General features: G+C 68.7%; 53 protein-coding genes and 2 riboswitches (2 of these 55 only partly in view). Of the genes, 28 read left to right on the plus strand and 25 right to left on the minus strand.

All coding sequences use genetic code 11. The features are described from left to right. Positions 1–272, minus strand: the start of a protein-coding gene (locus QM841_RS18365) for an SDR family oxidoreductase (RefSeq protein ID WP_283333020.1). It extends 1,723 nt beyond the left edge of the window; the window shows 272 of its 1,995 coding nt (coding positions 1–272); it begins with the start codon at positions 270–272; its stop codon lies beyond the left edge, outside the window. A gap of 32 nt (positions 273–304) precedes the next feature. Continuing rightward, positions 305–2,425 (minus strand): MMPL family transporter, encoded by a 2,121-nt coding sequence (locus QM841_RS18370; protein ID WP_283333021.1) that lies wholly within the window; start codon positions 2,423–2,425, stop codon positions 305–307. A 102-nt stretch (positions 2,426–2,527) separates the two neighbouring features. Beyond that, a riboswitch (cobalamin riboswitch) is annotated at positions 2,528–2,659 on the plus strand. Between the two features lie 95 nt (positions 2,660–2,754). Here QM841_RS18370 and QM841_RS18375 point away from each other — a divergent pair. The 7 genes from QM841_RS18375 (at position 2,755) to QM841_RS18405 (ending at position 10,963) form a co-directional block, all read left to right on the plus strand. Further along, complete coding sequence (locus tag QM841_RS18375) at positions 2,755–3,750, plus strand: ABC transporter substrate-binding protein (protein ID WP_283333022.1); 996 nt, start codon at positions 2,755–2,757, stop codon at positions 3,748–3,750. Beyond that, positions 3,747–4,835: a FecCD family ABC transporter permease gene (locus QM841_RS18380; protein WP_105420542.1), complete on the plus strand. Its 1,089-nt coding sequence runs from the start codon at positions 3,747–3,749 to the stop codon at positions 4,833–4,835. Before QM841_RS18375 ends, QM841_RS18380 begins: the two co-directional genes overlap by 4 nt. Further along, on the plus strand, positions 4,832–5,608 hold the full coding sequence (locus tag QM841_RS18385) for an ABC transporter ATP-binding protein (protein WP_283333023.1): 777 nt from the start codon (positions 4,832–4,834) through the stop codon (positions 5,606–5,608). Before QM841_RS18380 ends, QM841_RS18385 begins: the two co-directional genes overlap by 4 nt. Beyond that, a complete protein-coding gene (locus QM841_RS18390; RefSeq protein ID WP_283333024.1) occupies positions 5,601–6,344 on the plus strand; it encodes a (2Fe-2S)-binding protein in 744 nt (247 codons plus the stop codon). The genes QM841_RS18385 and QM841_RS18390 overlap by 8 nt, the downstream gene beginning before the upstream one ends. A 142-nt stretch (positions 6,345–6,486) precedes the next feature. Next, positions 6,487–9,741 carry an error-prone DNA polymerase gene (locus QM841_RS18395; protein WP_283333025.1) on the plus strand — a complete coding sequence of 1,085 codons (3,255 nt, stop codon included), beginning with the start codon at positions 6,487–6,489 and terminating at the stop codon, positions 9,739–9,741. Positions 9,742–9,764: 23 nt separating this feature from the next. After that, positions 9,765–10,658 (plus strand): DUF4349 domain-containing protein, encoded by an 894-nt coding sequence (locus tag QM841_RS18400; protein WP_280782689.1) that lies wholly within the window; start codon positions 9,765–9,767, stop codon positions 10,656–10,658. After that, complete coding sequence (locus QM841_RS18405; RefSeq protein ID WP_005257071.1) at positions 10,655–10,963, plus strand: rhodanese-like domain-containing protein; 309 nt, start codon at positions 10,655–10,657, stop codon at positions 10,961–10,963. Before QM841_RS18400 ends, QM841_RS18405 begins: the two co-directional genes overlap by 4 nt. A gap of 21 nt (positions 10,964–10,984) precedes the next feature. Here the strand turns inward: QM841_RS18405 and QM841_RS18410 are convergent, their stop codons facing one another. Beyond that, positions 10,985–12,034, minus strand: a complete 1,050-nt coding sequence (locus tag QM841_RS18410) for a TDT family transporter (protein WP_283333026.1) — start codon at positions 12,032–12,034, stop codon at positions 10,985–10,987. Between the two features lie 89 nt (positions 12,035–12,123). On the opposite strand from QM841_RS18410, the gene QM841_RS18415 reads away from it, so the two are divergent. After that, positions 12,124–13,068 carry a LysR family transcriptional regulator gene (locus tag QM841_RS18415; RefSeq protein ID WP_283333027.1) on the plus strand — a complete coding sequence of 315 codons (945 nt, stop codon included), beginning with the start codon at positions 12,124–12,126 and terminating at the stop codon, positions 13,066–13,068. On the opposite strand, the gene QM841_RS18420 is transcribed toward QM841_RS18415, so the two are convergent. Further along, positions 13,049–13,516, minus strand: a complete 468-nt coding sequence (locus tag QM841_RS18420; RefSeq protein ID WP_025432262.1) for a tRNA (cytidine(34)-2'-O)-methyltransferase — start codon at positions 13,514–13,516, stop codon at positions 13,049–13,051. The two genes, QM841_RS18415 and QM841_RS18420, sit on opposite strands and share 20 nt — an antisense overlap. A 43-nt stretch (positions 13,517–13,559) precedes the next feature. Between QM841_RS18420 and QM841_RS18425 the strand changes: the two genes are divergently transcribed. Genes QM841_RS18425 through QM841_RS18435 form a run of 3 tightly spaced genes read left to right on the plus strand, consistent with a single transcriptional unit; the run spans position 13,560 to position 15,345 of the window. Further along, complete coding sequence (locus QM841_RS18425; RefSeq protein WP_280782692.1) at positions 13,560–14,165, plus strand: pentapeptide repeat-containing protein; 606 nt, start codon at positions 13,560–13,562, stop codon at positions 14,163–14,165. 33 nt (positions 14,166–14,198) lie between these two features. After that, positions 14,199–15,059, plus strand: coding sequence for a bifunctional methylenetetrahydrofolate dehydrogenase/methenyltetrahydrofolate cyclohydrolase (locus QM841_RS18430; protein ID WP_198602216.1), 861 nt, complete (start codon positions 14,199–14,201; stop codon positions 15,057–15,059). A gap of 1 nt (position 15,060) precedes the next feature. After that, complete coding sequence (locus tag QM841_RS18435) at positions 15,061–15,345, plus strand: DUF3017 domain-containing protein (RefSeq protein WP_005239865.1); 285 nt, start codon at positions 15,061–15,063, stop codon at positions 15,343–15,345. A 31-nt stretch (positions 15,346–15,376) separates the two neighbouring features. Here QM841_RS18435 and metX read toward each other — a convergent pair whose 3' ends face one another. Both metX and QM841_RS18445 read right to left on the minus strand, forming a co-directional pair. Next, a complete protein-coding gene (gene metX / locus QM841_RS18440; protein WP_280782693.1) occupies positions 15,377–16,501 on the minus strand; it encodes a homoserine O-acetyltransferase MetX in 1,125 nt (374 codons plus the stop codon). Next, complete coding sequence (locus QM841_RS18445; protein ID WP_105420521.1) at positions 16,498–17,781, minus strand: bifunctional o-acetylhomoserine/o-acetylserine sulfhydrylase; 1,284 nt, start codon at positions 17,779–17,781, stop codon at positions 16,498–16,500. Before QM841_RS18445 ends, metX begins: the two co-directional genes overlap by 4 nt. A gap of 118 nt (positions 17,782–17,899) precedes the next feature. After that, a riboswitch (SAM riboswitch) is annotated at positions 17,900–18,020 on the minus strand. 273 nt (positions 18,021–18,293) lie between these two features. Here QM841_RS18445 and QM841_RS18450 point away from each other — a divergent pair. From QM841_RS18450 to yhjD, 5 genes are all read left to right on the plus strand, one after another. Next, positions 18,294–19,517, plus strand: a complete 1,224-nt coding sequence (locus QM841_RS18450) for an NADP-dependent isocitrate dehydrogenase (protein WP_280782695.1) — start codon at positions 18,294–18,296, stop codon at positions 19,515–19,517. Positions 19,518–19,715: 198 nt separating this feature from the next. After that, positions 19,716–20,939 carry an MFS transporter gene (locus tag QM841_RS18455; RefSeq protein WP_280782696.1) on the plus strand — a complete coding sequence of 408 codons (1,224 nt, stop codon included), beginning with the start codon at positions 19,716–19,718 and terminating at the stop codon, positions 20,937–20,939. Between the two features lie 35 nt (positions 20,940–20,974). After that, positions 20,975–21,781 (plus strand): exodeoxyribonuclease III, encoded by an 807-nt coding sequence (locus QM841_RS18460; protein ID WP_164062378.1) that lies wholly within the window; start codon positions 20,975–20,977, stop codon positions 21,779–21,781. Between the two features lie 52 nt (positions 21,782–21,833). After that, entirely contained in the window at positions 21,834–22,868 is a 1,035-nt protein-coding gene (gene trpS, locus QM841_RS18465) for a tryptophan--tRNA ligase (protein ID WP_011598206.1), read from the plus strand. 5 nt (positions 22,869–22,873) lie between these two features. Next, positions 22,874–23,896, plus strand: a complete 1,023-nt coding sequence (gene yhjD, locus QM841_RS18470; protein ID WP_283333060.1) for an inner membrane protein YhjD — start codon at positions 22,874–22,876, stop codon at positions 23,894–23,896. Positions 23,897–23,914: 18 nt separating this feature from the next. Here yhjD and QM841_RS18475 read toward each other — a convergent pair whose 3' ends face one another. The 6 genes from QM841_RS18475 to sdhC form a co-directional block, all read right to left on the minus strand. After that, the gene (locus QM841_RS18475) at positions 23,915–25,195 is read right to left on the minus strand and encodes a D-alanyl-D-alanine carboxypeptidase family protein (RefSeq protein WP_283333028.1); all 1,281 of its coding nucleotides are present in this window, start codon (positions 25,193–25,195) and stop codon (positions 23,915–23,917) included. A gap of 118 nt (positions 25,196–25,313) precedes the next feature. Continuing rightward, positions 25,314–26,309 (minus strand): malate dehydrogenase, encoded by a 996-nt coding sequence (locus QM841_RS18480; protein WP_283333029.1) that lies wholly within the window; start codon positions 26,307–26,309, stop codon positions 25,314–25,316. A 155-nt stretch (positions 26,310–26,464) separates the two neighbouring features. Beyond that, entirely contained in the window at positions 26,465–27,244 is a 780-nt protein-coding gene (locus QM841_RS18485) for a succinate dehydrogenase iron-sulfur subunit (RefSeq protein ID WP_141475391.1), read from the minus strand. After that, positions 27,244–28,995 (minus strand): succinate dehydrogenase flavoprotein subunit, encoded by a 1,752-nt coding sequence (gene sdhA, locus QM841_RS18490; RefSeq protein ID WP_005256984.1) that lies wholly within the window; start codon positions 28,993–28,995, stop codon positions 27,244–27,246. Before sdhA ends, QM841_RS18485 begins: the two co-directional genes overlap by 1 nt. Positions 28,996–29,010: 15 nt before the next feature. Beyond that, on the minus strand, positions 29,011–29,454 hold the full coding sequence (locus QM841_RS18495; RefSeq protein ID WP_005239887.1) for a succinate dehydrogenase hydrophobic membrane anchor subunit: 444 nt from the start codon (positions 29,452–29,454) through the stop codon (positions 29,011–29,013). Between the two features lies 1 nt (position 29,455). Further along, positions 29,456–29,860, minus strand: a complete 405-nt coding sequence (sdhC, locus tag QM841_RS18500; protein WP_005239889.1) for a succinate dehydrogenase, cytochrome b556 subunit — start codon at positions 29,858–29,860, stop codon at positions 29,456–29,458. A 254-nt stretch (positions 29,861–30,114) separates the two neighbouring features. On the opposite strand from sdhC, the gene QM841_RS18505 reads away from it, so the two are divergent. From QM841_RS18505 to QM841_RS18515, 3 genes are read left to right on the plus strand one after another with little or no spacing between them, the layout of a single operon-like run. Further along, complete coding sequence (locus tag QM841_RS18505) at positions 30,115–30,519, plus strand: cytidine deaminase (protein WP_283333030.1); 405 nt, start codon at positions 30,115–30,117, stop codon at positions 30,517–30,519. Next, entirely contained in the window at positions 30,512–31,807 is a 1,296-nt protein-coding gene (locus tag QM841_RS18510) for a thymidine phosphorylase (protein WP_283333031.1), read from the plus strand. The genes QM841_RS18505 and QM841_RS18510 overlap by 8 nt, the downstream gene beginning before the upstream one ends. A 9-nt stretch (positions 31,808–31,816) precedes the next feature. Further along, positions 31,817–32,902: an adenosine deaminase gene (locus QM841_RS18515; RefSeq protein WP_283333032.1), complete on the plus strand. Its 1,086-nt coding sequence runs from the start codon at positions 31,817–31,819 to the stop codon at positions 32,900–32,902. Positions 32,903–32,921: 19 nt separating this feature from the next. On the opposite strand, the gene QM841_RS18520 is transcribed toward QM841_RS18515, so the two are convergent. The 5 genes from QM841_RS18520 to QM841_RS18540 form a co-directional block, all read right to left on the minus strand. Then, entirely contained in the window at positions 32,922–34,166 is a 1,245-nt protein-coding gene (locus QM841_RS18520; protein WP_283333033.1) for a SatS C-terminal domain-containing protein, read from the minus strand. A 204-nt stretch (positions 34,167–34,370) separates the two neighbouring features. Then, positions 34,371–34,676: a YbaB/EbfC family nucleoid-associated protein gene (locus tag QM841_RS18525; protein ID WP_105420508.1), complete on the minus strand. Its 306-nt coding sequence runs from the start codon at positions 34,674–34,676 to the stop codon at positions 34,371–34,373. Then, positions 34,673–35,017, minus strand: coding sequence for a hypothetical protein (locus QM841_RS18530; RefSeq protein ID WP_283333034.1), 345 nt, complete (start codon positions 35,015–35,017; stop codon positions 34,673–34,675). Before QM841_RS18530 ends, QM841_RS18525 begins: the two co-directional genes overlap by 4 nt. Before the next feature lie 8 nt (positions 35,018–35,025). Beyond that, the gene (locus QM841_RS18535; RefSeq protein ID WP_283333035.1) at positions 35,026–36,216 is read right to left on the minus strand and encodes a C40 family peptidase; all 1,191 of its coding nucleotides are present in this window, start codon (positions 36,214–36,216) and stop codon (positions 35,026–35,028) included. 2 nt (positions 36,217–36,218) lie between these two features. Then, positions 36,219–36,542 carry a type VII secretion target gene (locus QM841_RS18540; protein WP_283333036.1) on the minus strand — a complete coding sequence of 108 codons (324 nt, stop codon included), beginning with the start codon at positions 36,540–36,542 and terminating at the stop codon, positions 36,219–36,221. A gap of 132 nt (positions 36,543–36,674) precedes the next feature. Between QM841_RS18540 and upp the strand changes: the two genes are divergently transcribed. Then, the gene (gene upp / locus QM841_RS18545) at positions 36,675–37,298 is read left to right on the plus strand and encodes a uracil phosphoribosyltransferase (protein ID WP_283333037.1); all 624 of its coding nucleotides are present in this window, start codon (positions 36,675–36,677) and stop codon (positions 37,296–37,298) included. A gap of 8 nt (positions 37,299–37,306) precedes the next feature. Here upp and QM841_RS18550 read toward each other — a convergent pair whose 3' ends face one another. Beyond that, positions 37,307–38,896, minus strand: a complete 1,590-nt coding sequence (locus tag QM841_RS18550; RefSeq protein WP_283333038.1) for a phospho-sugar mutase — start codon at positions 38,894–38,896, stop codon at positions 37,307–37,309. Beyond that, entirely contained in the window at positions 38,893–39,675 is a 783-nt protein-coding gene (locus tag QM841_RS18555) for a purine-nucleoside phosphorylase (protein ID WP_283333039.1), read from the minus strand. The genes QM841_RS18550 and QM841_RS18555 overlap by 4 nt, the downstream gene beginning before the upstream one ends. A 20-nt stretch (positions 39,676–39,695) precedes the next feature. Here QM841_RS18555 and QM841_RS18560 point away from each other — a divergent pair, with 20 nt between their 5' ends. From QM841_RS18560 to QM841_RS18570, 3 genes are read left to right on the plus strand one after another with little or no spacing between them, the layout of a single operon-like run. Further along, complete coding sequence (locus QM841_RS18560) at positions 39,696–40,394, plus strand: enoyl-CoA hydratase/isomerase family protein (RefSeq protein ID WP_280782707.1); 699 nt, start codon at positions 39,696–39,698, stop codon at positions 40,392–40,394. Between the two features lie 12 nt (positions 40,395–40,406). After that, positions 40,407–41,567: a M20 family metallopeptidase gene (locus QM841_RS18565; RefSeq protein ID WP_011598215.1), complete on the plus strand. Its 1,161-nt coding sequence runs from the start codon at positions 40,407–40,409 to the stop codon at positions 41,565–41,567. Further along, positions 41,564–42,715 (plus strand): M20 family metallopeptidase, encoded by a 1,152-nt coding sequence (locus QM841_RS18570; RefSeq protein WP_283333040.1) that lies wholly within the window; start codon positions 41,564–41,566, stop codon positions 42,713–42,715. The genes QM841_RS18565 and QM841_RS18570 overlap by 4 nt, the downstream gene beginning before the upstream one ends. A 19-nt stretch (positions 42,716–42,734) precedes the next feature. Here the strand turns inward: QM841_RS18570 and QM841_RS18575 are convergent, their stop codons facing one another. Beyond that, positions 42,735–43,196 carry a gamma-glutamylcyclotransferase family protein gene (locus QM841_RS18575; protein ID WP_005239924.1) on the minus strand — a complete coding sequence of 154 codons (462 nt, stop codon included), beginning with the start codon at positions 43,194–43,196 and terminating at the stop codon, positions 42,735–42,737. A 116-nt stretch (positions 43,197–43,312) separates the two neighbouring features. On the opposite strand from QM841_RS18575, the gene QM841_RS18580 reads away from it, so the two are divergent. Together QM841_RS18580 and QM841_RS18585 are read left to right on the plus strand one after the other, a co-directional pair. Then, positions 43,313–44,716 (plus strand): NAD(P)H-quinone dehydrogenase, encoded by a 1,404-nt coding sequence (locus QM841_RS18580; RefSeq protein ID WP_283333041.1) that lies wholly within the window; start codon positions 43,313–43,315, stop codon positions 44,714–44,716. Positions 44,717–44,885: 169 nt separating this feature from the next. Beyond that, entirely contained in the window at positions 44,886–46,070 is a 1,185-nt protein-coding gene (locus tag QM841_RS18585) for an aminotransferase-like domain-containing protein (protein ID WP_280782710.1), read from the plus strand. On the opposite strand, the gene glpK is transcribed toward QM841_RS18585, so the two are convergent. Further along, on the minus strand, positions 46,055–47,548 hold the full coding sequence (gene glpK, locus QM841_RS18590) for a glycerol kinase GlpK (protein ID WP_283333042.1): 1,494 nt from the start codon (positions 47,546–47,548) through the stop codon (positions 46,055–46,057). The genes QM841_RS18585 and glpK overlap by 16 nt on opposite strands. 50 nt (positions 47,549–47,598) lie before the next feature. Between glpK and glpD the strand changes: the two genes are divergently transcribed. Continuing rightward, positions 47,599–49,341: a glycerol-3-phosphate dehydrogenase gene (gene glpD, locus QM841_RS18595; RefSeq protein WP_280782712.1), complete on the plus strand. Its 1,743-nt coding sequence runs from the start codon at positions 47,599–47,601 to the stop codon at positions 49,339–49,341. Here the strand turns inward: glpD and QM841_RS18600 are convergent. Both QM841_RS18600 and QM841_RS18605 read right to left on the minus strand, forming a co-directional pair. Then, positions 49,319–49,855: a hypothetical protein gene (locus QM841_RS18600; RefSeq protein ID WP_283333043.1), complete on the minus strand. Its 537-nt coding sequence runs from the start codon at positions 49,853–49,855 to the stop codon at positions 49,319–49,321. The two genes, glpD and QM841_RS18600, sit on opposite strands and share 23 nt — an antisense overlap. Before the next feature lie 184 nt (positions 49,856–50,039). Continuing rightward, a complete protein-coding gene (locus QM841_RS18605) occupies positions 50,040–50,999 on the minus strand; it encodes an oxygenase MpaB family protein (protein ID WP_283333044.1) in 960 nt (319 codons plus the stop codon). A 53-nt stretch (positions 51,000–51,052) separates the two neighbouring features. Here QM841_RS18605 and QM841_RS18610 point away from each other — a divergent pair, with 53 nt between their 5' ends. Together QM841_RS18610 and QM841_RS18615 are read left to right on the plus strand one after the other, a co-directional pair. After that, positions 51,053–51,631, plus strand: a complete 579-nt coding sequence (locus tag QM841_RS18610; protein WP_283333045.1) for a TetR/AcrR family transcriptional regulator — start codon at positions 51,053–51,055, stop codon at positions 51,629–51,631. A 7-nt stretch (positions 51,632–51,638) separates the two neighbouring features. Further along, a complete protein-coding gene (locus QM841_RS18615) occupies positions 51,639–52,370 on the plus strand; it encodes a DUF1353 domain-containing protein (RefSeq protein WP_280782716.1) in 732 nt (243 codons plus the stop codon). Here the strand turns inward: QM841_RS18615 and QM841_RS18620 are convergent. Both QM841_RS18620 and QM841_RS18625 read right to left on the minus strand, forming a co-directional pair. Then, complete coding sequence (locus tag QM841_RS18620) at positions 52,367–53,116, minus strand: DNA-formamidopyrimidine glycosylase family protein (RefSeq protein ID WP_283333046.1); 750 nt, start codon at positions 53,114–53,116, stop codon at positions 52,367–52,369. The two genes, QM841_RS18615 and QM841_RS18620, sit on opposite strands and share 4 nt — an antisense overlap. A gap of 1 nt (position 53,117) precedes the next feature. Next, on the minus strand, positions 53,118–56,503 hold the 3' portion of the coding sequence (locus QM841_RS18625; RefSeq protein ID WP_491932571.1) for an ATP-dependent helicase. It continues 1,165 nt past the right edge of the window; only the last 3,386 of its 4,551 coding nucleotides appear in the window; the start codon falls outside the window, past its right edge; its stop codon occupies positions 53,118–53,120.

A 56,503-nucleotide genomic window follows, 5' to 3' on the forward strand; every position in this document is an offset into this window, starting at 1 on the left:
TCGCCCGCCGTGAGGTCGTAGATCGCGCCGAGATGCAGGACGTGGTCGGCCGCCGGCGCCGAGGTGAGTCCGAGGCCGGGCTCCGTCAGGTCGCCGATCAGCGGATGCACGCGTTCGCCGCCCGGCATGCCGTCGACGAGCGCCTCCCAGCGCGCGACGGACGCGCGCCGGACGAGGACGTGGATCTCGGCTGATGCATCGCGGTCGAGGATCAGGGGCAGCACGTGCCGACCCAGGAAGCCGGTTCCGCCGGTGACGAGGTAGGTGGACATGACCCGAACTTACTCCAAAGTAAGATAATGCACTAGTGGCCCAGACCCACCTTGGCGTGCACCTTCTTCATCCAGGCCGGAGCCCACCAGTTGGCCTCGCCCATCAGCTTCACGAGGGACGGAACGAGGAGCATGCGGACCACCGTCGCGTCGACGATGAGTGCGACGATCATCCCCACACCGAGGAACCGCATGATCGACAGACCGGAGATGGTGAACGCTCCGGTCACCACCACGAGCAGCAGCGCCGCGGCCGTCACGATGCGGCCCGTGCGCTCGGTGCCGAAGCGCACCGCCTCCTCCGTGGTCGCGCCTGCCTCGTGCGCCTCGACCATGCGTGACATCAGGAACACCTCGTAGTCGGTCGACAGGCCGAAGACCACGGCGAGGATGAGGACCACGAACGTCGCCTCGAGCGGTGCCGGACTGACCCCGAGCAGACTCGCGCCGTGGCCCAGCTCGAAGATCCACGTGAGCACACCGAACGTGGCGGCGAGGCTCAGCCCCGCCATCGCGACCGCCTTGATCGGCAGCACCACCGAGCCGAACGCCAGGAACAGCAGCACGAGCGTCGAACCCACCATGATCGCGATCATCACCGGCATCCAGTGCACGATCGCCGCGTTCCCGTCGTCGACGGTCGCCTGACCGCCGCCGACGAGGAGTTCGGTTCCCTCGGGTGGCGTGATGGCACGGAGTCCGTCCACTGAGGCGCTCTGGTCGTCGGTGGTGACGCCCTCGGAGTAGACGGCCTGGACCGCGACCAGCTCGTTGCCGGACGCGACGACGGTGGCCGCCCCGATGCCCTCCACCCGGCCGGCGGCCTGGGCGACCGCGGCGCCGTCGGCGGCGGTCGGGGCCGTGCCGTCGGTGCCCCGGAGAATGAGGGTGGCGCCGTTTCCGGTGGTGGGAAATTCGGTGGTGAGAGTGTCGGTGGCGATCCGGGCGGAGTCGTTCTCCGGGAGCGCCGTGTACGTGACCTCGCCGAGTGATGCGCTGAGCAGGGGCGAGGCGAGGACCATCAACCCCGCGACGATGCCGACCGCGATGGCGACCGGCCGCCGCATCACCCAGGTGACGACGGAGCCCCAGAACTTGCGGGCGCGAACCTCCCCGCGCTGCGCCGCATCCTTGCGCCAGGTCAGTGCGTTGATGCGATGACCCAGGATCGCGAGCAGCGCCGGGACCGCGGTGAGCGACAGCAGCGCCGCGCTCGCGACCGCGGCCATCGCACCGAACCCGAGCGACTTGATCACGTCCTGCGGAAACACGAGCATGCCCGAGAACGCGCACACGAGAAGCAGACCGGAGAACAGCACGGTGCGGCCCGCGGTCAGGACGGTGCGCCGGGTCGCCTCCGCGACGTCGGCGCCGGACTCCAGTTCCTCGCGGAAACGTCCGACGACGAACAGGCCGTAGTCGATCGCGAGCCCCAGGCCGAGCAGGGACGCCACGTTGATCGCGAACGAACTGACGTCGGTGAACAGGGTCAGCAGGCGCAGGGTGGCCAGGGCGCTGAAGATCGAGAGCAGCCCGACGAACACCGGAACGGCCGCGGCCACCAGACCGCCGAAGATGAAGACCAGCAACACGAGAGTGATCGGGAGCGCGATCGCCTCGGCCAGCACCAGGTCCTGTTGCAGCCGGTTGTTGAACGCCACACCCACCACCGAATTGCCCGCGAACTCGGTGTCGATGCCCTCCACCTCGAGCTTCGGCAACAGGTCGTCGAACGTGGCGGCGGTGATCCCGGCGTCGGGGTCGACGGTGATCGCGGCCGACGCCTTGGTGCCGTCCTCCGACACCATCAGCTGCTTTCTCGCCGCGTCCGCGGTCCAGTACGACGTCACCGAGTACGTCGGCACCTCGGCGGCGAACCGGTCGAGACTCGCGGTGACCTCAGGGCCGATGTCGTCCAGGGTCTTCCCCTCGGGTGCCGTGTAGATGGCGATGATGTCCGGCGTCTGCGGACCCAGGTTGTCCTGGACGATCCGGGCCACTTCGGCGGATTCGCTACCGGGATCGGTGAACCCGCCCGAGCTGAGTTTCGCGAAGACACCGGTGCCCCACACGCCGCTCACCAGAACGGCGACGACGGCGAGGCTCAGGACCCACCATTTGCGTGAAACAACGGTCGAGGCCCAACGTGTCATGCGTCATCTCCGGCGTGTCTGGGGCGGGCAGCTGCGACTGCCGACTGTAGTGCGGATCGGGGTGTCACCGGCGGGGGTGTGACGCGGCTCCCGGCAAATCGTGCATACTCGGCATCGCACTTGCAGCCACACGCACGGGGGAAGCCGGTCCGAATCCGGCGCTGACCCGCAACGGTAGGCCACCAGATCATTTCGGTGGCGAGCCCGATTACCCGGCGTGGGGTGTGCGACATCCTTTTCGTCGTGGTCTACGAAGCGGAGTCCTGCAGGCGCCGCACCGGGCGTCTGCTGACTTCTCATTCGTGGCTCTGAGCCGCAATGAGGTTTACATGCACGGTCAGTTGTTCAGAAGTACCGGTCTGGTCACGCTCGCTGTGGCCGCGCTGGTGGTCGCCGGGTGTTCGCGCGGGGAGTCCGTGGGGCAGACCGCTTCCGCAGAATCCTTCGCCGAGCCGGTGTCCGTCACCAACTGCGATCGAACGGAGACGTTCGACGCCCCGCCCCAGCGCATCGTCAGCATGAACGATCACGTCACCGAGGTGCTGATCGAGATGGGGGCCGGCGACCGCATCGTCGGCACAGGGTACGGCGACGCGACCCCGCTGCCCGAGTTCGCGGACGCCTTCGCGAAGATCCCGAAACTCGCGAAGGAATACCCGACCCGGGAGCAGATCCTCGACCTCGACCCCGACCTGGTGGTCGGCGGAATGCGGAGCGCGTTCGACGAGAAGGAGGGGCGGTCGCGTGAATCCCTCGACGACCAGGGCATTCCCACCTTCCTGTTCTCCGAGTACTGCGGGCAGGGCTTCCCCGACATCGGTCTGCTGCGCAGCGACTACACGCAGCTCGGCGAGATCCTCGGAGACCCCGACCGGGCGCGGGCGATCACCGACCGGGTGACGTCCGGGTTGCAGGCCGTGCGCGACGAAATCGCGGGCGCCGCCCCGGTTCCGACGTTCTTCTACGATTCCGGCGAGGACGTCCCGCTGACGATCGGCGGTGTGGGAGTCGGCCAGCTCATCGCGGACCACGCGGGTGCGGCCAACCTCTTCGCCGAAGGGGAGAAGCCGTATTCGAAGTCCACCTGGGAGATCATCGGTGAACGCGCCCCGGAGGCGATCGTCGTCCTCGACTACGGCACGACGAGTGCGCAGGCGAAGATCGACTTCCTGAAGTCGCACCCGATCATGTCGACGACACCCGCCGTGAAGGCCGGCCGCTTCGTGGTGGTGCCGCTCGACGACTTCTTCGAGAGCCCGCGCCTGGTGCGGTCGGTGGAGACGATCGCGCGGGCACTTCATCCGGACGACGTCGGCGCGCGATGACCGTCACCGCAGAACGTGCGGCACCACCGGCGCAGGCACCACACCCGGCCCGCGCACGCCTCGGTTTCGCGGGCCTGACGGTGCTGCTCGCGCTGACAACCCTGTTCGTCGTCGGCCTCGCGGTGTCGTTCGGTTCCGTGCGCATCCCGGTCGGCGACGTCTGGGCGATCGTCGCGCACCGCGTGGCCCCCGGCGCATTCGAGTCCTGGTGGTCACAGGCGCGGGAGTCGATCGTCCTCGACTCCCGGCTGCCGCGGGCGCTGACCGCGGCGGCCGTCGGTGCGGCGCTCGCCCTCGCAGGCGCCGTGGCGCAGGCGGTGACCCGCAATCCGCTGGCCGATCCCTATCTGCTCGGCGTGTCCTCGGGTGCCGGTTTCGGCGTGGTGGTGGTGACGGTGCTCGGGCTCGGGGTGGGAGCGCTCGGCGCGTTCACCGTTCCCGTCGCGGCATTCCTGGGCGCGATGGTGCCGCTGTTCCTGTCGCTGGCGATCGGCGGACGGTATCCGCAGCCGACGGCCGTCATCCTCGTGGGCGTCGCGTCGGCGCAGGTGTTCTCGGCTCTCATCACGTTCTCGATCCTGGTCGTCGCCGACGAGCATCAACTGAGTTCGGTGATGCACTGGCTGGCAGGCGGGTTCGGCGACTCGCGCTGGTCGACGGCGATCTTCCCGGCCGTGGCACTCGCGACGGTCGGGGCCGCGATGATGCTGAGCGCGAGCCGCATCGACCTGCTGCAGGCGGGAGACGACGGCGCCGCCGCCCTCGGCATGAACGTGCGACGCTTCCGCGTCGTGCAGTTGCTCGGTGTGTCGATGCTGGCCGGGGCCGCCGTGTCCGTCGCAGGCGGCATCGGCTTCATCGGTCTGCTGGTGCCGCACCTGGCCGGGTACGTCGTGGGCGCCCGGGCGGTCAGGCTGCTGCCCGTCGCCGCATTCCTCGGCGCGATCGCGATGGTCGCGGCGGACACGGCCGCGCGGTCGGTCGCGCACAGCATCGAGGTCCCGGTGGGCGTCGTCACCGCGCTCGTGGGAGCGCCGATCTTCGTGTGGATGCTCTACCGGCAGTATCGGAGGGCCGAACAGTGACCGCGCTGAGCCTGCAACGTGTCCGCGCCGAACTCGGGTCGCGGGAAGTGCTGCACGGCATCGACTTCTCCGTGCGTCCCGGTGAGGTGCTGGCGTTGGTCGGGCCCAACGGTTCCGGCAAGACCACCGCGCTGCGCTGCTGCTACCGGGCGCTCACCCCGACCGGGGGCGCCGTCGCCGTCGACGGAACGGACACCGCCGATCTGGGCCGGCGGGAACTGGCCCGCACGATCGGGGCGAGCACCCAGGAGCCGCGGGTGTCCGCGGGACTGACCGTGCGCGAATCCGTTTCGCTCGGACGTATCCCGCACCGGGGCTGGTTCGAACGGGCGACCGGCGCCGACAGTGAGATCGTCGAGACGTGCATACGTCAGGTCGGGCTGGCCGAACTCGCGAATCGCGACGTCCAGGCGCTGTCGGGCGGGGAGCGTCAACGGGTGTCGATCGCCCGGGCGCTCGCGCAGCAGCCGAGGGTCCTGCTGCTCGACGAACCCACCAACCACCTCGACCTGCGGCATCAGCTGACGGTGATGAACCTGCTGCGTGACCTCGCGTGCGACGGTCTGGCGATCGTCGTGACCATGCACGACCTCCGGCTGGCCGTCGAGTTCTGCGACACGCTGGCCGTGATGCACGATGGACGGGTGATCAGCACCGGTCCGCCCGCCGACGTGCTGGACGACGCCGTGCTCGGCGGGGTGTTCGGCATCCGCGCCGTCGTGCGGTCGACGCCGCGGCTGTCGATGGAGATCCTGGGGTTGGCCGATGGATGAGCAACTGCGGCGTGCGTACGAGCTGACCACCCGCCGCGTCCCGATGATCGCCGACCAGATCGGGCAACCCGGCGCCTCCTCGTTCCCGGCCGTGCGCCTGACCGATCCCGGCTGGCTCGCAGACCGCGTCGCGGACACGGCGAGGCGGTGGGGCAGCGACGATCCCCGGGTCAACGGCACCCTGTGGTGGTACTCGGCCAGCTCGACCCTGACCGGGATTCCGATCGCGACCGCGCTCGTCACGGGGGTCGCCGCCCGGCCGCGGCTCGTCGACGCCGTGGCATTCCTGCGGGACGACGGGTATCTCGGCGGCCTGACCGCGTCGTCGGCACTGCCGGTCACCGAGGGGCTGTCCGAGCTGGCGTCCGAGATGGCCACGGCGCTGACGCCGATCATCGACGCTCTCACCGCGGCGTCCGGGGTGCGGCAGGCGGCGATGTGGGCGATCACGACGGATTCGATCGCCAACCGGGCACTCGACGCGGGAACGGCGTGCGGCGATCGCGCACGCGGCAGCATCTTCGCCCGGGGGCTGGTGGACGCACTCCGCCGCGTCGGTGTGGTGATGCCGGACCCGCGGTTCGTCGACATCCGGGCCGGGGCACTGTCACGCCGGTTCACGCAGCGGGCGTCGTGTTGCCTGATCTACGAGACCCCCGGGTCGGGCAAGTGTGTGAGCTGCCCGAGGAGGCCGGCCGAGGACCGTCTGAAAGGTCTGGCCGCGCTCGTGACGTGAGTCCGGGTGCCTGCGTTGACCGGTCCGCGGGTGTGATGGCAGACTGAAGGCGTTCGAACTCCCGTTCGAATGATGCGTCTTCCCCAGCGGCATCTTCCATGGTTTCGGCACGGCACGTGCGCGACATGAAGAGGTGTGCCAGATGGGTTGGGGAAACGGTCCGCCGACGTGGTCCGAGATGGAGCGCGTCCTGTCGGGCAGGCCGGGGAGGGTCAGCCCGGAGTCGCTGTACCCGGGCGACGGCGGCGACAGCCCCGCGTGGTCGCGCAAGCGGGGGGAGTACCGGGCGGGCCCGCAGGAGCGCACCGGCTCCACCGTTCCGTACGCCGAACTCCACGCGCATTCGGCGTTCAGTTTCCTCGACGGCGCCTCCCCGCCGGAAGAGTTGGTGGAGGAGGCCGTCCGGCTCGGTCTCGAGGCCATCGCACTCACCGACCACGACGGGTTCTACGGTGTGGTCCGGTTCGCGGAGGCGGCGAAGGAACTGAACATGCGCACCGTGTTCGGGTCCGAACTGACGTTGGACGACGCGCATCTGCTGGTACTGGCGCGAGGTCAGGAGGGGTACCGGCGGCTCTCCCGGGAAATCGCGGCGGCGCATCTCGCGGGCGGGGAGAAGGGCAAGCTGCGCTACGACCTCGACCGTCTCACCGACGCGGCCGGGGGGCACTGGCAGATCCTGACCGGGTGCCGGAAGGGGCATGTGCGTCAGGCGCTGGCCGACGGTGGCCCGGACGCCGCGGCCGCCCGGCTGCGGGAGCTGATCGACCGGTTCGGGGCCGACCGGGTCACGGTGGAACTCACCCATCACGGCATCGCGGAGGACGGTGAGCGCAACGCCGACCTCGCCGAACTCGCACAGCAGCACGGCCTTCGGGTGATCGCGTCCACGGCGGCGCACTTCGCGGGACCGCCGCGCCGGAGACTGGCCATGGCGATGGCCGCCGTCCGGGCCCGGCAGAGCCTCGACGACGCGGCCGGGCACCTGGCGCCCGCCGGGGGAGCGCACCTGCGGTCCGGTGAGGAGATGGCGCACCTCTTCGCCGCGTACCCGGAAGCCGTCCGCGGTGCCGCGGACCTCGGCCTGGAGTGTGCGTTCGACCTGCGGCTCATCGCGCCGCAACTGCCACCGTTCGACGTGCCCGACGGGCACACCGAGGCGAGCTGGCTGCGTCAGCTCACGATGGACGGAGCCCGCCGACGTTACGGTGCGCCTGCGGCCCGGCCGGAGGCCTACCGGCAGATCGAGCACGAACTGGACATCATCACCGGGCTGAACTTCCCGGGCTACTTCCTGGTGGTCCACGACATCGTGTCGTTCTGCAAGAACAACGACATTCTCTGCCAGGGAAGGGGTTCGGCGGCCAACTCCGCCGTCTGTTACGCCATCGGCATCACCAACGTGGATCCCGTCCGCAACAAGCTGCTGTTCGAACGTTTCCTCTCGCCCGAACGCGACGGCCCGCCGGACATCGACGTCGACATCGAATCCGATCGGCGGGAGGAGGCCATCCAGCACGTCTACGCCAAGTACGGACGCCAGTACGCGGCGCAGGTGGCGAACGTCATCACGTACCGCGGCAAGTCCTCGGTGCGGGACATGGCCCGGGCGCTGGGTTTCTCGCAGGGGCAGCAGGACGCGTGGAGCAAACAGGTCAGTCGCTGGGGCGGCATCGGGAAGGAGGTCGGCACCGACATTCCGCCCGCCGTCCTCGAGCTGGCCGCTCAGATCGAGGGGTTTCCGCGGCACCTCGGCATCCACTCGGGCGGCATGGTGATCTGCGACCGGCCGATCGCCGACGTGTGCCCGGTGGAGTGGGCGCGCATGGAGAACCGCAGCGTTCTGCAGTGGGACAAGGACGATTGCGCGGCGGTGGGTCTGGTGAAGTTCGACATGCTGGGTCTCGGCATGCTCTCCGCGCTGCACTACATGATCGACCTCGTGGCCGAGCACAAGGGGATCGAGGTGGATCTGGCGCAGCTGGACCTCTCGGAGGAAGCCGTCTACGAGATGTTGCAGCGGGCGGACTCGGTGGGGGTCTTCCAGGTGGAGTCACGGGCCCAGATGGCCACCCTGCCGAGGCTGAAACCACGGAACTTCTACGACCTGGTGGTGGAGGTGGCGCTCATCCGTCCCGGTCCGATCCAGGGCGGATCGGTGCACCCGTATATCCGCCGCCGCAACAAGCTCGAACCGGTGACCTACGACCACCCGTCCCTGGAGAAGGCACTGAAGCGGACGCTGGGTGTGCCGCTGTTCCAGGAGCAGTTGATGCAGATGGCGGTCGACGTGGCGGGTTTCAGCCCGGCCGAGGCCGACCAGCTCCGCCGGGCCATGGGTTCCAAGCGGTCGCCCGAGAAGATGGAACGGTTGAGGGGGCGGCTCTACCAGGGCATGCGGGAGATGCACGGGATCGGTGACGACGTGGCCGACCGGATCTACGAGAAGCTGTACGCCTTCGCGAATTTCGGTTTCCCCGAAAGCCATTCGCAGAGTTTCGCCGCCCTGGTCTTCTATTCGTCGTGGTTCAAGCTCCATCACCCGGCGGCGTTCTGCGCCGGTCTGCTGCGGGCGCAGCCGATGGGCTTCTACTCGCCGCAGTCGCTGGTGGCCGACGCCCGCAGGCACGGGGTGCCGGTGCACGGCGCGGACATCAATGCGAGTCTCGCGCACGCCACCGTCGAGGCGGGCGGAACGGAGGTGCGTCTCGGGCTCGGGGAGGTGCGGCACATCGGGACCGCGCTGGCCGAGCGGATCGTCGAATCCCGCGGCGACGGAGGTCCGTACACGTCGTTCCTCGACCTCACCGGCCGGGTGGAACTGAGCACGGCGCAAGCCGAATCGCTGGCTACCGCAGGTGCTCTCGACAGTTTCGGGTTGTCCCGCCGGGAGGCGTTGTGGGCGGCGGGCGCCGCGGCGGGGGAGCGCCGCGACCGGCTGCCGGGGATCGGGGCATCCACCCGCGCGCCGACCCTGCCGGGGATGAGCGATCTCGAACTGGCCGCGGCGGACGTGTGGGCCACCGGGGTGTCACCGGACACGTACCCCACCCAGTTCCTGCGCCCGCAACTCGACGCGCTGGGGGTGATCCCGGCGGCGCACCTGCTCGATGTCCCCGACGGCGACCGGGTTCTGGTGGGTGGGGCGGTTACCCACCGGCAGCGCCCGGCGACGGCCGCGGGGGTCACGTTCATCAACCTCGAGGACGAGACCGGGATGGTCAACGTGGTGTGTTCGGTGGGGTTGTGGGCGAAGTACCGCAAGCTCGCCAACACGGCGCCCGCATTGCTGGTCCGCGGCAAGGTGCAGAACGCGGAGGGGGCGGTGACGGTGGTGGCGGATCGGCTGCAGCTGATGGATTTGCGGGTGTCCGCCAAATCCAGGGACTTCAGGTGAGCCGGCACCGCTAGCATTCGGACATGAGGAGATACGTCTTGTCGGCGATCGTCGTGGCTTCGCTGGCGCTCGCGGGGTGTGGTGGTTCCGGCAGCGATTCCTCCCAACCGTCGCCCGCCCCGACACCCGGGGACTCGAGCCAGATGGAAATCGGTGGCGCAGTACAGCAACCCGCGAAGGACCAGGCGCCCACCGACCGCCAGGAGATCATCACCGGTCAGGTCGCGCTCACGGCGGACGACCCGGTGGCGGTCGGCAGGCAGATCGTGGACAAGGTCGACGATCTGGGCGGACGCGTCGACCAGCTCACCGAACAGCCGGGCTCCGACGACCAGGATGCGAGCAGTTCCCTGACCATCCGGGTGCCCGCCGACTCGCTCACCCGGACGTTGGACGATCTGCGGGAACTGGGCAAGGTCACCAGCGTCAGCGTCACGAAGAGCGACGTGACGATGCAGTCGCAGGATCTCGACGCCCGGATCGGCGCGTTGACGGCGTCCGTCACCCGGCTGCAGGGGCTCATCACGTCGGCGGCGAACACCGCGGATCTGATCGAGGCCGAGAGGGCGTTGTCGGAGCGTCAGGGCGAACTGGACAGCCTCACCGCCCAGAAGCGGTCGCTGAGCGACCAGGTGGCACTGGCGACGCTCATGATCGACGTCACCACCACGGATGCCGAGCAGCCCAGTCCCGGTCCGGACAACTTCTGGGAAGGGCTCGTCGCGGGCTGGCACGCCCTGCTGTCTGCGATCAAGGGCGGTGCCGTGGTCGTGGGGGCGCTGATTCCCTGGTTCGGTTTCGTGGCCGTCATCGCACTGGTCGTGTACGGCGCGTACCGTCTGCGCCGGATGTACAACAGGCCGGCCGGCCCACCGCCGGGCCCGGCGCCGGAACGAGAAGAGGCGAAGACGCAATGATCGAAGTCGACCTGAATGCCCTGGACGGCGCGTTGGCGTCCGGTGCCCCCGTCATCGATGTGCGCGAGGCCGACGAGTACGCCCAGGCACGGGTGCCGGGTGTGACGCTGATTCCGCTCAGTGAGTTCGTCGCGCGCGTGGACGAGATCCCGGAAGCCGAGGTCGTCTACGTGATCTGCGGGGTGGGCGGCCGGAGCCTGCAGGCGGCGGAGTACCTGAACGCGCGGGGGATCAACGCCGTGTCGGTCGCGGGCGGGACGTCCGCGTGGATGCAGTCCGGACGCCCCGTCGAGTCGGGCGCGTGACACCCCGGGGCACCATTCCGGTCAGCGGACCGCGCTGAGGGCGTGCGCCGCGGAATCGTCGCGGACCACGCGCCCACCCCGTTGCCCGGCGGCGTGCCTCAGTGTGCGGACCGCAACGGTGCTCCAGATCAGGACCAGCGCGCACCACAGGGTCACGCCGGCGCCGACGATCACCACCGAGTCCAGTGCGACGCCGAGCGAGTTCGCACCCAGCGCGCAGGTGCCGACGGGGAACGTGAAACTCCACCAGCCGGGCGTGAACCCCAGCCCGCGGCGAAAGGCCTTGGCGGTCACCGTGACCAGCGTCACGAGGGCGAGGACGCCGAGTGCGCCAATGGTGGTCCCGTAGACCACGCCCACCGCGTGGAGCCAGGCGTGGCCGGATGCCCCGCCGAGCAGATTGATCGCCGCCACCGACTGGCCGATCACGCCGAGCGGAATCCACAGGGTGGGCACGAGCGGGGTGTCGGGGAGCCCGTTGCTCAGCAGATGGCGTCCGACGACGACGGCGACGGTCAATGCGGCGCTCAGCGCCAGCGCGAACAGCGTGTAGCAGAGCGCGAGCATCGCGATCTGGGCCGCGCCTTCCGGGAGGCGCTGGACCAGCGCGGCACCGGTGGCGGCCGACACCATCGGCGGCACGACGGGCATGAGCCAGGACGGCACCGGAGTCACCTGGTGAGGCCGGGCCAGTCGGCGCGCCATCACCACGTATGTGACGAGCCCGATGACGGTCCCGATCGTCCACAGGGTGGCCGACGCGGCGACAGCGACACCACCGAGAAGTGCGCGGCCCGCGGATCCGGTGCCGGCCCCGACCGTCAGCACCGCCATCGACACGGCGCCGTAGAACGGGAACATCGTGTGGCTGCGCGCCTCCGCGAGTGCGTCGTCGCGGCGACGGATCCAGTGCCGCACCAGTGCGGTCGTCAGCACCACGAGCAGCGTCGCGGCGATCAGCCAGAAGATCTCGGCGACCGTCCGGGCCACCGGACCGCCTGCCGGAAATGCCGCGGCGACGACTGCGACGATGCCGGTGCCCATCACTGCTGCGAACCAATTCGGGGTCATACCTAGAGCTTGCCGACGCATCGTCGTGGCCGGTAGAAGGCTTGTCGTTGAATACCCACAAATCGCGTTTGTGGGACTAGCCTTGGGTTGTGCCGCTGTCTCCCCGAGTACCCGAACTCAGTGCCCTCGACGTCCTGCTGTCCGTCGAGCGGCTCGGCAGCATGGGGGCGGCGGGGCGTGAACACGGGCTCAGCCAGCAGGCGGTCAGCGCCCGGGTGCGGTCGGCCGAGCGTCAGTTCGGCATCAAGGTGTTCAGCCGCGGTGCCAGCGGTGTGCGGCCCACGTCGGAAGGCGCGCTCATCCTCGAATGGGCGAGTCACATCCTCGCCACGGCCGAGGAACTGGCGTCGGGGGTCGCGGCGCTGCGCGGCGAACGGCAGGCCGGGCTGACGGTGGCGGCCAGCATGACGATCGCCGAGTACCTGGTTCCCGGGTGGACCGTCGCGATGCGGCGCAAGTACCCGAACGTGGTCACCAACGTGCGGCTGCTCAACTCGTCCGAGGTGACCGCCCGGGTGCTGTCCGGTGACGCGGATCTCGGGTTCGTCGAGGGCCCGGACATTCCGGCTGGACTGCAGGTACGGGAGATCGGCCGCGACCACCTGGTGGTCGTGGTGCCGCCGGAGCACGAATGGGTCCGCCGGTCACCGATTCCCGTGTCCGAACTCGCCGCGACGCCGATGATCCAGCGTGAGTCCGGTTCCGGGACGCGCACCACCCTGGAGAACGCGGTGCCGCAGTGCGTTCCGCCGCTGCTGGAGCTGACGTCGTGCACGGCGGTGAAGGCAGCGGTCGTGGCGGGTAACGCTCCGGCGGTGCTGTCCTCGCTGGCGGTGGCCGCCGACCTGACGGATGGCCGCCTCGCCTCCGTTCAGGTGGAGGGGTTGACGCTTCCGCGGCGGCTCTCCGCCGTCTGGGACCCGGTGCGCGGCGTTCAGGGTGCGGCGCGCGACTTCCTCGACATCGCGCTCGGTGCCGGCGCGGCCGCGGGTGTCGGGGCCGCAACCGTCGGAGCTACAGCGCAGCCCCGCTGAATCCGTGCTGGCGCCACGCCTCGTACGTGACGAGGGCGGCGGCGTTCGACAGGTTCAGCGACCGGCGGCCGGGCAGCATGGGGATCCGGAGCCGCTCCGTCACGTGGGGATCGGCCAGCACCTCCTCCGACAGTCCGGTGGGTTCGGGACCGAACAGCAGAACGTCGCCGGGCTGGTAGGCGATGTCGGCGTACGACACGGTGGCGTGCGCGGTGAAGGCGTACACCCGCGCAGGCTCCAGCGCAGCCCAGGCCGCCTCCAGGTTCTCGTGCACGGTCACCGACGCCAGGTCGTGGTAGTCGAGTCCGGCACGTTTGAGTTTCGGCTCGGACAGGTCGAATCCGAGTGGACCCACGAGGTGCAGTTCGCACCCGGTGCCTGCCACCATGCGGATGGCGTTGCCGGTGTTGGGTGGGATTCGGGGTTCGTGGAACATCACTCGGAACACCCGCACAGCTTAGGGGCACACCGCGAGGCGGCATGATGGACGCATGGATCCGGTAGAAGAGGTGGTGGGTGAGGACTACGGCGACGCACGACTCCCCGCGCAGAACTGGCAGCGGCGGCACTACACGAAATGCAACTTCCGCGACGCCGACCTGAGTGAACTCCGCACCGAGTCGGTGATCTTCACCGACTGCGATTTCACGGGCGCCGACCTCGCCGAGTCACATCATGTGCAGACGGCGTTCCGCTCGTGCTCGTTCACCAGAACAACGCTGTGGCACAGCGAGTTCCGCAACTGCAGCTTCCTCGGGTCGGAGTTCGACAACTGCCGGCTGCGCCCGATGGTCTTCGACGAATGCGATTTCACGCTCGCGTCGCTCGGCGGTGCCGACCTGCGCGGACTCGATTTCACGGACTGCCGGTTCCGGGAAGCCAACCTCGTCCGCACGGACCTCCGGCGCGCCGTGCTCCGGTCGGCGGATCTGTTCGGCGCCCGCACCGGCGGCGCGAAATTCGACGGCGCGGACCTGCGCGGGGCCCACGTCGACGCGAACCTGTGGACGGCGGTCTCGCTGGACAAGGCGCAGATCGAACTCACCCAGGCCATCGCGTACGCGACCGCCAACGGGCTCGTGGTGGAACCGACCTGACGCGTGTATGGCGAACCTGAGAGAATGGGGCACGTGACTGCAACGATCCTCGATGGCAAGGCGACCCGCGACGAGATTTTCGAAGACCTGAAGGTGCGGGTGAGCGCCCTGAAGGACAAGGGCATCACGCCCGGTCTCGGCACCGTTCTGGTGGGGGACGACCCGGGGTCGGCCGCCTACGTGCGCGGGAAGCACAACGACTGCGCGAAGGTCGGGATCACCTCGATCCGCCGCGACCTGCCCGGCGACATCACGCAGGAGAAGCTCGACGCCACCATCGACGAGCTCAACGCCAACCCGGACTGCACCGGCTACATCGTGCAGCTCCCGCTGCCGAAGCAGCTCGACGAGAACGCCGCCCTCGAGCGCATCGACCCCGACAAGGACGCCGACGGCCTGCACCCGGTCAACCTGGGCCGGCTGGTGCTGGGCAAGGAAGCGCCGCTGCCGTGCACGCCGCGCGGAATCCTGCACCTGCTGCGCCGGTACGAGGTGCCGATCGAGGGGGCACACGTCGTCGTCGTCGGTCGCGGTGTCACCGTGGGCCGCCCGATCGGTCTGCTGTTCACCCGGCGCAGCGAGAACGCCACCGTCACCCTCTGCCACACCCGTACGCGAGACCTCGGAGCGGAGGTCCGCCGCGCCGACATCGTGATCGCGGCGGCGGGCGTTCCCGGTCTGGTCACGGCCGACATGGTCAAGCCCGGTGCCGCGGTGCTCGACGTGGGTGTGAGCCGCACCGCGGACGGACTGCGCGGCGACGTGGCGGCGGATGTCGCCGAGGTCGCCGGCTTCCTGTCCCCGAACCCCGGTGGCGTCGGGCCGCTCACCCGTGCCTTCCTGCTGACCAACGTCGTGGAGCGGGCCGAGCGTGTCGCAGCGTCTCTCGGCTGAGATGGCCGACTGGGGGCAGTTCGCGAAGAAGAATCTGCCGATGCTCGCAGTCCTGGTCGTCATCGTCGTGGCCGTCGTGTTCGTGCTCGCGGATCGGTGGCGACGAGGCGCGTTCGTGTTCGGCGTCGCCACGCTGCTCGCGGCGGTATTCCGGTTGATGATGCCGTCGGAGCGCGTCGGACTGCTCGCGGTGCGCAGCAAGCCTTTCGACGTGGGTGCGCTGGTGGCCGTCGGGGGCGCAATCGTGTGGCTGGCCGTGTCGATCGACCCGCTCGGAACCGACTAGCGGTCCGAGCGGGTGTCGTCCCGCACGGGGGTCAGCGCCCCGCGCGGGCCAGTTGCATCGTCTCGGAGAGCAGTTTCGCGACGGCGGCGGCCTCGGTGAGGAACCCGTCGTGGCCGTCCCGTGAGTTGAGGACCCGCAGACCGTCGCAGGTGGGGATGTCGTTGGCCAGATCCTCCTGCAGGCGGATCGGGTACAGGCGGTCGGAGTCGACGCCGCCCACGATGACGGGTGCGGTGATCGTCCCCAGCGCCGCGGCGATGCCACCGCGACCGCGGCCCACGTCGTGCCGGTTCATGGCCTCGGACAGCAGCACGTATGTGCTCGGGTCGAACCTGCCGACCAGCTTGTCGGCCTGGTGCTGGAGGTAGCTCTCGACGGCGTACCGGCCGCCGCGCCACGGGTCCTCGCCGTCCTGCGGCGAGTTCGCGAACCGGGAGTCGAGTTCGGCCTCGCTGCGGTAGGTCAGGTGCGCGATCCGGCGGGCGATGCGCAGTCCGGCCCGGGGGATCCGGCCGGTGTCGTGATAGTCGCCGCCCTGCCAGTCGGGGTCGCTGGTGATGGCCGCGATCTGGGTGGTCTGTGTGCCGATCTGGTCGGCGGTCGCGCGGGCGCCGACCGCGAGAACGAGCGCGGACGCCACCTGGTCCGGGTAGGTGACGGCCCACTCGAGCGCGCGCATTCCGCCCATCGAACCGCCGACGACGGACGCCAGCTTGTCGATGCCCAGCAGGTCGGTGAACTTCTTCTCGGCCGCGATCTGGTCGCGGATGGAGATCTCCGGGAAACGGCTGCCCCACGGGCGCCCGTCCTCGGCGATCGAACCGGGACCGGTGGTGCCGCGGCAGCCACCGAGGACGTTGGTCGCGATGACGCACCATTCGTCGGTGTCGATCGGCGCACCCGGACCGACCATCCCGGTCCACCAGCCGGGGGAGGGGTGTTCGTCGGTGACGGGTCCGGTGACGTGCGAGTCGCCGGTGAGGGCGTGCTCGACGAGCACCACGTTGTCCCGGTTCGGGGACAACTCACCCCATCGCTGCACGGCGAGGGACACCGACGGGATCACTGTTCCGCTCTCGAGCTCGAGCGATCCGATGTCGATGGTGCCGAGACGTCCGTCCGCCACGGGCAGGTTCTGTACAGCGCTCACGGTCAAGATGCCGCCGCCGTGAGTCCGGTCTCGATATCGGCGATGATGTCGTCGATCCCTTCGATGCCTACAGCCAGGCGGACCAGTCCGGGGGTGACGCCGCTGGCGGCCTGCTCCTCGGGGGTCAGCTGGGAGTGTGTGGTGGACGCCGGGTGGATCACCAGCGAGCGGACGTCGCCGATGTTCGCGACGTGACTGTGCAGGGTGAGCGCGTTGACGAACTTCTTGCCCGCGTCGATGCCGCCGGCGAGTTCGAACGTCACGATCGCGCCCGCACCCCGCGGCGCGATCTGCTTCGCCCGGTCGTGCCAGGGCGACGACGGAAGCCCGGCGTATCCGACGGACACGACCTCCGGCCGCGCCTCCAGGTACTGGGCGACGGCGGTCGCGTTGGACACGTGCCGTTCCATGCGAAGGCTCAGCGTCTCGAGACCCTGGGCGATGAGGAACGCGTTGAACGGGGAGATCGCCGAGCCGAGGTCGCGGAGCAGCTGCACGCGCGCCTTGAGGGCGAAGGCAGGCGGTCCGAGTTCGGAGTAGACGACGCCGTGGTAGCTCGGGTCCGGGGTGGTGAAGTTGCCGTGGCGGCCCTGGGTCCAGTCGAACGTGCCGCCGTCGACGATGACACCGGCGATCGCCGTGCCGTGGCCACCGAGGTACTTGGTGGCGGAGTGCACCACGATGTCCGCACCGTGCTCGAGGGGGCGGATCAGGTAGGGGGTGGCCACCGTGTTGTCGACGATCAGCGGGAGCCCGTGCTGATGGGCGATCCCGGAGATGCCCGGCAGGTCGAGGACGTCGTTGCGGGGGTTGGAGATGGTCTCGCCGTAGAACGCCTTCGTGTTGTCCCGGATCGCGTCCTTCCACTGCTCGAGGTCGTCGGGGTCCTCGACGAACGAGACCTCGATGCCGAGCTTGGGCAGCGTGTAGTGGAAGAGGTTGTAGGTGCCGCCGTACAGCCGCGGGCTGGAGACGATGTGGTCGCCCGCCTCGGCGAGGTTCAGGATCGCGATCGTCTCGGCGGCCTGTCCGGAGGACAGCAGCAGGGCGGCGACGCCGCCTTCGAGGGCGGCGATGCGCTGCTCGACCGCGTCCTGGGTGGGGTTCATGATGCGGGTGTAGATGTTGCCCGGCTCGGCCAGACCGAACAGCGCGGCAGCGTGATCGGTGCTGTCGAACGTGTACGAGGTGGTCTGGTAGATCGGCAGCGCCCGCGCCTTGGTGGTCGCGTCGGACGTCTGCCCGGCGTGGATCTGCTTGGTCTCGAACGACCAGTTCTCGGTCATGTGCTGTCTACTCCAGTGGTCTGACGAGGCGCGACGGAGTTGCTGGTTCGTTCGCGCACAGGGCTTGTCTGGTGCTCTATCTACGACAACAACAACACATCATGAACCTCCGATGTCGGACCCGCGCTTGTCACCCGACTGTTGTATGAATCAGGGAACCAGGTCATCACCCGGGGCACCCCACCGCGGTGGAGGGTTGCCGGCCAGCTAGCCGGGGCTCGTTGCTGGCACTCATGACCTGGAGTGAATCTTAGCGGCTGGGGTGGAACGACCGGAAACGGCACCGATCAGGGCCACTAGCAGGGAAAAGTTACCCGCGAGTAGGGACGACCTCCGTGCCCCACGTGTTGCGAGCGTGGCGCATAGCAGTACGCTTGTCTTGTTTACGTGCGGTCTCCCAGCGGCCGCCTTGACCGTCTACGTTTGAAAAGCGAACCGTTCGCGGACCCACTCACAAAGTGCGACCGCAACCGTGTAACCAGGGAAACTTCCTAGGAGGACGCGAAGCACCCATGTCCAAAATCAAGGTTGAGGGCACCGTCGTCGAACTCGACGGCGACGAGATGACACGCATTATCTGGCAGTTCATCAAAGACAAACTGATCCATCCTTACCTGGATGTGAATCTCGAGTACTACGACCTCGGCATCGAACACCGGGACGAGACCGACGACCAGGTGACCGTCGACGCGGCCAACGCCATCAAGAAGCACGGCGTCGGCGTCAAGTGCGCGACCATCACCCCGGACGAGGCACGCGTCGAGGAGTTCGGTCTCAAGAAGATGTGGCGGTCGCCCAACGGCACCATCCGCAACATCCTCGGTGGGACGATCTTCCGCGCGCCGATCATCATCTCCAACGTTCCGCGACTGGTTCCGGGCTGGACCAAGCCGATCATCATCGGCCGTCACGCCTTCGGCGACCAGTACCGCGCCACCGACTTCAAGGTCCCCGGTCCCGGCAAGGTGATGATCACCTACACGCCCGAGGACGGCAGCGAGCCGATCGAGCACGAGCTGGTGAACTTCCCCGAGGGCGGCGGCGTCGTCCAGGGTCAGTACAACTTCACCAAGTCCATCGAGGACTTCGCGCGCGCCTCGCTCAACTACGGCCTGCAGCAGAACTACCCGGTGTACCTGTCGACCAAGAACACCATCCTCAAGGCGTACGACGGCGCGTTCAAGGACATCTTCCAGCACGTCTACGAGACCGAGTTCAAGTCGGAGTTCGACGCGGCAGGACTCACCTACGAGCACCGTCTCATCGACGACATGGTCGCGTCGGCGCTCAAGTGGGAGGGCGGCTACGTCTGGGCCTGCAAGAACTACGACGGCGACGTCCAGTCCGACACCGTCGCGCAGGGCTTCGGATCGCTCGGCCTCATGACCTCCGTGCTGCTGACCCCGGACGGAAAGACGTGTGAGGCCGAGGCCGCACACGGCACCGTGACGCGTCACTTCCGTCAGCACCAGCAGGGCAAGCCGACGTCCACCAACCCCATCGCGTCGATCTTCGCGTGGACCCGTGGACTCGAGCACCGCGGCAAGCTGGACAACACCCCCGACGTCATCGGCTTCGCCCAGAAGCTCGAAGACGTGGTCATCAAGACCGTCGAGGGTGGCCAGATGACCAAGGACCTCGCGATGCTGGTCGGCGGCGACCAGGGCTACCTGACCACCGAGGAGTTCCTCGGTGCGCTGGACATCAACCTCCAGAAGGCCATCGCCGAGCAGTAGGCACCGAGCCACAGCGTTACGAGCGGGACGTCCCCTCACGGGGCGTCCCGTTCGGCGTTTCCGGGCCGGGTGAGTCATCTCACGGTCGCTCGCGGCGCGAAAAGCGGAATCCGGGGAAGAGAATTTCGATGTGGGTCGTTGCGCAACGAGGCGCCGTGCGCCGCGTAGCCGTCTCCCCGCCTAGTCGAAAGTCCTTCTGTGAGCACTTCCACCCCCGTCCGCCCCGAGCACCTCGGTGTCATCGCCCAACATCCGTCCGTCCGCAAGCTCGCCATGATCGCGCTCGCGCTCGGTGGCTTCGGGATCGGGACCACCGAGTTCGTGGCGATGGGGCTACTGCCCGAGATGGCGTCGAGTCTCGGGATCACCGAGCCGACGGCCGGGCACGTCATCTCGGCGTATGCGCTGGGTGTGGTCGTCGGCGCGCCACTCATCGCGGCGTTGACCGCGCGGGTGCCCCGTAAGACGCTGCTGATCGCGTTGATGGCGGCGTTCACGATCGGCAACGCCGCCACGGTGTTCGCGCCGAACTACGGCGTGCTGATGGCCGCGCGGTTCGTGGCGGGCCTGCCGCACGGCGCCTACTTCGGTGTCGCGGCCCTCGTGGCGGCGCACCTCGCGGACCGCGGCCAGCGAGCCAGGGCGGTCGCACTCGTGATGATGGGACTGTCGGTGGCCAACGTCGTCGGCGTTCCCGTCGCGTCGTGGCTGGGCCAGACGCTCGGCTGGCGCAGCGCCTTCGCGCTCGTGGCCGTGATCGGTGTGGTGACACTGGGCGCGATCTGGTCGTGGGTGCCCGCGCTCGCCGCCATGCGGATGTCGAATCCCCTCACCGAACTCGGTGCCCTGCGCCGCGCGCAGGTGTGGATGACGCTGATCATCGGCATGGTCGGGTTCGGTGGCATGTTCGCCGTCTACACGTACATCAGCACGACGCTCACCGACGTCGCCGGCCTGTCGCGGTCGCTGGTGCCGCTGGCCCTGATGATCTACGGGCTGGGCATGGTCGCGGGCAATCTGATCGGCGGCCGACTCGCCGACCGGGCGCTGATTCCCGGCCTGTTCGTATCGATGACGGCGCTCGGGGTGTTGCTCGGCGTCTTCGTGATCGCCTCCCACAACCCGTACACGGCGCTGCTGCTGGTGTTCTTCGTCGGTGCGGCGGGTGCGTCGATGGTTCCCGGGTTGCAGACCCGGCTGATGGACGTCGCCGCGGACGCCCAGACCCTCGCCGCCTCGCTCAACCACGCGGCCCTCAACATCGCGAACGCGTTCGGGGCGTGGATCGGTGGTGTCGTGATCGCGGCCGGCTACGGCTACACGGCGCCCGCCGCGGTCGGTGCGCTGCTGGCCGTGGCGGGTCTCGTGGTCCTCACCGTGGCGGTCGCGATGGAACGCCGCAGCGCCCGTTCGTCTCGGTAGCCGCGCTGTCGTACGCGTCCGCTACGGTGCTTGCCGTGCCACATATCATCACCACCGTCAATGTCAACGGCGTTCGCGCCGCCGCCCGCAAGGGGCTCACCGAGTGGATCGAGCGCACAGAGGCCGACGTCGTGTGTCTGCAGGAGACGCGGGCGTCCGACGAGCAGCTCGCCGAGACGCTCGCGCCCGCTCTGGAGGGTGGATGGAACCTGGTGTCCGCGGAGCCGTCGTCGAAGGGACGCAACGGCGTCGCGATCCTGTCCCGGAAACCTGCCGACGCCTTCCGCGTCGGCCACGGTGACGACGAGTTCGCGACCGCGGGCCGCTACCTCGAGGCCGACTTCGACGACCTGACCGTCGCGAGCCTGTACCTGCCCTCCGGGGAGGCCCAGACACCGCGGCAGGAGGAGAAGGAGCGATTCATGGACTCCTTCGCCCGGTACCTCACCGACACCGCAGCGGCTGCCGTCGCGGCAGGCAGGCACGTCGTGGTCTGCGGCGACTGGAACATCGCCCACACCGAACTCGACCTGAAGAACTGGAAGACCAACAAGAAGAACTCCGGTTTCCTCCCGAACGAGCGGGAGTGGCTCGGCGCCCTGTTCGCCGAGGACGCGCACTGGACCGACGTGGTCCGGCAGCTCAATCCCGACGTCGCCGGGCCGTACTCCTGGTGGTCGTACCGCGGGAAGGCGTTCGACAACGACTCCGGCTGGCGCATCGACTACCAGATCGCCACCCGGGAACTGGCTGAGCGGGCCAAGCAGGCCGTCGTCGAGCGCGCCGAAACCTACGACCAGCGGTGGTCCGATCACGCGCCGGTCACCGTCCAGTACCGGTGACGGCCGGTATCTGATTCGTGTCGTCACGGCGCACGTGAAAAGATCAGTACTCATGTCGACCCCTGCAGCTCAGAAACCCACCGCGAAACCGCGGGTGCTCTCCGGCATCCAGCCCACCGCCGACTCGTTCCACCTCGGCAACTTCCTGGGTGCTCTGCAGCAGTGGGTGCCTCTGCAGGACGACTTCGACGCGTTCTACTTCATCCCCGACCTCCACGCGATCACGGTGGCGCAGGACCCGAAGGAGCTGCGCCGTCGCACGAAGATCGCGGCGGCGCAGCTGCTGGCGCTCGGAATCGACCCCGACCGCGCCACGCTGTTCGTGCAGAGCCAGGTGCCCGAGCACGCGCAGCTGGCGTGGGTCCTGAACTGCATCACCGGTTTCGGTGAAGCGAGCCGGATGACGCAGTTCAAGGACAAGTCGGCCAAACAGGGCAGTGAGAACGCGAGCGTCGGCCTGTTCACGTATCCGGTGCTGATGGCTGCCGACATCCTGCTCTACCGGCCGCAGCGGGTCCCCGTCGGCGAGGACCAGCGTCAGCATCTCGAACTGTCCCGCGATCTCGCCCAGCGGTTCAACACCCGGTTCGGGAAGGCGTTCGTCATTCCCGAGGCCCAGATCATCAAGGGCACCGCCAAGATCTACGACCTGCAGGATCCGACGTCGAAGATGAGCAAGTCCGGTCCGAGCCCCGCCGGACTGATCAACCTTCTCGACGACCCCAAGGTGTCGGCGAAGAAGATCAAGTCCGCGGTCACCGACAACGAGCGGGAGATTCGCTACGACCCGCAGGCCAAGCCCGGTGTGAGCAACCTGCTCACCATCCAGTCCGCGCTGTCCGGGACTCCGGTCGAGACGTTGGTGGCCGGGTACGAGGGCAAGGGGTACGGCGACCTGAAAACCGATACGGCAGATGTCCTGGCCGAGTTCGTGACACCGTTGAAAGCGAAGGTGGAAGGGTACCTCTCGGACGAGGCAGAACTCGATCGGATCATCGCCGCCGGTGCTCACCGCGCCCGCGAGGTGTCGTCGCAGACTCTGGCGGCCGTGTACGAGAAGGTTGGGTTTCTGACACCGAAGGGATGAGCACTGTGGCTGACGAACCGAGTTTTCTCGACAGGCAGCGGGCAGCGCGCCCCTGGTTCGACCATCTGATGCGGGCCGCAGAGCGGTACCAGCAGCAGAAGGGCGACTACTACGCGGCGGGAATCACGTATTTCAGTGTGCTCGCACTGATTCCGATCCTGATGGTCGCGTTCGCCATCGCGGGTTTCGTCCTCGCCGGGCAGCCGGAGTTGCTGCAGGAGCTGCAGGACAGCATCACCAAGAACGTTCCCGGAAGTCTGGGTGACACGCTCAACACGGTCATCGATTCGGCGATCGCGTCCCGTGCCAGCGTGGGTGTTCTCGGTCTGCTCGGTGCCGCGTACGCGGGACTCGGGTGGATGGCGAACCTGCGCGACGCGCTGACGGCGATGTGGGAGAGCCAGCGCGAGTCGAAGGGATTCGTGCGTACCAAGCTGGGCGACGCGGCCGCGCTGCTCGGGCTGGGTCTGGCGATGGTGGTCTCCCTCGGATCCTCCGCGCTGAGTAGCGGTCCCGTGGCCCGAACGGTGGTCGAGGTGCTGAACCTCGACGACGTTCCCGGGATCGACGCCGGGTTGCGCGCACTGTCGACCGTGGTGTCGCTTCTCGCGACGTGGGCGGTGTTCGCCTGGGTGATCGCCCGACTGCCCCGCGAACCCGTCACGTTCCGCAGTGCGCTCAAGGCGGCGCTGCTCGCGGCCGTGGTGTTCGAGATCTTCAAGCAGGTCGGTGCCATCTACCTCTCGGCGGTCACCGCGGGTCCCGCCGGTGTGGCGTTCGGTCCGATCATCGGTCTGCTCGTGTTCATCTACCTGACGTGCCGGATGCTGCTCTTCTCGACGGCGTGGGCCGCGACCACCCGCGCCAGCCTCGCGCTCGCCTTTGTGCCGCCGCCGGATCCGGCCGTCATCAACCCCCGGATCGAGGTGCACGAGGGGCCGGGTGTGCGTGGAGGACTCGCCCTGGTGGGTGTGGGCGCCGCCGCGGCGCTCGGGTTGTCCGGACTGTTGACCCGCAGCAAGCGCTGAGCCGGGCGCCGGTTTTCGTCAGCGCCTGCGGGACAGCCGACGCGCGCAGAGCACCAGCATGAGGACGACGGCCGCCCCCACGATCCCGACACCTGCCCGCAGGGCGAGTGTGTTGTCGGGGTGGTCGGAACCCGACGCGACGACGGAACTCGTCGCGGCGGCCGAATCCTGTTGCGGCGGTGCGGCAAGTACCGCGGCGGAACCGGTGTCGGCCGGATGCAGGTCCTCGAGGGATCCCACCTGGGCGTCGCGGTCGAGGGCGAAACCGTAATCCAGCAGTCGTGCCGCCTGCTCCCACGGCCGGATCGGCTGGGCTTCGGCGCCCATCAACGTCACCATCAGGCGGCGACCGTCGTGATCGGCGCCGCCGACATAGGTGTGGCGGGCGTCGTCGGTGAACCCGGTCTTGCCGCCCAGTGCGCCGTCGTAGTTGTAGAGCAGCTGATTGTCGTTGGCCAGTGCGAACGGGGGCCGGTCCTGATCGTCCGGAATCGCCGGATCCTTCGGGAAACCCGGGAACTGCACCGTCTCGGTGGAGATCAGCTCCGCGAACGTCGGGTTCTTCATCGCGGTGTGGAAGATGAGCGCGAGGTCGAATGGGGAGCTGCTCATGCCGGGGCCGTCGAGCCCCGACGGGGTCGCGGTCCTCGTGTCGTGCGCGCCGAGGGTGTCGGCGAGGTGGTTCATCTTGTCGACCGTGGCGGCGTCGCCGCCGAGTTGCCGGGCGAGGAGGTGGGCGGCGTCGTTCCCCGAGGCCATCACCAGGCCCTGCATCAGCTGCCGGTTCGTGTACTGACCGTTCTTGCCGATCCCGACGGCGCTGCCCTCCACCGCGGCGTCCTCCGCGGTGGCGGTCACGGTCTTGTCGAGATCCAGTTCGCCCAGCGCCACGAGAGCCAGCAGCATCTTGATGGTGCTCGCGGGCCGGTAGCGGCCGTGCGGGTCCTTCGCCGCGAGCACGGCTCCGGTGTCGATGTCCGCGACCACCCAGCCGGACGCCGCGATGTCGGCGGGCAGCGCCGGCGCCTCGTCGGGAAGGATCACCCCGCACTCGGCCAGCTTCGGTCCGCCCACCGGCTCTTCGGGCACCGATACGGCGCTCGGTGTCGGATCACCCGGCTGGGGTACCTCCGACAGGTCGATCGCAGGCGCGGGGGCCGACCGGTTGGGGCAGTTGTCGGTGTTCGGGGTGGCGAACGGTGTGGAGGTGGGGGAGGAGGGCGCCGCGGGCGGAATCGCCCCGGCAGCACTCACCGAGAGTCCGGCCAGCAGGGTTCCGGACACGACCGCGGTACACACTCGACGCCACATCATCGAAGAGGCAGCGTATGCGACGACCGGTCGACTTCCGAAAACGGACACGTGTCGACACGATTTCGTGACGTCCACGCGACCGTTCCGGAAGACGAACGTCGGATCAGATGAAACCCATGCCCCGGACGGCGTCGCGTTCGGATTCGAGTTCCGCGACCGACGCGTCGATCCGCTTCCGCGAGAAGTCGTCGATCTGCAGCCCGTCCACGATCTGCCACGACCCGTCGACCGAGCGAACCGGGAACGAGCTCACCAGTCCCTCCGGCACGCCGTAGGCGCCGGTGGAGGGCAGCGCCACGGACGTCCAATCGTGGTCGGGGGTGCCGAGCACCCAGTCGTGGACGTGATCGATCGCGGCGTTGGCGGCGGAGGCCGCGGAGGATGCGCCGCGAGCCTCGATGATCGCGCTGCCACGGTTCGCGACCGTGGGAATGAAGTCGCGGGTGAGCCATTCGCGGTCGGCGGCGAACTCGGCACCGGACCGCTCACCGACCCGCGCATGGACGATGTCGGGGTACTGGGTGCTGGAGTGGTTGCCCCAGATCGCGACGCGGCTGATGTCCTTCACCGCGGCGCCCGAGTGCCGTGCCAGCTGGGCGATCGCGCGGTTGTGGTCGAGCCGGGTCAACGCCGTGAAGCGCTCCGCCGGGATGTCGGGGGCGTTGTTCGCGGCGACCAGCGCGTTGGTGTTCGCCGGGTTGCCCACGACCAACACCCGGACTCCGTCCGCGGCAACCTGGTTGAGCGCGCGACCCTGCACGGTGAAGATCTGCCCGTTCGCGGCGAGGAGGTCGCCTCGCTCCATGCCCTTGGACCGGGGACGCGATCCGATGAGGAGCGCCACGTCGGTGCCGTCGAAGCCCCGCTTCGGGTCGTCGTGGACCTCGATGTCGCGGAGCAGAGGGAAGGCGCTGTCGTCGAGCTCCATCGCGGTGCCCTCGGCGGCGGACACTGCCGACGGAATCTCCAAGAGCCGCAGCCGGATCGGGATGTCGGGCCCGAGCATCTCGCCCGCGGCGATCCGGAACAGCGCCGCGTAGCCGATGCTGCCTGCCGCTCCGGTGACCGTGACCACTGCGGGAGTGGGCGACTGCGCCATGGGTGAACCTCACTGTCCGTCGGGAGCATCTGTTCTCGACAGTAGCGCGGAGATGTCACCGTGGGACCGCTCGGACAGTGAGGTTGGACACGACGCAGGGCGCCCCCGACCGGTGCGGTCGGGGGCGCCCTGGAACGTGCTCGGCAGACCTGGGGTCAGCGTGCGAACAGCAGCGCGCGCTTGACTTCCTGGATCGCCTTCGTCACCTGGATGCCACGGGGGCACGCGTCGGTGCAGTTGAACGTGGTCCGGCAACGCCAGACGCCGTCCTTGTCGTTGAGGATGTCGAGACGCTCCGACGCACCCTCGTCACGGCTGTCGAAGATGAAGCGGTGAGCGTTGACGATGGCGGCCGGACCGAAGTAGCTGCCGTCGCTCCAGTACACCGGGCACGACGTGGTGCAGCAGGCACACAGGATGCACTTGGTGGTGTCGTCGAAACGTGCCCGGTCGTGCTGCGACTGGATGCGCTCACGGGTGGGCTCGTTGCCGGTGGTGATGAGGAACGGCTTCACGGCGCGGAACGCGTCGAAGAAGGGCTCCATGTCGACGACGAGGTCCTTCTCCACCGGCAGGCCCTTGATGGGCTCGACGGTGATCGTGACCGGCTTGCCGTCCTTGGGCAGCATGTCCTTCATGAGGAGCTTGCAGGCCAGACGGTTGACGCCGTTGATCCGCATCGCGTCCGAACCGCACACGCCGTGGGCGCAACTGCGACGGAACGTGAGGGTGCCGTCGAGGTAGCCCTTCACGTACAGGAGCAGGTTCAGCATGCGGTCCGTCGGCAGAGCCGGAACCTGGAAGCTGTCCCAGTGCTGGCCCTCGCCGGACTCCGGGTTCATCCGCGCGATCTTGAGGGTGACCATGACGGCGCCCTCGGGAACGGGAGGGAGATCCGCCTTGTTCTCGCTCTTGTCGACTGCAGGTGCGCTCATCAGTACTTACGCTCCATCGGCTCGTAACGGGTCTGGACTACCGGCTTGTAGTCGAGACGGATGTCGGAGAGCAGGCCGTCGCCCTCCTTGTATGCCATCGTGTGCTTCATGTACTCGGCGTCGTTGCGGTCCGGGTAGTCCTCACGGGCGTGGCCGCCGCGCGACTCCTTGCGGTTCAGCGCGCCGACGACGGTGACCTCCGCCATCTCGAGGAGGAAGCCGAGCTCGACGGCCTCGAGCAGGTCGCTGTTGTAGCGCTTGCCCTTGTCCTGCACCGTGATGTGGTTGTAGCGCTCCTTGAGTGCCCGCACGTCCTTGAGCGCCTGGGTGAGGCGCTCTTCGGTACGGAACACCGAGGCGTTGTTGTCCATCGACTGCTGCAGCTCGCTGCGGATGTCCGCGACACGCTCGTGACCGTGGTCCGACAGGATGGTGGCCATCCAGTCGTCGACCATCTTCTCGGGCGCCTCGGGCATGTCGACGAACTCGCTGTTGTTGGCGTGCTCGGCGGCGGCGATGCCGGCGCGGCGTCCGAAGACGTTGATGTCGAGCAGCGAGTTGGTGCCGAGACGGTTCGCGCCGTGGACGGAGACGCAGGCGCACTCGCCGGCGGCGTACAGGCCCTGGACGATCTCGTCGTTGTTGCGCAGGACCTCACCGTTGATCCGGGTGGGGATGCCGCCCATGACGTAGTGGCAGGTGGGGTACACCGGCACCGGTTCCTTCACCGGGTCCACACCGAGGTAGGTGCGGGAGAACTCCATGATGTCGGGGAGCTTCTCGTCGAGGACTTCCTCGGGGATGTGGGTCACGTCGATGTAGACGTAATCCTTGTTCGGTCCCGCGCCGCGTCCCTCGAGGACCTCGAGGACCATCGACCGCGCGACGATGTCGCGGGGTGCGAGGTCCTTGATGGTGGGGGCGTAGCGCTCCATGAACCGTTCGCCGTCGGCGTTGCGGAGGATGCCGCCCTCACCGCGCACGGCCTCGGAGATGAGGATGCCGAGCCCGGCCAGGCCTGTGGGGTGGAACTGGTGGAATTCCATGTCCTCCAGCGGAAGGCCCTTGCGGAAGATGATGCCCATGCCGTCACCGGTGAGGGTGTGCGCGTTGGACGTCGTCTTGTACATGCGTCCCGAGCCGCCGGTGGCGAACACGATGGACTTCGCGTGGAAGACGTGGATCTCGCCGGTGGCCAGCTCGTAGGCGATGACGCCGGTGGCGACGGGGCCGTTCTCCGTCTCGGTGATCGCGATGTCGAGGGCGTAGAACTCGTTGAAGAACTCGACGTCGTGCTTGACGCAGTTCTGGTAGAGCGTCTGCAGGATCATGTGACCGGTGCGGTCCGCGGCATAACATGCGCGGCGCACGGGGGCCTTACCGTGATCGCGGGTGTGACCACCGAAACGACGCTGGTCGATCTTGCCCTCGGGCGTGCGGTTGAACGGCAGACCCATCTTCTCGAGGTCGAGCACCGCGTCGATGGCCTCCTTGGCCATGATCTCGACGGCGTCCTGGTCGGCGAGGTAGTCGCCGCCCTTGACCGTGTCGAAGGTGTGCCACTCCCAGTTGTCTTCCTCCACGTTCGCCAGCGCGGCACACATGCCGCCCTGGGCCGCGCCGGTGTGGCTGCGGGTGGGGTAGAGCTTGGTCAGTACCGCGGTGCGGGCGCGGGGACCGGCCTCGATCGCTGCGCGCATGCCGGCGCCGCCGGCGCCGACGATGACCACGTCATAACGGTGTTCCTGCATGAAGTCTGTGCTCCCCTAGCTCGCCGAGATATTGGGGTCGAAGGTGAAGATGACGTACGTGCCGAGGCCCATGATCAGGATCATCGAGAGAACGAGGATCGTGGTCAGCCAGAAGCGCGTGGAGTCCTTGCGGGAGTAGTCCGCGATGACCGTGCGGAGTCCGTTTCCGCCGTGCAGCTGGGCAAGCCACAGCATGGTGAGGTCCCAGAACTGCCAGAACGGGCTGGACCAGCGGCCTGCGACGAACGCGAAGTTGATGCGGTGCACACCGTCGTCGAGCATCAGCATGATGAAGAGGTGGCCGAGCACGAGGAAGATCAGTGCGAGTCCGGAGAACCGCATGAACAGCCAGGCGTACAGCTCGAAGTTGTTCTTCGAGGTCCGGCGCGGAGAGCGCGGGTTGTCCAGGCTGGCGGGACGGTCGTAGGTCTTGCCGAGACTCTTGGCTTCTGTCGTCATGTCAGTGCCCCGCAAACATGTTGTAGAAGATGCGGCCGGCGCCCGGGATCATCACCAGGAACCAGATCGCGAGGATTACCCAGAGCATCAGGCGCTGGTACTGCGGTCCCTTGGACCAGAAGTCCACCAGCATCACCCGGACGCCGTTCAGTGCGTGGTACAGCACCGCGGCGACGAGCGCGAGCTCCATGAGCCCGACGATCGGGTTCTTGTAGGTCTCGATGACACTGTCGTACGTGTCGGGATTCACGCGCACCAGCGCGGTATCCAGCACGTGCACGAATAGGAAGAAGAACGTCATTACGCCTGTGATCCGGTGCAAAACCCAGGACCACATTCCGGGGTCGCCCCGGTAAAGCGACCGTGTGCGCTCCTTGGCCGGAGCGGCTTCAGTCGTAGTACTCATCGAGTGCTGTGCCTCCAACGTCATTGGTGGACGTGTCGAGTCTGCGCAGCGTTGCGGACATACCACAACTGGGGACCCGACGTGATCCTGAACCGACTTCTCTGAACTCTAAACCCAACGGAAACGGGGGAACTAATTCGAGTCGGGGTTCGTACGCCCCCGCAAATGAAGTTAGGTTTGCCTCTCCAATGCGAATTGGGTCGTCCCGGGTGAATCTCTGCATCCATTCAGCCCACGTGATTGGATGGGGAACCATGGTCGAGATCGATTGGAAACTGTTGCGCGCCAACGCGCATGAGGTGATGGGCCGGGCCTACGCGCCCTACTCGGGCTTCGCGGTGGGGGCGGCGGCACTGGTGGACGATGGACGAATCGTCGTCGGATGCAATGTGGAAAATGTCTCATACGGTTTGGGGCTCTGCGCCGAGTGCGTACTGGTCGGTAACTTATTTGCGGGCGGCGGCGGCCGATTAATCGCCTTCACCTGCTGTGACGCGAGTGGCGACATACTCATGCCGTGCGGACGCTGCCGGCAGATTCTCTTCGAGCACGGCGGCCCCGGACTGCTCGTCGACCACCGGGCCGGCGTGCGCCCATTGGAACAGCTGCTGCCGGACGCTTTCGGTCCGGAGGAGAAGGGGAGAATCAGCCATGCATGACGCTTCGTCGATCATCGCCGCCAAGCGCGACGGCAGGGAACTGTCCGGTGCAGAGATCGACTGGGTGGTCGAGGCATTCACCCGGGGGGTCGTGGCCGACGAGCAGATGTCGGCGCTGGCCATGGCGATCTACTTCCGCGGGATGACGCGCGAGGAGGTGAGCCGCTGGACCACGGCGATGATCTCGTCCGGTCGACGCCTCGACTTCACCCACCTCGGCCGCCCCACCGTGGACAAGCACTCGACGGGTGGTGTGGGCGACAAGATCACGCTCCCGCTCGCACCGCTGGTCGCGGCATGCGGCGCCGCGGTGCCGCAACTGTCGGGACGCGGGCTCGGTCACACCGGCGGAACCCTCGACAAGCTCGAGTCGATCCCTGGCTGGCGCGCCGACCTCGACACCTCCGAGATGGCCGAGATCCTGTCCGACCCCGCCGTCGGAGCCGTCGTCTGCGCCGCCGGCGCAGACCTGGCGCCGGCGGACCGGCGGTTGTACGCGCTCCGCGACGTCACCGGGACGGTCGAATCGATCCCCCTGATCGCCAGCTCGATCATGAGCAAGAAGATCGCCGAGGGCACCGGCGCGCTCGTGCTCGACGTCAAGGTCGGGTCGGGCGCGTTCATGAAGAAGCTCGACGACGCGCGGGAGCTCGCGCAGACGATGGTCGACCTCGGGAACGACGCCGGAGTGCGGACGATGGCGTTGCTCACGGCGATGGACGCGCCCCTCGGCCACACCGCGGGCAACGCACTCGAGGTCCGGGAATCGCTGGAGGTGCTGGCCGGAGGCGGCCCATCCGACGTCGTGGAACTGACGCTCGAGCTCGCGCGAGAAATGTTGAAGGCAGCCGGAATCGACGGAGTCGACCCCGCCGACAAACTGCGCGACGGGTCCGCCATGGACCGCTGGCGGAGGATGATCGCCGCCCAGGGCGGCGACCCCGACGCGCCGCTGCCGACGGCCAGGCACACCGAGGTGCTGCTCTCCGAGTCGGACGGGGTGGTGTGCGGTCTCGACGCCATGGCGGTCGGGCTCGCCGCATGGCGGCTCGGCGCCGGTCGGGCGCGACAGGGCGAGCCGGTGCAGGCGGGGGCGGGCATCGAGTTGCACGCGAAACCGGGGGAGACGGTGTCGGTGGGCACCCCGCTCGTCACGCTGCACACCGACACGCCCGAACGGTTCGCCGCGGCGAAAGCCGCACTTTCCGAAGCCTGGACCGTCATGGCCGACGCGCCGTCGGTGACCACGCCGCTCGTCATCGAGCGGATAGAGGATCCCTCACGCTAACGTCGACGCATGACCGCACTGGATCTGTCGGCCCTGCGCCGAGCGCCGAAGGTGTTGCTGCACGACCATCTCGACGGAGGTCTCCGGCCCGAGACGGTTCTCGAACTCGCCCGCGACTGCGGCTACGACGCGCTGCCCGCCGACACCGCGCCCGCGCTGGCCACGTGGTTCCGGGAGGCCGCCGACAGCGGTTCGCTCGAGAGATACCTCGAGACGTTCGCCCACACGGTCGCGGTCATGCAGACATCCGTCGGGCTCGAACGCGTCGCCCGTGAATGCGCCGAGGACCTCGCCGACGACGGCGTGGTCTACGCCGAGGTCAGGTTCGCCCCGGAGCAGCACCTCGAGGAGGGGCTGACCCTGGACGAGGTGGTGGAAAAGGTCCTGCTGGGATTCGAGGCAGGGGAGTCGGCGGCGGAGGTGCGCGGCCAGAACATCCGGATCGGCGTACTGCTCACCGCGATGCGGCACGCGGCGCGCTCCCGGGAGATCGCGGAACTGGCGATCCGGTTCCGGGACCGCGGCGTCGTCGGCTTCGACATCGCCGGTGCCGAGGCCGGGAATCCGCCCAGCCGCCACCTCGACGCCTTCGAGTACATGCGGGGCAGCAATGCACACTTCACCATTCACGCGGGTGAGGCGTTCGGTCTGCCGTCCATCCACGAGGCCATCGCGTTCTGTGGCACGGACCGCCTCGGGCACGGGGTCCGGATCACCGACGACATCACGATCGGCGACGACGGCGTCCCGGTGCTGGGCGCGCTCGCGAACTATGTGCGGGACAAGAGGATTCCCCTGGAACTGTGTCCCAGTTCCAATGTTCAGACCGGGGCCGTGGACGCGCTCGAGAATCATCCGTTCGACCTGCTCGCCCGGCTGCGGTTCCGGGTGACCGTCAACACCGACAACCGGCTGATGAGCGACACCAGCATGAGCCAGGAGATGCTCCGCCTCGTCGAGACGTTCGGTTACGGCTGGACGGATCTCGAGCGCTACACCATCAACGCCATGAAATCGGCCTTCATCCCGTTCGATCAGCGGTTGCAGCTGATCGACGAGGTGATCAAGCCGGGATTCGCCGTGCTGGTGGGCTGAGCGCCCCGAGGGCGGGCGCTCAGACCTTCCGCAGGCGGGCCTCGAACTCCCGCTCGAGCGTCCGCCACGCCTCCGCCTCGGCGTCGAACGGTGCGCTGGGCGCCATCCGCGTCGGATCCGGGTTGAGGACGAAGGAGACGTACCAGCCCAGCGGCTCGGACGTCGCGAGTGCGGTCTCCACCGAATCGTCGTCGGCGAAATCGGCTGCATCGGTGAACAATTCGACGGCAAGGTCGAGCTGGTCCGCGTCGACGGACTCCGGACCGGCGGCCAGGTCATCGGCGAGACCGGGGAGGACGTACACGTTCTCGTCGGTGACCTCGACCTCGAGCGATCCGTCGACGGCCGCCACCTGGATCTCCTCGTACGTGCTCACCTGCGCGAGGGCGTGCTCGTGGTTGTCGGCGAGGTAGCGGGCCAGCGCGCGTTCGGACGTGAAGACGAAGATCGCGCCGTCACGCCCGAGGAAGAGCGCATCGTCGTCGAGGTAGCAGCGGAGCGTGAAGTAGGTCTCCCCGGACGTGATGATCTTGACGGGATCGACACCCACCGCACCCCAGAACGAGTCGTCCTCCTCCTCGTCCTCGGTGTCGAGATCGAGCGCGACGAACTCCTCGTCTTCCTCCGCCTCTTCGGCCACGTCGTCCACGTCGACGGTGTTCTCGTCGGCGGCCACCAGTTCGGCCTCGGCGACGGCTACCGCCTCGGCATCCACCTCGGGGGTGGCGACGATGTTGTCGACGGCGTCGAGGACGTCATCCCAGCCCTTCGCGATGGCGGTGCCGATCTGGGCCCACAGCTCCTCGCCCTCGCGGCCCTCGAATGCGCTGGCGCCTGCGGGCAGCGCGCCGAGGATGGGGTTCGCGTTGAAGAATTTGGTGACCGCGTCCAGTTCGCAGACCTCACCGATGTTGCGCACCATGTTGAGCGTGTCTTCGAGTTCGCTCACGACGAGAGCCTCGGGGTCACTCGCCGCCAGCTCCGGCACCCCGATCAGATCGAAGCAGAAGTTCTCGTCGGGTTCGAGTTCGGCGGCGGACAGCCCGGACACCACACTCCAGGCGGGGTGCTCGACGAGATCGTTGTCGGTGTTCGTGCGGATGAAGGCAGCGAGTTCTGCCACTGATTCGAACCCGTAGAGGTCTTCCTCGTGACCAAGGAATGCTTCCCACTCGTCGTCGCCCTCACGCCACCGTGGTGCCCACAGTGTCACGAGGTCGCCGTCGGTGAGACCGAGTTCGATCGGGACGATGTCTCCAGCCATGGCGCGAAGCCTATCGACCCCGCGGCCAAAGTTATACCCGGGCTGTGTGCGGAGCGTTTCCGGTGCCCGTCGCCGCCGTGTCGCGGCGGCCGCGACCGAGTCGGCCGAACGGGGCGACCGGCGCGTATCGGAGCCCTACCGTGACTTTCGCTGTGCGTCGAGTCGTTCGAGGAGGGTGCATGTTCCGGATCGGCAATGTGACGGTCACACCCTCCCGAACCCGTCCTGCAGCGTCGTCATGACCCGGGTGCGTTGTTCGGTGGCGAGCCGGGCGGCCTCTTGCGTGGTGCTCGTGATCATCGTCGCGAGTGTTCGGGCGTCGAGCGTCGAGATGGAGTCGTCCATCCAGAGACCGGTCAGCGTGCCGTTCCCGTCGACCTCGGCGGTGACCTGATCGGACTCGCTCGACGCGCGCGCCTTGATCGCCTGCAGCCCGGCGAGGGCCTCCTCGAGCAGATTCACCTGTTCGGTGGCCCGCCCGACGATCGCATCCATATCGTGTTCGCTCACAGTGGTCGCATCCAGCTCGTCGGGGTGGGTTCTTCCTCGTCCTCGATCGCCTGCGCGGCGGCGACGTCGGTGCGGGTGGGCAGACCGAGCTGGTCGAGGATCTCGGCGGGCATGCCGTCGCGGGCGAGTTCGTCGCGTCGCCGCGCCCCGGCCTCCATGGCCGAGCGCCTGCAGAGCGTCAGGATCTCGTCAGCGAGCCGCTGGCCGCCGTACCGAAGCTCGCGCGGATCGATGCGGAGTTCGAGCGGCAGGCCCTGCTCGGTGGTCCGGACCGAGACGGTGCCGGAGCGGTTGCTCACTGCGGCCGTGGTGCCGGCCGGGGGTGGGGTGGGGGGAAACATGATTCCTGTCATTCCGTGGGTCGGTAGAAGCCGTAGAAGCCCATGCCGCTGTTGCTGGTTCGGATCGGACCGACCTGCACGGGATCACCGGCCTCGACGAGCTGGCCGTTGCCGATCACCATCGCCACGTGGCCGTCCCAGACGGCGAGGTCGCCGGGCATGAGGTCGCCCGGGTCGACCGCGGTGCCGACGTTCTGCTCCTGCGCCAGACGCGGAAGACCCACGCCCGCTTCGCCGTACGCCCACTGCGTCAGCCCGCTGCAGTCGAGGCCCTCGCCGGGGGACGTCCCGCCCCAGACATACGGGACGCCCTGCTGCGACAGGGCGTTGCGGACGGCGTCCGCCGCCTCCTTGTTGGGGGCGACGGCGGTGCTGCCGTCGGGCAGGACCACCTCCACGCCCTCGCCGTCGCGTGCGGAGTCCGAGGTGGACGGCCCGTGACCGGTATCTCCGGACCTGCCGGTGAGGGAATCCGCGCGGGATCCGCCCGAGCCGCGTCCGCCCGACGAGCGCGCGGCCGGAGCGGCGATGCTGGTCAGGCCCGACATCGGTGACGCGCCGGAGGAACTCGCGAACCCGGAGGCCGCGCGGCTCACCGCGTCGGAGCCCGCGGGTGCGACGGGGGCCGCGGAGGCGGGCACCGTGCTCGCCGCGGACGTGCTCGCGGGGGCGGTGGCGGCGGGCGCGGCCGGGATGTCTTCGGCCGGTGTGAGGGCGACCATCCGGCCGGTCTGCTCGCCGAGTTCGGCCCGCACCTTCGCGACCACCGCGGTGGCCCTGCCGAGGTGGTCGAGTGCCGCCGCGATGATCATCGCCTGACCGGGCGGGGTGGCCAGGGCGGGTCCGGCCGCGACCGCGAGGGAGATGAACGACTGCAGGATCTCCTCCAGTTGGACCATTCCGGCCCGGACGATCTCGGAGGCCTCGGCGACGACGGCAGCCATGTCGTTGCCGCGATCGGAGACCGCGACCGTCGCCCGCTGCGCCTCTTCGGTCTTCACGATCGCACCCGTGCCACCCCTGCCCTGCCAGTCGCCGTAGACGGAGCTGATGCCGGTGCGCCCGGTGTCGTGGACGGCGTCGATGGCGACCGAGGACGCGCGCAGGGCGTCGGCCGGTCCGCCGACGGGAAGGACGCCGCTGCCGAACGCCCCGAGCAGATCGAGGATCGGGCGGGTGAGGAGATCGAAGGGGATCACGGTCAGGCCTCCAGCCCGACCGCATTCGCGGCGAGCGCGGCCGTGGTGGCGGCCTCGGTGCCCTCGTACGCGGCGGCGTTCGCGAGGGCGGTGGCGCTGATCCCGCCGAGCACGCCGGACAGTTTCTCGATGGAAGCCAGGTGCGCGGCGTGCGCCGTGGCGAACGCGGCGACGAAATCGCCGCCGATCACCCCGAAGACCGGTCCGAGCAGGAGCGGCCCCGCGGCGGCGGCCCCGAGACCTGCGGCCTGCATCTGCGCTGACATGGTCGCGGCCGTGGCCGCGAACTCGGCGATACTCGCGGTATCCGCCCTCAAGTCGTTCATCGTCATCCCCCCAGTCGGATTTGATACCGGTCACCATATTGGACGCAGGTGAGTCCGAATCGGTTCCACCCCCGATACGCCGAGAATCGCTCTCCTGCGAAATCTCGCCCCGCGCCCCCTTATTCTTCGAACATGAACACGCACGTCGTCGACCACCCACTCGCAGCGGTCCTCCTGACAGCGATGCGCGATGCGCGCAGCGACAATGCCACATTTCGGGCCGCCTTGCGACGGCTGACACACATGTTGGTGTACGAGGCGATGCGCGAGGCTCCGGTCGAGACGTTCGACGTGGTCACGCCCATCGCCACGACCGACGGGGTGCGGCTCACCCATCCGCCGTTGCTCGTTCCCGTCCTGCGCGCCGGACTGGGCATGGTCGAGCAGGCCAGCAGCCTGATCCCGCAGGCGCGAGTCGGTTTCGTCGGCATGGCCCGGGACGAGGAGACGCATCTGCCGGTGCCGTACCTCGAGTCGCTCCCCGCGGATCTGTTCGGGATCCCGGTGTACGTTCTCGACCCGATGCTCGCGACCGGCGGTTCGATGGTGCACACGATCGAGTTGCTCGTCGCCCGCGGCGCCACGGACGTCACCGCCGTGTGCGTCGTCGCGGCGCCCGAAGGTGTTGCCGCCCTCTCGGCGTCGGGTCATCCCGTGCGACTCGTCACCGCCGCGGTCGACGAGGGGCTCAACGAGGACGCGTTCATCGTCCCCGGCCTCGGCGACGCCGGGGACCGTCAGTTCGGGCCGCGCTGACTCCTCGGCTACAGGGCTTCGGCGAACTCGCGCAACAGGTTCAACCGGGACGCGGCACTCTCGCGGGCCGCGGGTAGCGCCGATCGATCGGGCACCGGGACAACGACCTCCAGGTAGCACTTGAGCTTGGGTTCGGTACCCGAGGGACGCACGACCATCCGGACAGTGGACCCCGCGAGTACGACCGCGTCGGTGCGGGACTGCCCCCGCAGTTCCGCCAGATCCGTGGCCTCGACGGGTTCGCCGGCCAGTTCGGCAGGCAGTTCCGACCGCAGGCGTCGCATCATCGCGGTGATGTCCGCGAGGTCGGTGACTCGTCGCGACACCTGGTCTCCGGCGTGCAATCCGAATTCGAGCGCGTAGTCGTCCAGCCTGTCGCGGAGTGTCGACCCCTCTGCCCGCAGCGTCGCGGCGAGGTCGGCGGCCACCACCGCGGCGGAGATACCGTCCTTGTCGCGCACCGACTCCGGGTCGACGCAGTGACCGATCGCTTCCTCGTACGCGTACACGAGACCCTCGCCGGCCCGCACGAGCCACTTGAAGCCGGTGAGGGTGCGGGCGAAGCGGGCGCCGCGGGCCTCGGCGAGCTTTCCGAGGAGGGCGGACGAGACGATCGTCGTCGCGACGAGCGAATCGGCCGGGGCGGACGCGAGGACGTGCTCGCCGAGCAGGACGCCCGTCTCGTCGCCGCGGAGCATCCGCCAGCCGTCCGGCCCGCGCACGCCGACCGCGCATCGGTCGGCGTCGGGGTCGAGGGCCAGCGCGATGTCGGCGCCGACGTCCGCGGCGAGAGCGAGGACGGCATCGGAGGCGCCGGGCTCCTCGGGATTGGGGAATTCGACGGTCGGGAAGTCCGGGTCCGGGTCGAACTGTGCGGCGACGCTGTGGACGTCGGTGAATCCGGCGGATTTCAGTGCGGTGACTGCGGTCTCGCCGCCGACGCCGTGCATGGCGGTAAGCGCGATACGCAGTGTCCGCGACCGTGCCGTCGGCAGGGACGCGACCCGGTCGACGTAGAGGTCGAGGAGTTCCTCGGACGCCGGTGTCACCGGGGTGCGCGGCACGAGGTTCGCGGGCCCGACCCGGGTGATCGATGCTTCGATCTCCCGGTCGGACGGGGAGATCAACTGGGCGCCGCCGTCGAGGTAGACCTTGTACCCGTTGTCGGCGGCGGGGTTGTGGGAGGCGGTGATCTGCACGCCGGCCGCGGCGCGGAGGCGGCGGACAGCGAACGCGACGATCGGCGTGGGGAGCGGGCGGGGGAGGAGGACGACCGAGAATCCTGCGGCCGCCAGCACTTCCGCGGCGGCGACGGCGAACTTCTCGGATCCGTGCCGCGCGTCGCGCCCGACGACGACGGTGGAGCCGCCCAGGCACCGGTCTTTCAGCCACGCGCTCAGCCCGGCCGTCGTGCGGATCACCACGGCGAGATTCATGCCGTTCGGGCCTGCCCGCACCGGCCCGCGCAGACCCGCGGTCCCGAAACTCAGCGGAGCGGCGAACCGGTCGGCGAGCTCGTCGGCGCAGAGATTCGCGAGTTCCGCCCGGGTTTCGGGGTCGGGATCGGCGTCGATCCAGTCCGCGATCGGAACGCTCACAAGCGTTCCACCAGTTCTCGCAGCAGACCGCCCATGCGGTCGGCGGACGCCCGGCCCGCGGCGAGGACCTCCTCGTGGTTCAGGTGCTCGCCGGTGATACCGGCCGCGAGATTCGTCACCATCGAGATCCCGAGGACGCGGGCGCCCAGCGCCCGCGCCGCGATCGTTTCGTGGACGGTGGACATGCCGACGAGGTCCGCACCGATCGTCCGCAGCATGCGGATCTCGGCGGGGGTCTCGTAGTGCGGACCCGGCAGACCGGCGTAGACGCCTTCGGTCAGCGACCCGTCGATGTCGCGGGCGAGGGCCCGCAGTTCGGGGTCGTACGCGTCGACGAGGTCCACGAACTCCGCGCCCACGAGAGGTGACCGGGCCGTGAGGTTCAGGTGATCGCTGATCAGCACGGGCTGGCCGACGGTGAAGTCCTCGCGGATTCCCCCGGCGGCGTTCGTCAAGATGACGGTCGTCGCTCCCGCGGCGATGGCCGTGCGTACCGGGTGGACGACGGACGGCAGGGGATGGCCCTCGTAGGCGTGGGTGCGGCCGAGGAGGACGAGGACCCGTGTGCCGCCCACGTCCACGGAACGGATCGTCCCGGCGTGACCCGCGGCGGCCGGCGGTGTGAATCCCGGTAGATCGGCCATCGGGACGGTGCAGAGTGATTCGCCGAACCGGTCGGCGGCGGCATTCCACCCCGATCCGAGGACGACGGCGATCGAGTGTTCGGCGCAGTTCGTGTGTGCGGCGAGCGCGGCGGCCGCGGCGTCTGGCGTTCCCATGAGGCGATAGTCTTCCACTCATGCCCTATCTCGATCGCGACGGCGACGTATTCATCCTGTACCTCGGCAACGAGGGCGAGACGGACAACGAGAACCGCTTCCATCCGGACTGGATCGACGCCACCCATGCCGCGCTGGACGAGGTGGAAGCCCACGAGGGTCCCGCCGCACTGGTCACGACCGCGACGGGCAAGTTCTTCACGAACGGCCTGGACACCACGTGGATCTTCGCGAACACGGACAAGCTCCCCGAATATCTCGACCGCGTACACACGATCTACAGCCGCCTCCTCGCGTTCCCGATGGCCACCGTCGCCGCCGTTCAGGGGCACAGTTTCGGTGCCGGCGCGATGCTCGCCACGTCGCACGACTTCCGGGTGATGCGCGCCGACCGCGGGTTCTACTGTCTCCCCGAGGTGTCGCTGAACATGCCGTTCACCGTGGGGATGTCGGCGCTCCTGAACACCCGTCTGCCCAAGCAGACCGCGGTCGAGGCGATGACGACGGGCCGCCGCTTCGGCGGCTCCGACGCGCTCGCCGCGGGCATCGTCGACGAGATCGCGGACGGCGACGGCGTCCTCGCGGCCGCCGTGACACGGGCCGCCGCACTCACCGCCACCCGCGGCGCCAACCTCGCCGGGATCAAGCGCGGAATCCATCACGACGCCCTCGCCGCGCTCGCCACGGTGACGGACAAGAGCAACTTCAGCTTCGGGTGAGAGAATGAGCACGTGAATGCGGATGTCGAGGCGGCGGTCAGGTCAATCGAGACCGATCTGATCGCGCTGTCCCATTCGATCCACAGCGAACCGGAACTGGCGTTCGAGGAGTTCCGGAGCGTCGCGAAGATCACCGAACTGCTCAAACGCAGCGGGTTCGACGTGCGGTCGGGCATCGCGGACCTGCCAACGGCGTTCGACGCCACGTTCGGCAGCGGCGACCTCGTCATCGGTATCTGCGCCGAGTACGACGCGCTCCCGGAGATCGGTCACGCGTGCGGGCACAACATCATCGCGGCGTCCGCGGTCGGTGCCGGCGTCGCGCTCGCCACGGTCGCCGACCGGCTGGGGATCACGGTGCGGGTCATCGGGACGCCCGCGGAGGAGAGCGGCGGGGGAAAGATCGCCATGCTAGAGAAGGGCGTCTTCGACGATGTCGCGGCCGCCCTGATGGTGCATCCGGGTCCGATCGACATCACCGGAGCGACGTCGCTCGCGCTGGCCGACATCGCGGTCACGTTCACCGGCCGCGAAGCGCACGCGTCGGCCGCACCGGAGTTCGGGCGCAACGCCGCCGACGCCGCGACCGTCGCCCAGGTCGGGATCGGCCTGCTGCGCCAACACCTCTCGCCGGGGCAGCAGATCCACGGGATCGTCTCCGACGGCGGCACCGCGCCCAACATCGTTCCTGCACGCTCCGAAATGCTGTACTACCTGCGCGCCGAGACGGCGTGGGCGTTGTCCGAGCTGACGACACGCGCGGAGGCGTGTTTCGCGGCGGGCGCCCTCGCCACCGGGTGCACACACGAGATCCGCACCGTGTCGCCGACGTACACGGAACTGACGCCGGACCCGTGGCTGGTCGCGACGTACCGGGAGCAGATCATCGACATGGGACGGACACCGCTGCCGCTCGAGTGGGAGGGCGTCCGTCCGCTGGGCAGCACCGACATGGGCAACGTCACCAACGTCCTGCCCGGAATTCATCCGGTCATCGGCCTCGATTCGGACGGCGCGGTGACGCATCAGCCTCGGTTCGCGGCGGCATGCATCACCGAGTCCGCCGACCGCGCCGTGATCGACGGAGCGATTGCGCTGGCTCGCACGGCAGTTCGCGCGGCAACGGACGACACACAGCGGGTGCGGTTGTTGGAAGGAGTTGATCGCCGGTGAACGCGGCAGTCGACAAATGGATTCTCGCTCACACCGACGAACTCTCTCAGTGGCGTCGCCACATCCACGCCAATCCCGAACTCGCGCGACACGAATACGCGACGACGGAATTCGTGGCGACCCGGCTGGCCGCGGCCGGTCTGTCGCCCGAACTGCTGCCCGGCGGAACGGGCCTCACGTGTGATCTCGGACCGTCGAACGGTCCCCGCGTCGCGTTGCGCGCCGACATCGACGCCCTCCCGTTGCAGGAACTGACCGGCGCCACGTACTCGTCGACGGTGCCGGGCGTGTCGCACGCGTGCGGCCACGACGCCCACACCACCATCCTCCTGGGAACCGGTCTGGCGCTCAGCGAGATCCCCGACCTCCCGGTGGGTGTCCGGTTGATCTTCCAGCCCGCCGAGGAGGTCATGCCCGGCGGTGCGCTCGAGGTCGTCGCCGCCGGACGGCTCGAGGGGGTGTCGCGGATCTTCGCCCTCCACTGCGATCCGCGGCTCGCGGCCGGGCGGGTCGGGGTGCGGCTCGGTGCGATCACGTCCGCGGCCGACACGATCGAGGTGGTGCTCGACTCGCCGGGCGGACACACGTCGCGTCCGCACCTGACCACCGACCTCGTGTTCGCGCTGGGTACGGTCGTGACCGGGTTGCCGGGCATGCTCAGCAGACGGATCGACCCGCGCACGGGCACCGTGATGGTGTGGGGCGCCGTGAGCGCAGGCCGGGCACCCAACGCCATTCCGCAGACCGGCATGATGACCGGCACCGTGCGGACCGGCGATCACGAGACGTGGGAGATGCTCGAGCCACTGGTCCGGGAGATCGTCCACGGTCTGCTCGCGCCCACCGGGGTGCGGTACCAGCTCAACTACCGCCGCGGCGTTCCGCCCGTCGTCAACGACGAGGTGTCGACGCGCATGTTCGAGGACGCCATCCGCACGGTCGGCCCGGACGCCCTCGCCGACACGCCGCAGTCCGGCGGCGGCGAGGACTTCTCCTGGTATCTCGAAGAGGTTCCCGGTGCGATGGCCCGGCTCGGCGTCTGGTCGGGCGTCGGCGAGCAACTCGACATCCACCAGCCCACGTTCGATCTGGACGAGCGGGCGCTGGGCATCGGGGTCCGGGTGCTGTCGAGCCTCGTGCTGGGCTGAGGCGCGGCGCCAGGCGGTTCTATTCGGTGCCCGGTCCGACGTTGCGGCTGTTGCGGGTGCGCAGGTCGCGCACATAGTCGGAGGGGGCCCCGGCGATCTCTGCGGCGTCGGCCATCACCCCGAGGTAGCGGGCGGACGGCAGGCCGCCCTCGTACGCGTCGAGCACGTACAACCAGGCGAGAACGGGTTCGCCCTCGGTGTCGACGCGGACGCGGATCTTGCGGTGGATGCCAAGTTCGGAGCCCTCCCATCGGTCGAGGCTGACCTCGTCCTCCTCGGGGACGTCGTAGAGCACGACGAACACCTTGGAATCGGGGTCCTCGACCACGGTGGCGAGTGCGCCCTCCCAGCCGATGTCCCCGCCACTGAACGTCAGTCGCCAGCCGTGCAGCCAGCCCGTCCCCGCCATCGGCGAGTGTGGGCAGCGCTGCAACATCTGCTCGGGATGCATGTTGGACCCGTAGGCGGCATAGATCGACACGGCGGCAAGCCTAAACGGTGGCTAGTAATCTGTTGCATGCAGTGCACGACACGACGCGCTGCGATCGCAGAAAAAGCCGGCCGGAGACCCCGGTCGACAGTTGAATTGGAGGACAGATGACCCGAATCGTGATCATTGGTGGCGGGCCTGCCGGATACGAGGCAGCGCTGGTGGCCGCACAGCACGGCGCCTCCGTCTCCTTGATCGATTCGGACGGGGTGGGCGGCGCCTGCGTTCTGTTCGACTGCGTTCCGTCCAAGACCTTCATCGCCTCCACCGGCGTGCGCACCGACATGCGGCGCGCCACCGACCTGGGCATTGCGCTCGATCCCGAGCAGGCCACGGTCGCGCTGCCGCAGATCCACGCCCGCGTGAAGAGCCTTGCGCAGGCGCAGTCCTCCGACATCCGCACCCGCCTGCAGACGGTGGGTGTCGAACTGCTGTCGGGCACCGCCGAGATCACCGACCCACGACTGGGCATGGCGTCCCACCAGGTGTGTGCCTCGCTCGAGAACGGCGAGAAGAAGACACTCGACGCGGACGTCGTCCTCATCGCCACCGGTGCGAGCCCCCGGGTGATCCCCGGGGCGGAGCCGGACGGCGAGCGCATCCTGACGTGGCGCGACCTTTACGACCTCGACGAGCTGCCCACGCACCTCGTCGTCGTCGGTTCCGGTGTGACCGGCGCCGAGTTCGTGTCCGCCTACACCGAGATGGGCGTCAAGGTCACGCTGGTGTCCAGCCGCGACCGCGTCCTGCCCGGTGAGGACGCCGACGCCGCCCTCGTGCTCGAGGATGTCCTCGCGGAACGCGGCGTCACCCTGGTCAAGCACGCCAGGGCCGATGCCGTGAAGCGCACCGAGGACGGCATCGTCGTCGTGCTCGCGGACGGCCGGACGGTCGAGGGCAGCCACGCCCTGATGACCGTCGGTTCGGTTCCCAACACCCAGGGGCTCGGACTGGAGAAGGTCGGCATCGAGCTCGACAAAGGCGGATACCTGCGCGTGGACCGTGTGTCGCGGACGCCGGTGTCCGGGATCTACGCCGCGGGTGACTGCACCGGACTGCTGCCGCTGGCGTCCGTCGCCGCCATGCAGGGCCGCATCGCGATGTACCACGCGCTCGGTGAGGGCGTGAGCCCCATCAAGCTGAAGACCGTGGCCTCGGCCGTGTTCACCCGCCCCGAGATCGCCACCGTGGGCGTCAGCCAGGCCGCGATCGACGACGGCGAGGTGCCTGCCCGTACGGTCATGCTCCCGCTCAACACCAACCCGCGCGCCAAGATGTCCGGTCTGCGCCGCGGCTTCGTGAAGATCTTCTGCCGTCCGGCCACCGGTGTGGTCATCGGCGGCGTGGTGGTCGCCCCCAGCGGGTCGGAGCTGATCCTGCCCATCGCCATCGCCGTGCAGAACAACCTCACCGTCAACGACCTCGCCGCGACGTTCTCGGTGTACCCGTCGCTGACCGGGTCGATCACCGAGGCGGCACGCCAGCTGATGCGGCACGACGACCTGGACTGATCCCGAAGTGTGGGATAGGCATTTCACATAGTGGCTCCTCCGGTGAGATAGTCGAGGCACGGTTCGAAATCATCGACCCGTGCCTCGGCGCTCTCCCGCCCCGCAGACCCAGGACGGACAGGGTGTTCCTCACCTGATCCCTGCTTTGACGTGCCTCCTGGGAGTCGACATGCCGCAATCACTTGCCCGCCGCATGGATGGTCTGCACAGCTCCGCCATCCGTGACCTTCTCACCCTCACCGCCCGGCCCGACGTGGTCAGCCTCGCGGGCGGGCTTCCCGACCCCGAATTCATTCCGCGGGAACGGATCCGGAAGGAAGCCGAACTCGCGCTCACGGATCCGGCGTCCGTCCAGTACGGCGAGACCACCGGGCTGCGCCGGCTCCGCGACGTGCTCGCCGCACGGGAGGGTGCCAAGATCGGCCGGCCGCTGGGCGCCGCCGACGTCGTCGTCACCCACGGCTCGCAGCAGGCCCTGAGCCTGCTCGCGCAGGTGCTGCTCGATCCCGGCGACGTCGTGATCGTCGAGGAACCCGCCTACACCGGAGCGCTCCAGGTGTTCCGGGCCGCCGAAGCCGACGTCCGGTCCGTCGCACTCGACGCCGACGGGATGGACACCGCCGCCCTGCAGGGCATGCTCGAGGACGGACTGCGGCCTGCCGTGGTCCACACGGTGAGCAACTTCCACAACCCTCGCGGCGTCGTCCTGACGCCCGGCCGCCGGGAACACCTGGCCGCACTGGCCGACCGCTACGGGTTCTGGGTGATCGAGGACGACCCGTACGGCGAACTCTTCTTCGACGGACCACCGCCCGCGCCCGTCGCGGCGCTGTCGGACCGGGTGATCCGGCTGTCCAGCGCGTCGAAGATCCTGGCGCCGGCGCTGCGGGTCGGGTGGCTGCACGGCGACCGGCGGGTGTGCGAGGCCGTCGAGCTGCTCAAGCAGGGCGCGGACCTCTGCGGGTCGTCGCTGACGCACCAGATTGCCGCCGGACTGCTGTCGGACGAGCCGTGGCTGGACCTGCACCTGGAGACGCTGCGGGCCCGCTACGGGTCCCGGGCCCGGGCGCTCGCGGACGGCGTCACCTCGACGTTCGGCGACCGCGTCCGCGTGTCCTCGGCGGCGGGCGGGATGTTCTGCTGGACCGAGTTCACGGACGCGGACCTCGACACGGCGGCACTGCTGCAGACCGCCGTGGACCACGGCGTCGCCTTCGTCCCCGGATCGGCTTTCGGCGTCGCCGCGGAGCACCGGAGCGCTGTGCGGCTGTGCTTCGCGACCTGCTCGGAGGACGTGCTGGCGGGTGCGGTGGCGAGACTCGGCGACGCGTACACCGCTCACGCCCAGTCGTAGGTCCGTTCGACCGCCTTGTTCCACTCGGCGTAGAGCCGGGTGGACTCGGCCTCGTCCATCGCGGGTTCCCACGTCTTGTCCACGGCCCAGTTCGCGCGGATGTCGTCCTCGCTCTCCCAGAAACCGACGGCCAGCCCCGCGGCGTACGCGGCGCCCAGCGCCGTCGTCTCGTTGACGACGGGACGGATGACGGGCACGGCGAGAATGTCGGACTGGAACTGCATGAGGGTCTCATTGACGACCATGCCACCGTCCACCTTGAGGGAGGCGAGTTCGACGCCCGAATCGGCGCGCATCGCCTCGATCACCTCGCGGGTCTGATACGCGGTGGCCTCGAGGGCGGCCCTGGCGAGGTGGCCCTTGTTCACAAACCGGGTGAGCCCGACGATGGCCCCGCGGGCGTCGGGCCGCCAGCGCGGAGCGAACAATCCGGAGAACGCGGGCACGAAGTAGGCGCCCCCGTTGTCGTCGACCGACTTGGCCAGATCCTCGATGTCCTTGGCGGACTCGATGATTCCCAGGTTGTCGCGCAACCACTGCACCAGTGAGCCGGTGACGGCCACGGATCCCTCGAGCGCGTAGACGGCCGGCGCGTCACCGATCTTGTAGCAGACGGTGGTGAGGAGGCCGTGCTTGCTGTGCACGGGAGTAGTCCCCGTGTTGAGCAGCAGGAAGTTCCCCGTTCCGTACGTGTTCTTCGCTTCGCCCTCCGACAGGCAGGCCTGACCGAACGTGGCGGCCTGCTGATCGCCAAGCATTCCGGCCACCGGCACACCGGGCAGCGTCCCGTGAGGGCGTCCGACGCCGTAGACCTCGGAGGAGCTGCGGATCTCGGGCAGCATCGACATCGGGATACCGAAATCGGCGCAGATCCCCGGATCCCAGTCGAGGGTCTCGAGATTCATCAGCAGGGTGCGGGAGGCATTGGTGACATCCGTCACGTGGGTGCCCTCGGTGATGTGCCACAGAATCCAGCTGTCGATCGTGCCGAAGCAGAGCTCACCCGCGTCCGCCTTCTCCCGGGCGCCGTCGACGTTGTCCAGAATCCACCGGACCTTCGGCCCCGAGAAATACGTGGACAGCGGCAGCCCGGTGCGCTTCTGGTACCGGCCGGGGCCCTCGTCGCCGCCGAGTTCCGTGCACAGTTCGTCGGTGCGCGTGTCCTGCCAGACGATGGCGTTGTACACGGGTTCTCCGGTGTTGCGGTCCCACACGACCGCCGTCTCCCGCTGATTGGTGATGCCGATCGCGGCGATGTCGCGTTTGGTGAGATCGGCCTTCGCGAGCGCGGACGCCACCACTTCGCGGGTGTTGATCCACAGCTGTTTCGGGTCGTGCTCCACCCAGCCTGCGCGCGGAAAGAACTGCTCGTGTTCCTTCTGGGCGACGCTGACCACGGCGCCGTCGTGATCGAAGATCATGCAGCGGCTGGAGGTGGTGCCCTGGTCTATCGCGGCGATGTACTGAATCACACGCATGAAGCTACTAGCCTGGCAGAGAATCCGTCGTCATCTCACAGGAGCCCGAGTTGAGTAGTCAGCCAGGTGTGCAGTTCCTCGGTCCCCGGCAGCGTGATGCCGCATGGGACAAGCTGCAGACCGAACAGTTCGACGTCGTCGTGATCGGCGGTGGTGTGGTCGGAGCCGGTGCGGCGCTCGACGCGGCCACCCGCGGGCTGAAGGTGGCGTTGGTGGAGGCACGCGACTACGCATCCGGGACGTCGAGTCGCTCGTCGAAGATGTTCCACGGCGGTCTGCGCTATCTCGAGCAGCTCGAGTTCGGGCTGGTCCGGGAGGCTCTTCGGGAACGTGAACTGTCGCTGACCACCCTCGCGCCGCACCTGGTGAAGCCGCTCAAGTTCCTGTTCCCGATCACCCACCGCGTGTGGGAGCGCCCCTACATGGCGGCGGGCATCTTCCTCTACGACCGCATGGGCGGCGCCAAATCGGTTCCGGCGCAGAAGCATCTGACGCGCGCGGGTGCGCTGCGGATGGCGCCGGGACTCAAGCGCAACTCGCTGACCGGCGGCATCCAGTACTACGACACCGTGGTCGACGACGCCCGCCACACCATGACCGTCGCCCGCACCGCCGCTCACTACGGCGCGGTCGTCCGCACGTCCACACAGGTGGTCGGATTCCTCCGGGAGGCGGACCGGGTCTCCGGAGTGCGCGTCCGGGACTGCGAGGACGGCCGCACCGCGGACGTGAAGGCGCACGTCGTCATCAACGCCACCGGGGTGTGGACCGACGAGATCCAGGCGTTGTCGCGGCAACGCGGCCGGTTCCGCGTCCGCGCGTCGAAGGGCGTCCACATCGTGGTGCCGCGCGATCGGATCGTGAGTGACGCCGCGATCATCCTCCGCACCGAGAAGTCGGTGCTGTTCGTGATCCCGTGGGGCAGCCACTGGATCATCGGCACCACCGACACGGACTGGAATCTCGACCTCGCGCACCCGGCGGCCACCAAGGCCGACATCGACTACATCCTCGGTCACGTCAACAAGGTGCTGGTGACGTCGCTGACCCACGACGACATCGACGGTGTGTACGCGGGTCTGCGCCCGCTGCTCGCGGGGGAGAGCGACGAGACGTCGAAACTCTCGCGGGAACACGCCGTCGCGCGCGTGGCGCCGGGTCTCGTCGCCATCGCGGGCGGCAAGTACACCACCTACCGGGTGATGGCCGAGGACGCCGTGGATCTCGCCGCCGAAGACATTCCCGCGCGGATGGCACCGTCCATCACGGAGAAGGTGCCGCTCGTCGGTGCGGACGGCTATTTCGCGCTCGTCAATCAGACCGTCCATCTCGGGGAGATGTACGGCCTGCACCCGTACCGCGTGAAGCATCTACTGGACCGGTACGGTTCGCTGATCGACGAGGTGCTCGACCAGGCGAGCGGGAAGCCGGAACTACTCCAGCCCATTACGGACGCACCGGCCTACCTGCAGGTCGAGGTCGTGTATGCGGCGGCGGCCGAGGGCGCCCTGCATCTCGACGACATCCTCGCCCGGCGCACGCGCATCGCCATCGAGTACTCGCATCGGGGTGTGAACTGCGCCGAGCAGGTGGCGCAACTGGTGGCCCCCGTCCTCGGCTGGGACGCCGACGCCGTCGACCGCGAGGTGAAGACGTATCAGGCGCGGGTGGAGGCGGAGGTGCAGTCGCAGGCCCAGCCGGACGACCTGTCGGCCGACGCGTTGCGGGCGGCGGCGCCCGAGTCGCGGGTCGAACTGCTCGAACCACCGGTCAGTGTGTCAGAAATACCTTGATGACCACGATGATCGTCGCGATCACGGCGAGGCCGAACGCGGCGAGGTGCGTGCCGCTCGTGACTCTTTCGCGGCGGAGACGGCTGATCACGTAACTGATCGAGCCGATACGGGCGATCATCACGATCTCGGCGGTCAATTGCGCGGTTCTCGGCTCCAGCCAGCCCAGCAGGGCCGTGCCGAGGATCACGGAAGGCACCACGGCGGACGTCAGGACGGGGACACTGTCCCGGAGTTCCCGTAGGCGTTCGGTGCTGGACAGTGTTCTGCCCAGGCGGAGCGACTGGCCTACCGACTCGGCGAACACGTGGGCGAGAAACGTGGACAGGGCGGCACCGAGGACGATGGCGATGCCCAGGGTCTCCTGGGATTTGGTCACCGGGATGAGCGCGGCGAGCACCAGGATGTTGCCGTAGATGTAGGCGCTGATGCGGCTCGCCGCGTGGTCGGGCGACAGCGGTTCGTCGCCGATCAGCGGCGGGCGATTCAAGAGCCTCGGAAGGTCCCAGTCCATCCTCCGAGCATTCCACGATCTCGTCGGTCAGCGGGTGTGGACGAGCGATTTCGGGGCGTGGGTGGCGACGACTCCCGACAGAGCCATGACGACGAGGGCTGCGACAGCGATGTGTTCCATGTGACCGAGCATCGTCCCGGAACCCGTGAGCGGTGTGGGCGTTGTCTGTGAGCTCCCTGGGAACTCAGACCTTCGGGCTGTAGTGCTGGGGGTCGTCGCGCCTGCCGAGCGGTGGAAGATTGCGTCGGGGTGTGTGGACGAGCGGAGCGTGCGCGGGGGCGCGTCCGGTCTCGCGGTCCCAGCCTGCGCGGGCGCGCGGGTGGTAGCGGTAGCGCCAGGGCACGAGCCGGAAGACGGCGCCCACGGCGCGGCCGGCGAGGGTGTGCAGGCGCTCGTCGCGTGTGGTCCAGCGGTAGCCGAGGAGGTCGCGGACCGGTTGGTCGTACATGCCGACCGTCAGCCACACGAAACCCTTCGCCACCGGGATGCGGAGGATCGCCCAGATCGGGTCGGGTAGCCACGACAGGAACGGGGGAACGCCGAGACCGGACAGGTCGAGGACGTCGCGGGTGGCCTTGTTGTCCTCGAGGACGTTGCGGCACATGTGATCCCAGTACTCCTGGAACGCCTCCCAGGTTTCCGGGACGGGGCGCATGCTCATTCCGTACAGGCGGTACCACTGGATGTGCTCGGTGAACAGCCGGCGCTTCTGGTCTTCGGTGAGGCCACCCATGAAGTGGTCGCCGGTGAGGATGGTGCCCATGAAGAAGGTGGCGTGCGCCCAGTAGAACGTGTCGGGGTCCAGGGCGTGGTACCTGCGGCCGTGTTTGTCGATTCCCTTGATGGTGTCGTGGTAGCCACGCACCTGTTCCGCCGTCTGCTGGGCGCGGTCGCCGTCGAAGACGACACCGCCGATCGGGTACAGCGACCGGTAGAGCCGCTCCCAGCGCTCGTCGAAGAAACGGGAGTGTTCCTCGACGCCCGCGCCGAGTCCGGGATGCATGTTCTGCATCGACCCGGCCCAGACGCCCTGCAGCATTCCGCGCCAGTCGCCGAAATACTTCCAGGTCAACGAGTCGGGGCCGAGGGGGACGGGAGCGGAGGCCGGGACGGGCGTACCGTCCGCATTCAAGTGACTACGCACGTTGTCAGACTAGGATCTGACAACGTGCGTAGTCAAGGATCGGAGCGAGAAGAATGACGCTGGAGGACCGGCGGGAAGTACGGCGGAATTCGCTACTCCGCGCGGGCATCGCGCTGCTCGGCGCCCCGGACGGGCCCGCGGTGAACGTGCGCGCGGTCTGCCGCGCCGCCTCGCTGACCGAACGGTACTTCTACGAGTCGTTCCGGGACCGGGACGAGTTCGTGCGCTCGGTCTACACCGCGGTGGGCGACGAGGCGCAGGCCGCCCTTGTGGAGGCCGTCGCGTCCACCGAGACCGCGCGGCAGCGCGCCGAGGCAGCCGTGGATGCATTCGTGAAACTCATGGTCGACGATCCCGCCATGGGCCGCGTGCTGCTGCTCGCACCGTTGTCCGAACCCGCGCTGAGCAGGCGCGGCATCGACCTGATGCCCGGCTTCGTCGCACTCGTGCACGACCAGCTGTCCGCCGTCGACGACGAGGTGGAGAAGCAGCTCGTCGCGGTCGGTGTGGTGGGCGCGCTCACGACGCTGTTCATCGGATATCTCGATGGAACTGTTGCCGCGTCGCGCGAGCAATTCGTCGCTCATTGCGTCACTCTGGTGGTGGAGGCAAACAAGGCCGGCCACGAGTGAGGTGCGCATGCCGTTCCAGGTATCCGTGGACGATCCGACTCGCCCGCAACCCGAGCTTCGGGTACTCGACCGCAAGTTCTTCCAACTCGTCGGCGAGTTCGTCTACGTCCACGGCGACACGGTGGTGACGGTGCCCGGCTGCGCCCCCATGCCGTGCCTTCTCCGCACGGATCTGGCATCGATCCCCGCGCCGCTGCAGGGCCTGCTCACCCCGTACGGGCGGCAACTACTTCCCGCGATCATGCACGACGACCTCTGCAAACGTGCGAGTGCACAGGGACCGGAGGGAAACACGCTGCGCCGGCGCGCGGACGAACTGTTCCGGCTCGCCCTGCTCGACGAGGGCGTCGGACCGTTCCGCAGCCGCATCTTCTGGGTCGGCGTCGAGGTCGGCCGGTTCTGGACGTTCACCGACGTCGCCCGGTTCCTCCTCATCGCGCACCAGGTACTCGGAATGTTGTGCTGGGTGGTGGGCGTGCCTTGGGCGACGGCGACCTCGCACTTCGGCCTGGCCGCGCTCTTTCTCGTGGTTCCGGTCGTGCTGTCGCTGTTGTGGCGCAGAGACTTTCCCGTCGCGCTACTCGGGTGCATCCTCCTGCCCGTCATCGCGCCGACGTATCTGCTGACGATCGCCACGGCCGCGGTGCTGTGGGTGCCGGACGGTGCCGCGTGGTTGCTCGGCCGCAGACGGACTCGCAGGCCGCCGCCGCTCGGGCCGCCGACCACGGTCCTTCGCTAGCCCACCACCGGGGGCTGGCAGTACGTGCAGAAGAAGATCTGCTGCTGACCGAGGTCGTGGCCTTCGATCACCGTCCCGCAACGGCGGCAACGTTTTCCGGCCCGCCCGTACACCCACGGCCGATGGCGGACCGAGTTGTTCTTGTCGATGTGAATCATCCGATGCGCGAGCGTGACCAGCGCGGGCAGGTCGGCCACCTCGCTCGACGGGGTGTAGGGGTGGACGCCGCGGAGGAAGCACACTTCGTTGCGGTATACGTTGCCGAGACCGGCCAGGTTGCGCTGATCGACCAGGGCGAGACCGATGGGCTGGTCGCCGGCCGCCCGGAGATTGCGGATCGCCGTGTCGGCGTCCCAGTCCGGTCCCAGCAGGTCGGGGCCGAGGTGGCCGACCGCGGACTCTTCGTCGTCACGCTCCAGGATCTCGGTGATGCCCAGCGAGAATCCGACCGCCACCCTGTCTTCGGTGGCGAGCACGATCCGGGCCTGGTGAGTGGGACGCCGCCACTTCGTGTCCGGCGCGTAGATGTGCCACGCGCCTTCCATCTTCAGATGCGTGTGGATCGAGTAGTCGCCGACCCGGATGAGGAGGTGCTTCCCGCGGCTGACCACCTCGTCGACGAGCCGGCCGGACAGGTCGACGGTGGCGTACCGGGGGACGCGCACGTCGCAGCGGGTCAGCACCTTGCCCTCGAGGGCGTCGCGAAGCGAGTTGGCGGTGCGCCAGACGGTGTCGCCTTCGGGCATCTCAGGCTCGCAACCGGAATCCGCGAGGGGTGGGCGAGAAACCGGCCTCGGTCAGGATCGGCGCGAAGTCGCTGCCGTGGATGGTGTCGCCGTCGACCTTCTCGACCACGATCTTGTCGATCCCGCCGCGCTTGACCACACCGGCGAGCGTGACCGCCGCGGTGCGGAGCACACCGGGGTCGTCGGTGAAGGTGAGGATCGTGCGCCCGCCGCGTTCGACGAACAGGATCAGTTCACCCTCCACGAGCACCACCAGGCCGCCGGCCTTGCGTCCCGGCCGGTGCGCGGGCGCATCGTCGCCGCGTTTCGGCCAGGGGAGAGCCGCGCCGTACGGGTTGGCGGGATCGCTGGCGGCGAGAGTCACGGCGGGCAGGGTGGTGTGCCTGCCCTCGAGCGAGTCGCCGTAGCTGCGGAGTCGGTCCACCACGGGCGGAGTGGAGAACTGTGCACCGCCGAGCGACTCGACGAAATGTCCGCGCCGGCAGCGGCCGTTGTCCTCGAACGTTCCCAGGACCTTGTACATCAGCGCGAATCCGCCGGGCACGTTCTCGGTCATCACGGACCCACGCGTCACCACCCCGTACCGCTCCAGCAGCAGTTCGGCGGTGGCGCTGGCACGCAGCGTGGCATCGGATTCGGCGGCGGGGAGTATCGACCACCGTCCCCCGACCGTGGGCGGTGCGGTGCGCACCGGAACCGTAAGGCTGCGGTACGCGCGGGCCCGCGGGGGTCGTCGCGGCGACCGGTGGCTCGTGGTGGTCCTGGACGTGTCCGACAGCAGGGCGCGGACCGGGGCGAGCGTGTCGTTTCCGATGTGGCCCAGCCACACCAGATCCCACAACGCCGTGGCCAGTGCGGTGTCGTCGGACATCTCGAGGGTGTCCGCGAGTTGCCGGAAGAAGTACGCGCCGCCGCCGGACAGCGTGTCGAGCACCCGGCGCTGGATATCGGACAGGTCCGACTCCGCGGGCGTGGTCAGTGTGAGCGGCGCGGTGTCGGCGGGGTGGAGGCACACCCACCCGTCCTTCCCGGAGATGCTGCCCGCGCCCGACCACAGCACCTCGCCCGTGGAGGTGAGTTCGTCCAGCATGGCGGGGGAGTAGTCGGCCACCCGGGACGGCAGGATCAGTGACTCGAGTGCCGAGGCGGGCACCGGAACACCGGCGAGCTGTTCCACCACGGTCGCGACGCCGTCGATGCCGCGCAACGTGCCCCCCACATGCTGCCAGCCCGGGAGGAAGCGGCCGAGCGTCGCGGTGCTGACCGGTTCGACCTCCTGACGCGCCGCGGCCAGCGAGCGCCTGCGGAGACGCCGCAGAACCTCGGCGTCGCACCATTCGCTCCCCGTCGCGCCGGGACGGAACTCGCCCTCGACCACCCGCTTGCCCTGCGCGAGCCGCTGCAGCACGTCGCGGGCCACCGCGGAACCGAGCCCGAATCGGGCGGCGGCGTCGGTGATCGTGAACGGACCGTGGGTGCGGGCGTACCGGCTGATCAGGTCGGCCAGCGGATCGTCGACGGGTTCGATGAACGCGGCGGGAACACCGATGGGCAGCGGCACCCCGAGCCCGTCGCGCAGGCGCGCCGCATCCTCGATGGCCGTCCACCATTCGCGACCGGCGAAGGAGACGGCGAGCGCCCGCCTCGCGCGGACGAGTTCGTCGAGCCAGGGGATGGGATCGCTGGTCGACCGTGCGGCGACCTCCTCGGAGGTGAGCGGACCCAGGAGGCGCAGCAGGTCGGCGACGCCCTCGAGATCCTTCGCCTTGCGGTCGGGAAGCAGACGTTGGAGTTCGAGTTCGGCGTGGGCGATGACGTCGGCGTCGAGCAGTTCGCGCAGTTCCACCCTGCCGAGCAGTTCAGCCAGCAGCGTCGAATCCAGGGACAGGGCCGCCGCCCGGCGTTCGGCGAGCGGGCTGTCGCCCTCGTACATGAACTCGCCGACGTAGTTGAACAGCAGCGCGCCGGCGAACGGTGACGGCGACTGCGTCTCCACCTCGACGATGCGGATCTGGCGACGCGCCAGCCGGCGGAGCAGGTCCTTCAGGGCCGGTAGGTCGTACACGTCCTGCAGGCACTCGCGGACGGTCTCGAGCAGAATAGGGAACGTCGGATACTTGCGCGCCACGTCGAGAAGCTGGGCGGACCGCTGCCGCTGCTGCCAGAGCGGTGCACGCTTTCCCGGTGTGCGGCGCGGCAGCAGCAGCGCCCGGGCCGCGCACTCACGGAACCGGGACGCGAACAGCGCCGACCCGCCGACCTGTTCGGTGACGATGTCCTCGATCTCGTCGGTGTCGAAAGCGAAGAGGTCGGCGCCCGGCGGGGTGTCCTCGGTGTCGGGAAGACGCACGATGATGCCGTCATCGGACGCCGTCGCGTTCGAGTCGAGGCCGTACCGCTCGCTCAGCCGCGCACTCACGGCCAGCGCCCACGGTGCGTGAACGCGCTGGCCGTACGGCGAGTGCAGGATCAGGCGCCAGTCGCCGAGCTCGTCACGGAATCGTTCGACCACCAGGGTGCGGTCGGTGGGGACCTGCCCGGTGGCGGTCTTCTGCTCGGCGACGAGCTGAACGAGATTGTTCGTGGCGTTGTCGTCGAGCCCGCCGGTGCGGCAGCGTTCCTGCACCTCGGTCTCGTGCCCGAGTGAGATCTCCCGCAGGAATTGTCCCAGCGCCTCGCCCAGTTCCGCCGGCCTGCCGAGGCCGTCTCCGTGCCAGAACGGCAGCCGTCCCGGCTGCCCGTAGGCGGGGCTGACCAGCACCCGGTCGAACGTGATCTCCTCGATCCGCCAGCTGGTGGCCCCGAGTGCGAAGACGTCGCCGACCCGCGATTCGTACACCATCTCCTCGTCGAGTTCGCCGACGCGAGATGCCTTCTCGCCGACCATGTAGACCGTGAACAGACCGCGGTCGGGGATGGCGCCGCCGGACGTGACCGCCAGCCGCTGCGCGCCGGGGCGTCCCGTGAGTGTGTTGGCCTCGCGGTCCCAGACGAGGCGGGGCCTGAGCTCGGCGAACTCGTCGGACGGGTAGAGGCCCGCGAGAAGGTCGAGGGTGGACTCGTACGCCGAGCGCGGCAGCGTCGCGAAGGAACCGCTGCGCCGGACCGTCTCGAACCAGTCGTCCACGTCGAGCGGTTCGAGTGCGGTGGCCGCCACCGTGTGCTGGGCGAGGATGTCGAGCGGGTTGGCGGGGACGGCGAGCGCCTCGATCTTCCCGGTGACCATGCGCTCGACGGTGACGGCACAGTGCACGAGGTCGGTGCGGTGCTTCGGGAACACGACACCCCGGGAGATCTCCCCGACCTGGTGTCCGGCGCGGCCGACCCGTTGCAGGCCGTTCGCCACCGACGGTGGTGCCTCGACCTGGATCACCAGATCGACCGCGC

It is taken from the genome of Rhodococcus sp. IEGM 1307 (assembly GCF_030056915.1).
GTDB classification, from domain to species: Bacteria; Actinomycetota; Actinomycetes; order Mycobacteriales; family Mycobacteriaceae; genus Rhodococcus_F; species Rhodococcus_F opacus_D.

Excerpts from the sequence above, each read along its gene's own strand:
- QM841_RS18370 (WP_283333021.1), bottom strand. The coding sequence starts at position 2,425 with ATGACACGTTGGGCCTCGACCGTTGTTTCACGCAAATGGTGGGTCCTG.
- QM841_RS18375 (WP_283333022.1), top strand. The coding sequence starts at position 2,755 with ATGCACGGTCAGTTGTTCAGAAGTACCGGTCTGGTCACGCTCGCTGTG.
- QM841_RS18380 (WP_105420542.1), top strand. The coding sequence starts at position 3,747 with ATGACCGTCACCGCAGAACGTGCGGCACCACCGGCGCAGGCACCACAC.
- QM841_RS18390 (WP_283333024.1), top strand. The coding sequence starts at position 5,601 with ATGGATGAGCAACTGCGGCGTGCGTACGAGCTGACCACCCGCCGCGTC.
- QM841_RS18395 (WP_283333025.1), top strand. The coding sequence starts at position 6,487 with ATGGGTTGGGGAAACGGTCCGCCGACGTGGTCCGAGATGGAGCGCGTC.
- QM841_RS18400 (WP_280782689.1), top strand. The coding sequence starts at position 9,765 with ATGAGGAGATACGTCTTGTCGGCGATCGTCGTGGCTTCGCTGGCGCTC.
- QM841_RS18405 (WP_005257071.1), top strand. The coding sequence starts at position 10,655 with ATGATCGAAGTCGACCTGAATGCCCTGGACGGCGCGTTGGCGTCCGGT.
- QM841_RS18410 (WP_283333026.1), bottom strand. The coding sequence starts at position 12,034 with ATGACCCCGAATTGGTTCGCAGCAGTGATGGGCACCGGCATCGTCGCA.
- QM841_RS18425 (WP_280782692.1), top strand. The coding sequence starts at position 13,560 with ATGGATCCGGTAGAAGAGGTGGTGGGTGAGGACTACGGCGACGCACGA.
- QM841_RS18435 (WP_005239865.1), top strand. The coding sequence starts at position 15,061 with ATGGCCGACTGGGGGCAGTTCGCGAAGAAGAATCTGCCGATGCTCGCA.
- QM841_RS18445 (WP_105420521.1), bottom strand. The coding sequence starts at position 17,781 with ATGACCGAGAACTGGTCGTTCGAGACCAAGCAGATCCACGCCGGGCAG.
- QM841_RS18450 (WP_280782695.1), top strand. The coding sequence starts at position 18,294 with ATGTCCAAAATCAAGGTTGAGGGCACCGTCGTCGAACTCGACGGCGAC.
- trpS (WP_011598206.1), top strand. The coding sequence starts at position 21,834 with ATGTCGACCCCTGCAGCTCAGAAACCCACCGCGAAACCGCGGGTGCTC.
- QM841_RS18480 (WP_283333029.1), bottom strand. The coding sequence starts at position 26,309 with ATGGCGCAGTCGCCCACTCCCGCAGTGGTCACGGTCACCGGAGCGGCA.
- QM841_RS18485 (WP_141475391.1), bottom strand. The coding sequence starts at position 27,244 with ATGAGCGCACCTGCAGTCGACAAGAGCGAGAACAAGGCGGATCTCCCT.
- sdhA (WP_005256984.1), bottom strand. The coding sequence starts at position 28,995 with ATGCAGGAACACCGTTATGACGTGGTCATCGTCGGCGCCGGCGGCGCC.
- QM841_RS18495 (WP_005239887.1), bottom strand. The coding sequence starts at position 29,454 with ATGACGACAGAAGCCAAGAGTCTCGGCAAGACCTACGACCGTCCCGCC.
- sdhC (WP_005239889.1), bottom strand. The coding sequence starts at position 29,860 with ATGAGTACTACGACTGAAGCCGCTCCGGCCAAGGAGCGCACACGGTCG.
- QM841_RS18505 (WP_283333030.1), top strand. The coding sequence starts at position 30,115 with ATGGTCGAGATCGATTGGAAACTGTTGCGCGCCAACGCGCATGAGGTG.
- QM841_RS18510 (WP_283333031.1), top strand. The coding sequence starts at position 30,512 with ATGCATGACGCTTCGTCGATCATCGCCGCCAAGCGCGACGGCAGGGAA.
- QM841_RS18515 (WP_283333032.1), top strand. The coding sequence starts at position 31,817 with ATGACCGCACTGGATCTGTCGGCCCTGCGCCGAGCGCCGAAGGTGTTG.
- QM841_RS18520 (WP_283333033.1), bottom strand. The coding sequence starts at position 34,166 with ATGGCTGGAGACATCGTCCCGATCGAACTCGGTCTCACCGACGGCGAC.
- QM841_RS18530 (WP_283333034.1), bottom strand. The coding sequence starts at position 35,017 with ATGTTTCCCCCCACCCCACCCCCGGCCGGCACCACGGCCGCAGTGAGC.
- QM841_RS18540 (WP_283333036.1), bottom strand. The coding sequence starts at position 36,542 with ATGAACGACTTGAGGGCGGATACCGCGAGTATCGCCGAGTTCGCGGCC.
- upp (WP_283333037.1), top strand. The coding sequence starts at position 36,675 with ATGAACACGCACGTCGTCGACCACCCACTCGCAGCGGTCCTCCTGACA.
- QM841_RS18555 (WP_283333039.1), bottom strand. The coding sequence starts at position 39,675 with ATGGGAACGCCAGACGCCGCGGCCGCCGCGCTCGCCGCACACACGAAC.
- QM841_RS18560 (WP_280782707.1), top strand. The coding sequence starts at position 39,696 with ATGCCCTATCTCGATCGCGACGGCGACGTATTCATCCTGTACCTCGGC.
- QM841_RS18580 (WP_283333041.1), top strand. The coding sequence starts at position 43,313 with ATGACCCGAATCGTGATCATTGGTGGCGGGCCTGCCGGATACGAGGCA.
- QM841_RS18585 (WP_280782710.1), top strand. The coding sequence starts at position 44,886 with ATGCCGCAATCACTTGCCCGCCGCATGGATGGTCTGCACAGCTCCGCC.
- glpK (WP_283333042.1), bottom strand. The coding sequence starts at position 47,548 with ATGCGTGTGATTCAGTACATCGCCGCGATAGACCAGGGCACCACCTCC.
- QM841_RS18600 (WP_283333043.1), bottom strand. The coding sequence starts at position 49,855 with ATGGACTGGGACCTTCCGAGGCTCTTGAATCGCCCGCCGCTGATCGGC.
- QM841_RS18610 (WP_283333045.1), top strand. The coding sequence starts at position 51,053 with ATGACGCTGGAGGACCGGCGGGAAGTACGGCGGAATTCGCTACTCCGC.
- QM841_RS18615 (WP_280782716.1), top strand. The coding sequence starts at position 51,639 with ATGCCGTTCCAGGTATCCGTGGACGATCCGACTCGCCCGCAACCCGAG.
- QM841_RS18620 (WP_283333046.1), bottom strand. The coding sequence starts at position 53,116 with ATGCCCGAAGGCGACACCGTCTGGCGCACCGCCAACTCGCTTCGCGAC.